Source organism: Vreelandella alkaliphila, from assembly GCF_016107625.1.
GTDB classification, from domain to species: Bacteria; Pseudomonadota; Gammaproteobacteria; order Pseudomonadales; family Halomonadaceae; genus Vreelandella; species Vreelandella alkaliphila.
Map to the genome: position 1 here is coordinate 1 of NZ_JABASV010000011.1, position 57,671 is coordinate 57,671.

The 57,671-nt window shown below is 53.9% G+C and carries 47 protein-coding genes (1 of these 47 running past the window's edge); 24 read left to right on the forward strand and 23 right to left on the reverse strand.

Going from position 1 to position 57,671, the window contains the following annotated elements:
• Positions 1 to 133 precede the first annotated feature (133 nt).
• Positions 134 to 667, reverse strand: coding sequence for a 2-oxo-4-hydroxy-4-carboxy-5-ureidoimidazoline decarboxylase (gene uraD / locus JFC11_RS15305; protein WP_198349893.1), 534 nt, complete (start codon positions 665 to 667; stop codon positions 134 to 136).
• Positions 668 to 898: 231 nt separating this feature from the next.
• On the opposite strand from uraD, the gene JFC11_RS15310 reads away from it, so the two are divergent.
• A complete protein-coding gene (locus JFC11_RS15310; RefSeq protein ID WP_120387165.1) occupies positions 899 to 1,765 on the forward strand; it encodes a hypothetical protein in 867 nt (288 codons plus the stop codon).
• Between the two features lie 142 nt (positions 1,766 to 1,907).
• Here the strand turns inward: JFC11_RS15310 and JFC11_RS15315 are convergent, their stop codons facing one another.
• Positions 1,908 to 2,390 (reverse strand): HPP family protein, encoded by a 483-nt coding sequence (locus tag JFC11_RS15315; RefSeq protein ID WP_198349894.1) that lies wholly within the window; start codon positions 2,388 to 2,390, stop codon positions 1,908 to 1,910.
• 122 nt (positions 2,391 to 2,512) lie between these two features.
• On the opposite strand from JFC11_RS15315, the gene JFC11_RS15320 reads away from it, so the two are divergent.
• The 4 genes from JFC11_RS15320 to JFC11_RS15335 all read left to right on the forward strand — a co-directional run bounded on the left by JFC11_RS15320 (position 2,513) and on the right by JFC11_RS15335 (position 4,342).
• Positions 2,513 to 3,091: a TetR/AcrR family transcriptional regulator gene (locus JFC11_RS15320; protein ID WP_198349895.1), complete on the forward strand. Its 579-nt coding sequence runs from the start codon at positions 2,513 to 2,515 to the stop codon at positions 3,089 to 3,091.
• 114 nt (positions 3,092 to 3,205) lie between these two features.
• A complete protein-coding gene (locus JFC11_RS15325) occupies positions 3,206 to 3,460 on the forward strand; it encodes an HAD family hydrolase (protein WP_198349896.1) in 255 nt (84 codons plus the stop codon).
• A gap of 12 nt (positions 3,461 to 3,472) precedes the next feature.
• Positions 3,473 to 3,817: an HAD family hydrolase gene (locus tag JFC11_RS15330; RefSeq protein WP_198349897.1), complete on the forward strand. Its 345-nt coding sequence runs from the start codon at positions 3,473 to 3,475 to the stop codon at positions 3,815 to 3,817.
• Between the two features lie 129 nt (positions 3,818 to 3,946).
• A complete protein-coding gene (locus tag JFC11_RS15335; RefSeq protein WP_198349898.1) occupies positions 3,947 to 4,342 on the forward strand; it encodes a GFA family protein in 396 nt (131 codons plus the stop codon).
• 128 nt (positions 4,343 to 4,470) lie between these two features.
• On the opposite strand, the gene pgi is transcribed toward JFC11_RS15335, so the two are convergent.
• From pgi to ptsP, 4 genes are all read right to left on the reverse strand, one after another.
• Positions 4,471 to 6,135, reverse strand: a complete 1,665-nt coding sequence (gene pgi / locus JFC11_RS15340; protein WP_198349899.1) for a glucose-6-phosphate isomerase — start codon at positions 6,133 to 6,135, stop codon at positions 4,471 to 4,473.
• Positions 6,136 to 6,384: 249 nt separating this feature from the next.
• Positions 6,385 to 8,121, reverse strand: a complete 1,737-nt coding sequence (locus tag JFC11_RS15345; protein WP_198349900.1) for a PTS fructose-like transporter subunit IIB — start codon at positions 8,119 to 8,121, stop codon at positions 6,385 to 6,387.
• Positions 8,118 to 9,089, reverse strand: a complete 972-nt coding sequence (gene pfkB, locus JFC11_RS15350) for a 1-phosphofructokinase (protein ID WP_198349901.1) — start codon at positions 9,087 to 9,089, stop codon at positions 8,118 to 8,120. The genes JFC11_RS15345 and pfkB overlap by 4 nt, the downstream gene beginning before the upstream one ends.
• Positions 9,089 to 11,956, reverse strand: coding sequence for a phosphoenolpyruvate--protein phosphotransferase (gene ptsP / locus JFC11_RS15355; RefSeq protein ID WP_198349902.1), 2,868 nt, complete (start codon positions 11,954 to 11,956; stop codon positions 9,089 to 9,091). The genes pfkB and ptsP overlap by 1 nt, the downstream gene beginning before the upstream one ends.
• Positions 11,957 to 12,182: 226 nt before the next feature.
• On the opposite strand from ptsP, the gene cra reads away from it, so the two are divergent.
• Entirely contained in the window at positions 12,183 to 13,160 is a 978-nt protein-coding gene (gene cra, locus JFC11_RS15360) for a catabolite repressor/activator (RefSeq protein ID WP_198349903.1), read from the forward strand.
• Positions 13,161 to 13,229: 69 nt separating this feature from the next.
• On the opposite strand, the gene JFC11_RS15365 is transcribed toward cra, so the two are convergent.
• Both JFC11_RS15365 and pyk read right to left on the reverse strand, forming a co-directional pair.
• The gene (locus JFC11_RS15365) at positions 13,230 to 13,706 is read right to left on the reverse strand and encodes a methylglyoxal synthase (protein WP_083002959.1); all 477 of its coding nucleotides are present in this window, start codon (positions 13,704 to 13,706) and stop codon (positions 13,230 to 13,232) included.
• A gap of 49 nt (positions 13,707 to 13,755) precedes the next feature.
• Positions 13,756 to 15,222 (reverse strand): pyruvate kinase, encoded by a 1,467-nt coding sequence (gene pyk / locus JFC11_RS15370; protein WP_198349904.1) that lies wholly within the window; start codon positions 15,220 to 15,222, stop codon positions 13,756 to 13,758.
• A gap of 211 nt (positions 15,223 to 15,433) precedes the next feature.
• Here pyk and gap point away from each other — a divergent pair, with 211 nt between their 5' ends.
• Entirely contained in the window at positions 15,434 to 16,438 is a 1,005-nt protein-coding gene (gap, locus tag JFC11_RS15375) for a type I glyceraldehyde-3-phosphate dehydrogenase (RefSeq protein WP_198349905.1), read from the forward strand.
• A 14-nt stretch (positions 16,439 to 16,452) separates the two neighbouring features.
• On the opposite strand, the gene JFC11_RS15380 is transcribed toward gap, so the two are convergent.
• The 6 genes from JFC11_RS15380 to JFC11_RS15405 all read right to left on the reverse strand — a co-directional run bounded on the left by JFC11_RS15380 (position 16,453) and on the right by JFC11_RS15405 (position 23,640).
• The gene (locus tag JFC11_RS15380; protein ID WP_198349952.1) at positions 16,453 to 17,484 is read right to left on the reverse strand and encodes a LacI family DNA-binding transcriptional regulator; all 1,032 of its coding nucleotides are present in this window, start codon (positions 17,482 to 17,484) and stop codon (positions 16,453 to 16,455) included.
• A gap of 188 nt (positions 17,485 to 17,672) precedes the next feature.
• Positions 17,673 to 18,779 (reverse strand): ABC transporter ATP-binding protein, encoded by a 1,107-nt coding sequence (locus JFC11_RS15385; RefSeq protein ID WP_198349906.1) that lies wholly within the window; start codon positions 18,777 to 18,779, stop codon positions 17,673 to 17,675.
• A gap of 92 nt (positions 18,780 to 18,871) precedes the next feature.
• The gene (locus tag JFC11_RS15390) at positions 18,872 to 20,488 is read right to left on the reverse strand and encodes an alpha-glucosidase (RefSeq protein ID WP_198349907.1); all 1,617 of its coding nucleotides are present in this window, start codon (positions 20,486 to 20,488) and stop codon (positions 18,872 to 18,874) included.
• Between the two features lie 37 nt (positions 20,489 to 20,525).
• Positions 20,526 to 21,368 (reverse strand): carbohydrate ABC transporter permease, encoded by an 843-nt coding sequence (locus JFC11_RS15395; protein WP_198349908.1) that lies wholly within the window; start codon positions 21,366 to 21,368, stop codon positions 20,526 to 20,528.
• On the reverse strand, positions 21,368 to 22,354 hold the full coding sequence (locus tag JFC11_RS15400) for a carbohydrate ABC transporter permease (protein ID WP_038483262.1): 987 nt from the start codon (positions 22,352 to 22,354) through the stop codon (positions 21,368 to 21,370). Before JFC11_RS15400 ends, JFC11_RS15395 begins: the two co-directional genes overlap by 1 nt.
• A gap of 14 nt (positions 22,355 to 22,368) precedes the next feature.
• Complete coding sequence (locus JFC11_RS15405) at positions 22,369 to 23,640, reverse strand: ABC transporter substrate-binding protein (RefSeq protein WP_120387152.1); 1,272 nt, start codon at positions 23,638 to 23,640, stop codon at positions 22,369 to 22,371.
• A 597-nt stretch (positions 23,641 to 24,237) separates the two neighbouring features.
• Here JFC11_RS15405 and JFC11_RS15410 point away from each other — a divergent pair.
• The 7 genes from JFC11_RS15410 to JFC11_RS15440 all read left to right on the forward strand — a co-directional run bounded on the left by JFC11_RS15410 (position 24,238) and on the right by JFC11_RS15440 (position 33,758).
• Entirely contained in the window at positions 24,238 to 25,761 is a 1,524-nt protein-coding gene (locus tag JFC11_RS15410; RefSeq protein WP_198349909.1) for a carbohydrate porin, read from the forward strand.
• 131 nt (positions 25,762 to 25,892) lie between these two features.
• Positions 25,893 to 28,598 carry an HTH-type transcriptional regulator MalT gene (gene malT / locus JFC11_RS15415; RefSeq protein WP_198349910.1) on the forward strand — a complete coding sequence of 902 codons (2,706 nt, stop codon included), beginning with the start codon at positions 25,893 to 25,895 and terminating at the stop codon, positions 28,596 to 28,598.
• Positions 28,599 to 28,737: 139 nt separating this feature from the next.
• The gene (locus tag JFC11_RS15420) at positions 28,738 to 30,432 is read left to right on the forward strand and encodes an alpha-amylase family glycosyl hydrolase (protein WP_198349911.1); all 1,695 of its coding nucleotides are present in this window, start codon (positions 28,738 to 28,740) and stop codon (positions 30,430 to 30,432) included.
• Positions 30,420 to 31,535, forward strand: a complete 1,116-nt coding sequence (ugpC, locus tag JFC11_RS15425) for a sn-glycerol-3-phosphate ABC transporter ATP-binding protein UgpC (protein ID WP_198349912.1) — start codon at positions 30,420 to 30,422, stop codon at positions 31,533 to 31,535. Before JFC11_RS15420 ends, ugpC begins: the two co-directional genes overlap by 13 nt.
• A 159-nt stretch (positions 31,536 to 31,694) precedes the next feature.
• A complete protein-coding gene (locus JFC11_RS15430; RefSeq protein WP_198349913.1) occupies positions 31,695 to 32,219 on the forward strand; it encodes a DUF3455 domain-containing protein in 525 nt (174 codons plus the stop codon).
• A gap of 238 nt (positions 32,220 to 32,457) precedes the next feature.
• On the forward strand, positions 32,458 to 33,039 hold the full coding sequence (locus JFC11_RS15435) for a sigma-70 family RNA polymerase sigma factor (RefSeq protein ID WP_253920290.1): 582 nt from the start codon (positions 32,458 to 32,460) through the stop codon (positions 33,037 to 33,039).
• Positions 33,036 to 33,758 carry an anti-sigma factor gene (locus JFC11_RS15440; RefSeq protein WP_038483282.1) on the forward strand — a complete coding sequence of 241 codons (723 nt, stop codon included), beginning with the start codon at positions 33,036 to 33,038 and terminating at the stop codon, positions 33,756 to 33,758. Before JFC11_RS15435 ends, JFC11_RS15440 begins: the two co-directional genes overlap by 4 nt.
• Before the next feature lie 62 nt (positions 33,759 to 33,820).
• Here the strand turns inward: JFC11_RS15440 and trkA are convergent, their stop codons facing one another.
• On the reverse strand, positions 33,821 to 35,194 hold the full coding sequence (gene trkA, locus JFC11_RS15445) for a Trk system potassium transporter TrkA (protein ID WP_095604285.1): 1,374 nt from the start codon (positions 35,192 to 35,194) through the stop codon (positions 33,821 to 33,823).
• Positions 35,195 to 35,401: 207 nt separating this feature from the next.
• On the opposite strand from trkA, the gene kdpF reads away from it, so the two are divergent.
• The 6 genes from kdpF to JFC11_RS15475 are packed head-to-tail and all read left to right on the forward strand — an operon-like array spanning position 35,402 to position 43,319.
• Positions 35,402 to 35,482 carry a K(+)-transporting ATPase subunit F gene (gene kdpF, locus JFC11_RS19195; protein ID WP_084183678.1) on the forward strand — a complete coding sequence of 27 codons (81 nt, stop codon included), beginning with the start codon at positions 35,402 to 35,404 and terminating at the stop codon, positions 35,480 to 35,482.
• Between the two features lie 9 nt (positions 35,483 to 35,491).
• Positions 35,492 to 37,183 (forward strand): potassium-transporting ATPase subunit KdpA, encoded by a 1,692-nt coding sequence (gene kdpA / locus JFC11_RS15455; protein ID WP_198349914.1) that lies wholly within the window; start codon positions 35,492 to 35,494, stop codon positions 37,181 to 37,183.
• 10 nt (positions 37,184 to 37,193) lie between these two features.
• The gene (gene kdpB / locus JFC11_RS15460) at positions 37,194 to 39,230 is read left to right on the forward strand and encodes a potassium-transporting ATPase subunit KdpB (protein WP_198349915.1); all 2,037 of its coding nucleotides are present in this window, start codon (positions 37,194 to 37,196) and stop codon (positions 39,228 to 39,230) included.
• Positions 39,231 to 39,240: 10 nt separating this feature from the next.
• A complete protein-coding gene (gene kdpC / locus JFC11_RS15465) occupies positions 39,241 to 39,924 on the forward strand; it encodes a potassium-transporting ATPase subunit KdpC (protein WP_232482936.1) in 684 nt (227 codons plus the stop codon).
• Positions 39,925 to 39,928: 4 nt separating this feature from the next.
• Positions 39,929 to 42,613, forward strand: coding sequence for a sensor histidine kinase (locus tag JFC11_RS15470; RefSeq protein WP_198349916.1), 2,685 nt, complete (start codon positions 39,929 to 39,931; stop codon positions 42,611 to 42,613).
• Positions 42,603 to 43,319, forward strand: a complete 717-nt coding sequence (locus tag JFC11_RS15475; RefSeq protein ID WP_095604281.1) for a response regulator — start codon at positions 42,603 to 42,605, stop codon at positions 43,317 to 43,319. The genes JFC11_RS15470 and JFC11_RS15475 overlap by 11 nt, the downstream gene beginning before the upstream one ends.
• A gap of 22 nt (positions 43,320 to 43,341) precedes the next feature.
• On the opposite strand, the gene JFC11_RS15480 is transcribed toward JFC11_RS15475, so the two are convergent.
• The 4 genes from JFC11_RS15480 to malE all read right to left on the reverse strand — a co-directional run bounded on the left by JFC11_RS15480 (position 43,342) and on the right by malE (position 48,746).
• The gene (locus tag JFC11_RS15480) at positions 43,342 to 44,829 is read right to left on the reverse strand and encodes a TrkH family potassium uptake protein (RefSeq protein ID WP_198349917.1); all 1,488 of its coding nucleotides are present in this window, start codon (positions 44,827 to 44,829) and stop codon (positions 43,342 to 43,344) included.
• A 200-nt stretch (positions 44,830 to 45,029) separates the two neighbouring features.
• A complete protein-coding gene (malG, locus tag JFC11_RS15485) occupies positions 45,030 to 45,920 on the reverse strand; it encodes a maltose ABC transporter permease MalG (protein WP_198349918.1) in 891 nt (296 codons plus the stop codon).
• A gap of 10 nt (positions 45,921 to 45,930) precedes the next feature.
• Positions 45,931 to 47,499, reverse strand: a complete 1,569-nt coding sequence (malF, locus tag JFC11_RS15490; protein ID WP_198349919.1) for a maltose ABC transporter permease MalF — start codon at positions 47,497 to 47,499, stop codon at positions 45,931 to 45,933.
• A gap of 59 nt (positions 47,500 to 47,558) precedes the next feature.
• Positions 47,559 to 48,746, reverse strand: coding sequence for a maltose/maltodextrin ABC transporter substrate-binding protein MalE (malE, locus tag JFC11_RS15495; protein WP_198349920.1), 1,188 nt, complete (start codon positions 48,744 to 48,746; stop codon positions 47,559 to 47,561).
• Between the two features lie 376 nt (positions 48,747 to 49,122).
• Between malE and zwf the strand changes: the two genes are divergently transcribed.
• From zwf to JFC11_RS15515, 4 genes are all read left to right on the forward strand, one after another.
• Positions 49,123 to 50,616 carry a glucose-6-phosphate dehydrogenase gene (zwf, locus tag JFC11_RS15500; RefSeq protein ID WP_089037965.1) on the forward strand — a complete coding sequence of 498 codons (1,494 nt, stop codon included), beginning with the start codon at positions 49,123 to 49,125 and terminating at the stop codon, positions 50,614 to 50,616.
• Position 50,617: 1 nt separating this feature from the next.
• Positions 50,618 to 51,283 carry a 6-phosphogluconolactonase gene (gene pgl, locus JFC11_RS15505; RefSeq protein WP_095604277.1) on the forward strand — a complete coding sequence of 222 codons (666 nt, stop codon included), beginning with the start codon at positions 50,618 to 50,620 and terminating at the stop codon, positions 51,281 to 51,283.
• Between the two features lie 56 nt (positions 51,284 to 51,339).
• On the forward strand, positions 51,340 to 52,002 hold the full coding sequence (locus JFC11_RS15510) for a bifunctional 4-hydroxy-2-oxoglutarate aldolase/2-dehydro-3-deoxy-phosphogluconate aldolase (protein ID WP_038483316.1): 663 nt from the start codon (positions 51,340 to 51,342) through the stop codon (positions 52,000 to 52,002).
• Positions 52,003 to 52,192: 190 nt separating this feature from the next.
• Positions 52,193 to 53,689 carry a glycoside hydrolase family 32 protein gene (locus tag JFC11_RS15515; RefSeq protein WP_232482937.1) on the forward strand — a complete coding sequence of 499 codons (1,497 nt, stop codon included), beginning with the start codon at positions 52,193 to 52,195 and terminating at the stop codon, positions 53,687 to 53,689.
• Positions 53,690 to 53,754: 65 nt separating this feature from the next.
• Here JFC11_RS15515 and JFC11_RS15520 read toward each other — a convergent pair whose 3' ends face one another.
• The 4 genes in view from JFC11_RS15520 to edd are tightly spaced (at most 40 nt apart) and all read right to left on the reverse strand, a layout consistent with a single transcriptional unit that may run on beyond the window.
• Positions 53,755 to 54,714, reverse strand: coding sequence for a carbohydrate kinase family protein (locus JFC11_RS15520; RefSeq protein ID WP_198349921.1), 960 nt, complete (start codon positions 54,712 to 54,714; stop codon positions 53,755 to 53,757).
• A 40-nt stretch (positions 54,715 to 54,754) separates the two neighbouring features.
• On the reverse strand, positions 54,755 to 55,624 hold the full coding sequence (locus tag JFC11_RS15525; RefSeq protein WP_198349922.1) for an aldo/keto reductase: 870 nt from the start codon (positions 55,622 to 55,624) through the stop codon (positions 54,755 to 54,757).
• A 16-nt stretch (positions 55,625 to 55,640) separates the two neighbouring features.
• Positions 55,641 to 56,606, reverse strand: a complete 966-nt coding sequence (gene glk, locus JFC11_RS15530) for a glucokinase (RefSeq protein ID WP_198349923.1) — start codon at positions 56,604 to 56,606, stop codon at positions 55,641 to 55,643.
• Positions 56,606 to 57,671, reverse strand: partial view of a phosphogluconate dehydratase gene (gene edd / locus JFC11_RS15535; RefSeq protein ID WP_095604272.1) — the 3' portion only. The gene runs 824 nt beyond the window's last position; 1,066 of the gene's 1,890 nt are visible here — the last part of the coding sequence; its start codon lies off the right edge, out of view; the stop codon is at positions 56,606 to 56,608. Before edd ends, glk begins: the two co-directional genes overlap by 1 nt.

A 57,671-nucleotide genomic window follows, 5' to 3' on the forward strand; every position in this document is an offset into this window, starting at 1 on the left:
ATCGAGATCTTCTCTTGTCTCCAGACTCATAGAGGTCTCTCCGAATGACGATAAAAGGTAAGCCTCACAGCCTGAAGGGCCGAGCACCACAGGTCAGGCTGAAAGGAAAATACAAGCGCTAAGCGCGTGAGAATTACGCTGACTCGGCCGCACGCATGTGAAGGCGGAAGCGCGCTATCTGGATGATTTGCTCAATAGCGGTTTGACGCTCGGTAGCGGCGTCGTTTTCAAGACGCTTTTCGAACGCATAAAGGATGGCGTGTCGATCAAGCCCTTTAACAGCAATCACAAAGGGGAAGCCGAACGTATCTTGATAGGCCTGATTCAGGCGTTGAAAGCGCTCAAACTCTTCGGTTGAACACTGATCTAGCCCCGCACCTGCCTGCTCACGGGTGGAATCCTGGGTTAGCTCACCCGCCAGCGCTGCTTTCCCGGCAAGGTCTGGGTGGGCGCGAATGACAGCAATTTGCTGATCAATATCAGCACGCTTAAGCACATTGCCCATGCAGTCAGCTAGTACATCCGGGGCATCGTGTTGGTCGGTAAACCCCTGTTTCCAAGCGGTTTCGGCTACCCAGGGTGAATGTTCAAAAACGTCCCCGTAATGCTCAAGAAAGGCGTCTAAGCCAAGGCGGCTGGGGCGAGCTGCTTCTAAAATACGCGACATTGTATTCTCCATTTGTATTTGTTTATCTGTTTTATTGTATACAATAAATATTGCTAAATGTACTCTAAGAAGTGCCGTTTCCGCAAAAAAATCGCTATCGCATCCGCGAAAAGCGGACATGACGGCGTTAGGAAGGTCCTTATAGAAAGGTCTTTATAGGATAGGAGGGCCTTTACAGAGGGGCTCTTAGAAAGATGTCTAAAAAAAAAATCAAACAACAAAGGGTTTTGCATGTTGAAGAGCAAACGAGCAGTGACAGCGTATCTGGCGATAGGCGCTTCTCTTGGCGCTATCTCGGTAAGTGCCCAGGCAGCGACATGGAGCGATACGTTCGTGGGTTATCGCTATGGAACGCAGTTTACCGAGCCGAATAACCCAGAGAACATAGAGAAGCATATTCTCCAGTTCACCCATGTTAGTGGTTACTCACTGGGCCAAAACTTTTTAAATCTGGACGTGCTTCAGTCCAGCAGCCAAGACCCCGCCAATAACAGTGATTCAGGGGCGACTGAAGCCTATTTAGCATATCGGCATCAACTCCATGGGGGCGGAGTGTTCAATGAGCCCATCGCTTTCGGGCCCGTCAAAGACATGGCGCTGACATTTGGGTTTGACCTAAACACTAAAAATACTGGCTTTGCACCACGTAAACGTCAGCTAGTAGTGGGGCCAACGTTTAAATTTGATGTGCCGAGAGGCTTTGTGGATCTAAGTCTCTTCTATAGCCGTGAATGGAACCACTGCGGCTTGCCACCTTGTGGGCTGCCAGAAAATCAGAACAGCATTTCGTTTGATCCCTATTACCAAATTAACTTGGCCTGGGGGCTGCCGTTTGAAGCGGCGGCGTTACCGCTAAAATTCCAAGGGTTCTATAACTACAACAGCGAAAAAGGAGATGATTACTTTGGGGAAGCGACCGAGCCTGAGCAGTTAATGCGCACCTCGCTGATGCTAGACGTCGGGCAAGTTGCATGGGGGGCGGAAAACTCCTTATGGATGGGCGTCGGTTATGAGTATTGGCGCAACAAATTCGGAAACCACAGCCAACCGGGTGTCGATACCGATGCCATGACCTTTAATCTGGAGTGGCACTTCTAAAACCAACCACTACTACTGGCTTAACCGATACCCCTTGGCTCGAAAGTGCCAAGGGGTATTTTTTTATGTTTCAGATGCTGTTATTTCGCATCCGAGCTTGCATGGCCTGGGCATCGGTTTTGTGCTGTTAACATCTTCTCAACTAAAACCATTGCTTGGGGTACGGTTGCCCTGAAACAAACCGGTGATAGACGTATCCGAATCCCACAATTAAAAGGGCTCCAGACGCTACGGGAGTGATCAAAAAATACCAGTGTTCTCCCGCTAGCATAATCAGTAGGGGATTAGCACCTGCGGGCGGGTGGATGGTGTTGGTAAGCATCATAGCGACTATCGATAAACCGACTGCCAAGCCCAGCGTCCATTCATGCACGCCAAAGAAATGAGCCACCATCAGTCCTAACGCCGCCGTTATTAAGTGACCCGCAATCACGTTGCGTGGTTGGGCTAATGGGCTGGCGGGTAATCCAAACAGTATCACCATGGTGGCGCCAAAGGGGGCCATTAGCCATAACGCGTCACTGTGTGAACTTAGAAAGCTGAGTGCTGTGATGCATCCAGTCGCTCCAATGCCAGCGAGCAGGGCTGCTTTCTGTTGAGCAGGTAAATACAGGGAAATTCTCATGGATGCATCCTTGGGCGAAAGAGTTGAGACAAGGGAGACCGATCTGTCTCCTCTGGCTGTGGTAGACAGATCGGTCTCTGCGGGTCAATATGTTATTCGTAAAGTGAAAGTGAGGTTGTGCTGTGGAAAGAAGAGAGCAGTTAGTTTCGGTCGCCTTTGGGCTGTTTTACCGCTACGGGGTGCATGCCATTGGTATCAACCGGATCATCGCTGAATCAGGCGTGGCAAAAAAAACGCTATACCATCATTTTGCCAGCAAAGAAGCTCTGGTCGCTGCAACGGTTGACTATCGTGACCGGCAATTCTCTTCCTGGATCGAAGGGCGCACCCAGGGCGCACCTGATGGGCAAAGCGCAATTTTTGCTTTGTTCGATGCGTTAGATGATTGGTTTAATGAGAGAGAAACGCTAATTTATCCTTTCCATGGGTGTTATTTCATCAATGTCAGTGCTGAATTCAGTGACTCAAATCATCCCGTGCATCAACAGTGCGCTAGCCATAAAAGAGCCATGCTTGGCTTAATAAATCGGTATATGTCACAAATATTCGTTGATGAAAAAACGGTGAATACGTTGTCGGAAGCGGTAGCTACTTTAAAAGAAGGGGCGACTGTTCAGGCCCACGTGATGGGGGATTTAGCAGCTGCCGTAAAAGCCAAAGCAATCGCTGAGGAGTTGCTGAGGGCAAGGTTAGAGCCTTAGTGTTTTGGTTTTTTCAAGGCCGTGAGTAAGTAACTTACTCGTAAACGCTCTCTTGCAGCTCATGTGATAGTAGCTTTGCCTTGGGTTTTAAACACGCTATTTCTAGGAGGTCTTGTGGCACTTCGCGCAATTTTGCTAGATCACGATGGGACAATCGTCAGTTCTGAACACATCCATTTTCAAATGTGGGTACACATTCTGAGTCAATATGGCTTGGAATTGTCTGAGTTGCAGTACAGAACCCACTATGCAGGCCTGCCAACGCGCGCCAATGCCCTGGATATGGTGCAGAGGTTTGGGATTGATGCGTCCCCTGATCAACTTATAGAAGCGAAGAACGCCGCGACGCAGGACTACCTTGCTAGCTAGGCATTCCCGTTAATGCCTGGCGTACGAGAGGCGATTGCTTACTTCCACAGTGCGGGTTTGAAGCTGGCAGTGGTGACAGGCGCTAGTGCAAATGGTGTTCAAAAAACACTGCAGGCCAATGGGTTTGAAGATAAGTTCTCTACGATTGTTTCTAACGATGATGTCCGAAACAGCAAGCCCGTACCTGAATGCTATCTTCTGGCTCTTCAACGGCTTGGCGTTGCTGCGGATGAATGTCTCGCCATTGAAGATACACAACATGGTCTTGAAGCCGCCTTTCGAGCTGGCATAAGCTGCTTGGCACTACCCACAGAAATGTCTAAACAGCAAAACTTTCATTCAGCGACAGCGGCTTAATGGCATGGCTGAAGCCGTTGAGTATATTCGCCATGTCTATGGCCTAGGGAGCAGCTCTGCTCCTCTCTATTGCCGATAATGGTTGAGGGTGCTAATTGTTATTGGTATCCGTTGTTAAAGGAGTTTGCGATGAAAGGCACATGTCTTTGCGGTTCCATCGAAGTGACTGCGCCTAACCACGAGCAGGTCAGTGTTTGTCATTGCTCACTATGTCGGCGTTGGTCGGGTGGGCCTATGTTCGCCGTGCATTGCGGTGGCCCGGTAGAGTTCTCTGGTGCTGAGCCTGCCGCTTACCGCTCATCTGATTGGGCAGAGCGGGGCTTCTGTGCAACCTGCGGGACGCATCTGTTCTATCACCTGCTACCCAGCAATGAGTATATTCTCCCAGCAGGCCTGTTCCAGGATCAGTCATTCCAACTCACCAGCGAGATATTTATTGATGAGAAGCCCGATTATTACGAGTTTAACAACCAAACAGAGAAAATGACTGGACAGCAGGTCTTCGAGCAATTTGCGCCGGATTAATTTAGGCGGCTTGGGATTTCTGATTGCCTTCAACCAGTGTCGATACTGGCATCAAAGATCAAACCAAAAACGCCTTGGCTCTTTTCAGCCAAGGCGTTTGTTTATCTAACGGTTACCTAACTCTCCGCTTAACGCTTCTTCCTAGCAGGCTTCTTATCAGCGCTGGCTGGCGCGCTTTGCTTTGCGCTGCTGTCGCCGGGAAAGTGGGCGCGTACCAGCTCCAACAAGCCTTGTGTTGAGGTGTCGAAGTCGGCGGCGTTGGTGTCGATGCGCTCACTGATTTCACCGGCAATGCGTTTGCCAAGCTGCACGCCCCACTGATCAAACGAGTTGATATTCCAGATAACGCCTTGCACAAACACTTTGTGCTCGTAGAGGGCAATCAGCGCGCCTAGGTTTTTTGGCGTTAGCTCGTCCAACAAAAGGGTGCTGGAAGGCCGGTTGCCGGGGCAACTGTAGGGGTCATGCTGGCTAAGCTCTTTGCTGTCCCCTTGGCTGCCTTCCATAAAGGCGTTGGCCTGGGCGAGCATATTGGTCAGCAAGGCGAAGTGGTGGTCTTCCACGCCGGGCTCGGGTTTCAGCGAGGCAATAAAATCAATCGGCACGTAGCGGGTGCCCTGGTGTAGTAGCTGGAAGAAAGCGTGCTGACCGTTAGAGCCTGTTTGCCCCCAGACAATTGGGCCGGTTTTGTAGTTAACCGGGTGGCCAAAAATATCGACTGATTTGCCATTAGACTCCATATCCAGCTGTTGCAGAAACGAAGGTAGTTGGTTCAGGGCTTGATCGTAGGGCACGATGGCCTGGGTTTCGGCGCCAATAAAGTTGATGTACCAGATACCAATCAGCGCCATCAGTACTGGCATATTCTGCGCGAAGGGCGCTTCGATAAAGTGGCGGTCCATCTCATGAGCGCCTTCCAGCAGCTCGATAAAGCCTTCAAAACCAACCGAAAGCGCAATCGGCAGCCCGATAGATGACCACATGGAGTAGCGACCGCCCACCCAGGCCCAAAACTCGAACACGTTCTCTTCACGAATACCAAACTCCATCGCCGCTTTGCGGTTAGTGGAAGCGGCAATAAAATGGGCGCCTACGTCGGCATCTTCACCGGCATTTTCCACGAACCAGCGCCGTGCGGTTTTGGCGTTAAGCAGGGTTTCCTGGGTAGAGAAGGTTTTGGTGGAAACGATAAACAGCGTGGTCGCCGGGTCTAGTCGTGAAAGCACCTTCTGAATGTGGGTGCCATCGACGTTGGAGACGAAGTGGAAGTGCAGTTCCGGGTGGCGGTATTTGAGTAGCGCGCGTACGGCCATGTTGGGGCCAAGGTCTGAGCCACCAATGCCAATATTGACCACGTCTTTGATGCGTTGACCGTTATAGCCTTTCCACTCACCGCTTCTAACCGCTTCTGAGAACTGCTTGATTTGTTCCCGGGTGCGATTGATTTCCGGCATCACATCGTTGCCGTCTACATGCACCGGTTCATCGCTTAAATTGCGCAGTGCGGTGTGGAGCACCGGGCGATTTTCGGTGACATTGATAATGTCGCCAGAGAACATCTGCGCTCGGCGCTGAACCAGGGCAGAGTGGTCGGCCAATTCCAGCAGTTTGGCGAGTACCTCATCAGAGACGTGATGCTTGGAGTAATCCAGGAACAGGCCGCCCACCCGTAGGCTCATTTTTTCAAAGCGCTGCGGGTCATTGGTGAAGTAATCACGAATGCGGTCGTTGGCGGTTTTGTCGCGCAGGCGTTCAAGTGCCTGCCAAGTAACGCTACGGGTGAGTTGAAACATAGAAGGCGGTCCTGTTGTTTTAGATCATTATTAAGTGACGAGCGCTCTATTGCTGGCTCGTGCTTTGTACTATTTATGGCTCTATTTAGGTAAAAATACTACATAAAACCCCGATTTAAGCAACTATTAAGCGATTTGGGGTTAAAAAATTAGTAATAAACCGTTGCTGGTGTGGCGTTAAGGAGGGAGATGTGTAGCAAAATAGGCGCTGAGCAGGTAGCCGCCTGCCCAGCACTGAGGTTCAAGCGTTTAGCTGGTAACGGCGACGTGAGCGGCGCCGCGTTTGATAAAGGCATAGCCTAAACCGGTTACCAGCGAGCCGATGATAATCGCGCCAAGGTAGAGTAGTGCAGGAGTGATGGCGTTGGGAATCAGCAGGACAAAGATACCCCCGTGAGGTGCCATTAGTTTCGCGCCTACCAGCATGGAAAGCGCACCGGTGATCGCACCGCCCACCATGCACGCGGGGATAACCCGCAACGGGTCTTTCGCCGCGAAGGGAATGGCGCCTTCACTAATAAAGCAAAAGCCGAGTACAAACGAAGCTTTGCCTGCTTCCCGTTCTGGTTCAGAAAATTTATTGCGTGCTACGAAACTGGCAATACCCATGCCAATCGCTGGCACCATGCCTGCCGCCATAATGGCTGCCATTGGGCCGTAGGTTTCTGAAGCCAACAAGCCCACGCCGAAGGTATAGGCTGCTTTATTGACGGGGCCGCCCAAATCGAAGCACATCATGGCGCCCAATAGAATGCCCAGCAGCACTGCGTTAGTAGAGCCCATAGAGGCCAGGAAGCTGGTCAGCGCATTCAGCAATGCAGCGACAGGCTCGCCAATCACATAGATCATCGTCAGGCCGGTGACCAGACTGGCCACCAGTGGGATGATCAGAATAGGCTTGAGCGATTCAACGCTGGAGGGCAGCTTAACGTAGCGGGTAACCGCTAGGGCCACGTAGCCTGCCAGGAAGCCTGCCAAAATGCCGCCGATAAACCCGGAGCCAATGTCAGCCGCCAACATACCGCCAATCATACCTGGAGCAATACCGGGGCGGTCGGCGATGGAGTAGGCAATGTAACCCGCCAGCACAGGAATCATTAGCGCGAAGGCGGTGCCGCCGCCAATTTGCATAAGCGCAGCGGCCAGCGTGCCTTCCTGTTCAAAGGCTTCAATGCCGAAGACAAACGAGAGCGCAATCAGCAAGCCGCCTGCTACCACCATAGGCAGCATGAACGACACGCCAGTGAGTAGGTGCTTATAAACGCCTTTCTCTTTAACGCTCTTATTGGCGTTGCCCGAACCGCTGTTGGCGTTTTCTACGCTAGCATCAACAAGGGCGGCTTCCAGCGTGGGACGTGGCTTTTTTAGTGCATTGCCGGTTGAGGTGCGGTAGATACGCTTGCCTGCAAACCGCGCTGGGTCAACGTCGATATCGCAGGCCAGTACGACCACGTCGGCGTCGGCGATCTCTTGTTCGGTTAAATGATCCTGAGCGCCCACTGAGCCTTGGGTTTCCACACGAATGGCATGCCCCATGGCTTTGCCTGCTTCGGCTAGCGCTTCAGCGGCCATAAAGGTATGGGCAACACCAGTGGGGCAAGCAGTCACTGCCACAATCTTCTTGCCACCTGTGTTGCTCGCCGGAGTCGCAGCGGCTGTAGGGGTTGCAGGAGCAGTGTAAATCGGTGCTTCACGCTTGGCTTGAGTTAAAAAGGCGCTGGGGTCGGGCAGGGCGCTGGCAATCGGCGCCTGGAAAAGTCGTTTGCCTTCAAAACGTTCTGGGGCAGGAACGTGATCGGCGGCCACCACAATTAAATCGGCATTAGCAATTTGCTCGGCGGTGGCAGCCTGCAGCGGCGTAATCTCGCCGTGCATTTCCACATGAGCGCTCCAGCCCATCCGCGTGGCCGCTTGTTCAAGGCGCTTGGCGGCCAGAAAGGTGGTCGCCATGCCGCTGGGGCAGGCGGTAATTAGAATCAGGTTCATCGCGTGGCTCCCTCGGTGATGGTGTCGTCAAGACGCCGTACCAAAGTCTGTTGTTGGAGTAAGTCAAAGTCGTCGGCGTGGGGGGTGCCCACGCCGACGTGGCGAACCGCTTCGGCAGAGAGTGCCGTTGCGAAGCGAAGGGTGTCTGGTGGGGCGAAGTCGCTGAGCAGCCCATGAAGCATGCCAGCCACAAAGGTATCGCCCGCACAAACGGTATTGGTGGCGTTTACGCTAGGCGGGGTAGATTGCCAAGTGCCCTGTGAGCTAACCCATAAAACGCCCTCTGAGCCTGCGGAAATCAGCGCGTGCTCGATGCCGCTGGCGTGCAGTCGCTCGGCGGCGAGCTGGCGCTGTTGATTTGAATTTAGCGCGCTGCCAGCCCAGTCAGCGAGTTCCGTTTCGTTAGGTTTTACAGCCGCAGGCTGAGCAGCAATGGCGGTTAGCAGTGCCGGGCCACTGGTGTCTATCCAAAGTGGTACGCCATAGCTTTTTAGGATGGTTAGTAGTTCAGCAAACAGCGGCTGATCAATACCCGGTGGAAGGCTACCGGCAACGACGACCGCTTGGGGCGGAGCGAGGCGCTGAAACAAATCGTCTAGGGTAGTTCGTAAGGCATCTAGATGGGCAGCCTCAATCGGCATGCCGGGGCCGTTAATATCAGTGACGCGGCCACTCTGTTCCGCCAGCTTGGCGTTAATGCGCGTGCTTCCGGGTACTCGTACAAAGGCATCTTCCACGCCGTAGTGGGGGAATGCCAAGCTGAACGGGGCGTCGTTATCCTGGCCGAGAAAGCCGCTAACAATCACTTGATGGCCTAAGCTGGCCAGCACGCGTGCTACGTTAACGCCTTTGCCCGCGGCTTCTAACTGGGCGTTGTGGGGGCGGTTTACATGACCGAGTGTCAGCGTTTCAAGGTTGAATGCTAAATCCAGCGCGGGGTTGAGTGTAATGCACACTACCTGGGCCATTAGCCGGCCTCCAGGGCGTCACGCACCTCATCGCTGGTGGCTTTACTCAGTGCTAATTGGGCAGTGGCTTTTGCATCGGCAAGATCAAATTCACGCAGGCGAGCTTTGACTAGCGGAATTTGCCGCGCACTGACGGAAAGCTCATCAACGCCTAACCCTACCAGGACTGGCACGGCCATGGCGTCCGAGGCAAGCTCGCCGCATACGCCGACCCATTTGCCGTGGGCATGGGCGGCATCGACGGTCATTTGAATCAAACGCAGCACGGCGGGGTGTAAGCCATCGGCCTGGGCAGAAAGCTCTGGGTGGCCGCGGTCGATGGCCAGGGTGTACTGAGTTAAATCGTTAGTGCCAACGGAGAAGAAGTCCACCTCGGCCGCCAGCGTAGGTGCTAGCAGTGCGCTGGAGGGCACTTCGATCATCACGCCCAGTTGCACATCAGTGGCGCGCTGCTGTGGTGGGATTTCGCTAAGTAGGCGGTCATAGATGACTTTGGCGGCGCGGAATTCAGCGACATCCTTAACCATCGGCAGCATGATGCGTAGCGGACGGTCGACGGCTGCCATCAGCAGCGCGCGGATTTGTGTTTCCAGCACTTCCGGCTCGGTCAGCGCTAAGCGAATGCCGCGTAGGCCAAGGAAAGGATTGTCTTCCTGGGGAACCGGCCAGTAGGGCAGCGGCTTGTCGCCACCCACATCCAAAGTACGCGCGACCAGCGGACGGCCATCCAAGGCATCGGTGGCTTCGCGGTACTCGGCAATCTGGGTGGCTAGGTCCGGTGCGCTTGAGTAGGCCATAAACAGGAACTCGGTGCGCAGCAGGCCAACGCCTTCAGCACCGCGTTCAACCGCATCGGCGGCGTGGGCGGTGTTACCAAGGTTAGCTGCCACTTCTACCCGATGCCCATCACGGGTTTGGGCTTGCTCAAAACGCAGCTCCCAGGCATCGGCTTCGCGCTGTTGCTGGTCGAGAAGCTGTTGTTCCGCGCGCTGCAGGCGCTCTTCGGAAGGCTGGGAGGTAACCCGCCCACGTTCACCGTCCAGAATCATCATGCTGCCGTTATGCAACGCCATGACGGCTTCACCAGCACCCACGACAGCTGGAATACCCAGCGCACGAGCCAGAATAGCACTGTGCGCGGTGGCGCCGCCGCGCACGGTCAGCAGGCCGCGTACGCGTGAGGTATCCAGGCGGGCAACGTCGGAAGGGCCGATGTCATCCATCACCAGAATATACGGGTGGTCAGGTGGCTCGGGCAGTTGGACATCGCACAATACCCCTAGTACGCGGCGGCCTACGTCGCGCAGGTCAGCGGCGCGCTCGGCCAATAGGCGGTCGGCGAGCATTTCCTGGGCGTGGGCGGCGGTTTCAATAGCATTCCACCAACCGGCTTCTGCTGAACGACCTTCACGAATCGCATCAATGGCAGCGTGGTGCAACTCGGGGTCGTCGAGCATCTCTTCGTGCATTGAGAGAATGTCGGCCACTTCACCGCCAGGGGCGTTGTGCACCAGTGCTTGAAGCTGAGCAGCCCCTTCTTTGAGTGCCACTTTCAGCCGGTTAATTTCTTGTTCGGGGTCGCTGGCGTGTTCAGCATAGTCGAACTGCATCGGGCGAATCACAAACACCGGCGCAATGGCTAAGCCCGGCGAAGCGGCAACGCCGGTGTGGGGCGCATCAACGACTAACGGCTCAACGGGCTTGCTCGTGTTAGTCACCGACTTGGTATCAAAACCGCCGTCGAACGGCGTTACTTTCTCACCTAGACCGTCTTCAACGGCGGCGGCTACTGCGCCTAGCGCAGCACTTGCCTGGTCACCTTCGGCAGAAAGGATAAGCCACTGACCACGCCGTGCTCCCAAGCCAATCACTTTGGTCAGGCTGGCGGCAGAAACCGTGGAGGCACTGCCTTCTTCAAGGCGTACGTTAATCGGCATTGATTGCGCGCGGGCGACCTGTACCAGCTGTTTTGCTGGGCGGGCGTGCAGGCCATGTGGGTTCAAGACGCGCACGCGACGAGTCTGAGTGCTGGCGGTTTCGCCCGCCAGCGTGGCCAGCAGCTGTGCGCTGCTTTTGCCCACCAAGCTGTCACTTTCGCCGTTCTCCAACATGGCTAATAGCTGTTCCAGCAGTGGGCGGTGGGCATCGCCACTGGCCGCTAAACAGAACAGCGCGTGGACAGGATGGCCGCTATGCTCAAGTTTAGGATCAGCTGGCGTGGCAACGCCTAGTGCGGGTTGTGTCACCCCTTGCGCTTGGCTTGCCAACCAAAATCCTTTGCCCAGCCATTGAGGGGAGGCACTGGCGATGGCGCTAATAAAAGCGTTATCAACACAGCCACTTTGGCGCAGCCGTGCGGCAGCGGCCAAGGCGAGTTCTTGAGGGTCGCGAGCAGGGAAATTAACGCACAGCGTATCGGCATCCAGGCGTGGCTCAAGCGCTGGTTTGGAAAGTAAACGCGCTACCTCGACAGCCGAGCTAGCGCTGGCGAGCTGGTTGGCGACGCCTTCGCGGTCTAAGACGTGGGTTAATTGACGCAGGATGTCTAAATGTTCGTCATTTTGCGCGGCTATCGTCACCAGTACATAGACCGTCTGGCCGTCATGCCACTGAACGCCTTTGGGGAACTGCAGCACCCTCACGCCGGTATGTTTTACGTGCTGACGGCTTTCCGGCGTGCCGTGTGGAATGGCAATCGCGTTACCAAGATAGGTTGACGACTGCGCTTCACGGGCATGGAGGCCATCACGGTACTCGGCCTCAACTAAGCCCGCATCCGTTAGCGCCTTTGCGGCGATGTCGAGTGCAGCTTGCCAGTCGTCCGCATGGCGGTCGAGCAAGATGTCATCTGGGCCGAGAGTTAACATAGGGTTCTCCTGTAAACGCTGTCAGCCAAGGGTAATGTCTGCAGCGTGATCATGCTTAAACGTTGGTCGTAGAGCGTTGAGCTTCGCTGGATGAATCGTGTCATCTGTGGTTAGTTGGCTATGCTGAATCGATTCACTTAAAGACACAAGGGTTGTCTTTCTAGACTTTAGTCTGGGTGGGGAGAAACGGCTGATAAACTACACCGGCAACCAGAGGGAGAATTGCATGACACTTGCCGACATTGCCCGGCTTGCGGGCGTATCGCGCACCACGGCGAGCTATGTAATTAATGGCCAGGCCGAGCAACGGCGTATTAGTAATGCCACCATTGAGAAAGTAATGGCGGTCGTGCGGCAGCATCGCTATCACATTGACCCGCAGGCAGCGGCGCTGCGTCGTGGGGCAAGTCGGCTGATTGGATTGATCGTGCCGGACCTTGAAAATATCAGCTATGCGCGGCTCGCGAAACGCTTAGAGCGTGGCGCGAGAGAGAAGGGTTATCAGCTGTTGGTGGCTAGCTCAGATGACTGTGCCGATAGCGAGCGCGCTTTGGCATTGGCGCTTCGCGCGCAGCGCTGTGAGGTGCTTATTACCGCCAGCTGCCTTGCCGAAGAGGACACCTTCTATTCTGAGTTGGTGGATGAAGGTTGGTGCGTTGTGGGAATGGACCGTGGGCTTGCGCCGACGCGTTTTGCCAGTGTCGTCAGCAACGATCAAAACGCAGCATATGCGCTAACGCGCTCGGTCATTACGGGTAGCACGCGGCGGGTCGCGTGGTTAGAAGCGATGCCAAGCTTGTCGATCAGTCGCGAGCGGAGGGTGGGTTTTCAGTCAGCACTACAAGGCACCTCTATCGAGCCGGTTTTACTTAGCGGTACGCACTACGAGCGTAGCGAAGGCGCCCGTCTTGCCGCTCAAATGCTGGATGAGAAGGGGGGCGCTGATGCGTTGATCACCGCGTCTTATGTGCTGATGGAAGGGGTGTTTGACGTGTTTCTGGAGCGCGGTGGGCTGCCAGAGAATATGCGGTTGGCCACCTTTGGCGACCACCGTTTGTTGGATTTTCTGCCGCAACCGGTGAATTCAGCCTTGCAAGATTATGATCGCATTGCTGAACTCACCCTGCGCTGCGCCTTGAGTGCCATGAACGGTGACTATCAGTGTGGGCAGCAGGTTGTGGCGCGCCACCTGCGTACCCGATAAGCCCCATTGATTCGTTCAAAGCTTGAGTTGTTCAGACCTTGAGTTGTTAAGAGCTTGAGTTGTTAAGAGCTATACCGTGCGGGCTTGAGCCCAGGCCTGCGCATCCGGAATAGACATATCGTAGCGTTCACTGAGATAGGGCGACGACAGTAAAAAGTCGGCGCTCGCCGCATTGCATGCTACCGGCACGTTCCATAGCGCGGCTAAACGCAGCAGTGCTTTGACATCAGGATCGTGGGGCTGGGGGGCAAACGGATCCCAGAAGAAAATCAGCACGTCTAGCTGTTGTTCGGCAATCCGCGCACCAATTTGCTGATCACCGCCCAGCGGCCCGCTCATCAACCCCTCGACCTCTAGGCCAAGCGAACTTTTAAGCCGCCCAGCGGTCGTCCCCGTACCAATGAGAGTGTGCTGGCTGAGTGTTTCCTGCCAGCGTGTTGCCCACTCCAACATTTCGGTTTTTTTGCCGTCGTGGGCAATTAGCGCAATGCGTTTACGCGGTTGCAGCGTACGAACGGCTTGGCGGGGGGGACGTGCGTCGCTCATGGCATGGCTCTCCAGTTAACATTCCGGCTATTTCAGGTCACAGTTAGATTTACGCTTCTTCAACGGCCAGCACTTTCATGGTGTTGGTGCCGCCGTGGGCGTTCATGTGGTCGCCGCGGGTAAGAATGACATGATCACCAGGGTGTGCCAAACCATGAGCTTGCAGTAGCTTGACGGCTTCTTGATTGAGTTCTTTAGGGTCCATGTGAGTTGTGTCGAAGGGAATCGACACGACGCCGCGATAAAGCGCCATGCGCCGTTGGGCAATCGGGCTATGTGCAAGGCCAACAATCGGCAGGCCAGAGCGAATGCGTGAGGCAATCAGTGGCGTATAACCTGTTGAGGTCATGCAGGCTATGGCGCGTACGCCCGTTAGGTGGTTAGCGGCATACATGGCAGAGAGGGCAATGGTTTCATCAATGCGCTCGAAGCCTTCATGAATACGGTGGCCTGATGACTGAGCAATACGTTCGCGCTCAGCGCCGAGGCATACCCTATCCATCGCTTGAATGGTTTCTACCGGATAGTCACCCGCGGCGGTTTCCGCAGAAAGCATGACGGCGTCTGTGGCATCAAGCACTGCGTTAGCCACGTCGAATACTTCCGCGCGGGTGGGCAGTGGCGACTCAATCATTGACTCCATCATTTGTGTGGCGGTAATTACCGCGCGGTTAAGCGTGCGAGCATGTTTGATGATGCGTTTTTGAGTGCCGATCAGTGCGGCATCGCCAATTTCTACGCCTAAGTCGCCTCGGGCGACCATTACGGCTTCAGAGGCTTCGATAATGCCATCCAGTGTCTCATCATCGGCAACCGCTTCGGCGCGCTCAAGCTTGGCAACCAAACCTATTTCCTTGCCTGCTTCGCCGAGCAGGTCACGCGCTTCTTGCATATCAGCAGCGCTGCGTGGGAACGATACCGCCAAGTAATCCATCCCGATATCGATCGCGGTTTTAAGGTCTTCTTTATCTTTTTCGGTAAGCGCCGGGGCGGATAATCCACCGCCTTGCTTGTTGATGCCTTTGTTATTGGAAAGCTTGCCACCTACGTGAACACGTGTGTGGACTTCTTGACCAATAATCGAGGTGACGTCCAGCACGACACGGCCATCATCCAGCAGTAGCCGGTCACCAGGGGCGACATCGTCAATCAGCGACTTGTAATCACAGCCGACGCGCTCGGCCGTGCCGCTGTTGGCATCCAACGCCATGTCGAGCACAAAGGCCTGGCCAATGTCCAAGTGAACGGCACCTTCGGCAAAGCGGGATATACGAATTTTTGGCCCTTGCAGGTCACCCAGGGCGGCAACGCTACGATTTAGTCGCTGGGCAATCTCGCGTACCTCTTTCAAGCGGCGGCGGTGGTCGTCTGCGGCGCCATGGGAGAAATTTAGCCGCACGACATCGACGCCCGCTTTTAGCATGGCTTCCAGCACGCCAGGGCGATCGCTTGCTGGACCAAGCGTCGCGACAATCTTGGTGCGGCGAAGGGGAGTGGGAGATGTTGAGCGAGTCATAAAAGTTACTCCTATTGACCATCTTGGCGGTGATTAATTATTGGACTACGATAGCCTTTATATAGTAATTTTACTACATATTGGGATGTTATTAGCCTTTAAGGGCAGTTTGGATAGGTAAAAATTGACCTAAAGGCGAATAAATACGTATTTTTAGTAATTTTTTTACTGGATACGCCATCGACTACCACTGCTTGACTGAGGTGCCATCATGACAATAAGAGTTGCTATTAACGGATTTGGACGGATTGGTCGTAACGTACTGCGTGCGCTGTACGAAAATAGCTACCGGGATCGTGTCCAGGTGGTTGCGATTAATGATTTAGGTGATCCTTCCCTAAACTCGCACCTGCTGCGTCACGATACGGTTCACGGCCACTTTCCTTTTGCCGTTGAGCATGATGCCGAAAGTATTCGTGTGGATGGCGATCGCATCGCGATCTCTTCTGAGCGTGACCCTAGCCAGCTTCCTTGGGCATCCATGAACATTGATCTTGTCATGGAGTGCACAGGCTTGTTCACTAAGCGAGAAGCCGCTGCCAAGCATATAGAAGCGGGTGCTAAGCGTGTGTTGATCTCTGCACCCAGCCCCGATGCTGACGCTACTATCGTATATGGCGTTAATGACGATATTTTGACGGCTGAACACACGGTGGTCTCCAATGCGTCGTGCACGACTAACTGCTTGGCGCCTGTCGCCAAAGCGTTAAACGATGGTGTAGGCATTGAAAATGGCTTGATGACCACGGTCCATGCCTACACCAACGACCAGAACCTATCGGATGTTTATCACTCCGACCCTTACCGCGCGCGTAGTGCGACGCATTCGATGATTCCGACCAAAACAGGCGCAGCAGCGGCCGTTGGTTTGGTCTTGCCGGAGCTGGCAGGTAAGTTTGATGGGTTAGCCGTACGCGTACCGGTGATCAACGTTTCCCTGGTAGATTTAACATTTACGGCAAGCCGCGATACCAGCAAAGAAGAGATCAACGCAATTGTTGAAAAAGCAGCGGCGAATTCGTCTGTGCTAGCGGTTAACGCACAGCCGCTGGTGTCTATTGATTTCAATCATGATGCACACTCGTCTACTTTTGATGCTAATCACACCCGTGTGAATGGCCGCCTGGTGAAAATTATGGCGTGGTACGACAACGAGTGGGGCTTCTCCAACCGTATGTTAGATACCGCCCTTGCCATGCAGAAAACGGCCAAATAACACCTGACTGACCCTTATGGGCAAGTGTCGCCCAGCAGCAACTCTGTTTTGAGTAGCTGCTGGGTTTTTGGTATCCGACCTAGAATCATTTTTGCCGCCACGCGGCCTTTGCCCGCACTGTCCTGGCGCACGGTCGTTAAACGCGGTGCTCTATATTGCCCTTCAGCAATGCCATCAAAGCCGGTAATTCTTAGCTCCCCCGGTACGTGAATGCCACGCTGTTCGGCCAGCGTCAGCGCGGTAAGCGCAATGCGGTCTGACATGCATAGCAGCAGATCCGGGCGCTGATTGGCAGGCAGGTCGAGGATTTCTGTGATTACCGGTGAGCACACATCAAACACGTTCTCTTCGATATTCCATAGTGGGATCTGTTCAGCATCAAAGCCATGTTCGGTGAGTGCTGCATGAAATCCGGCCAGGCGTGCACGACTGATGGTGCTGCTGCCCGGCAGTAGGGTGTGCGCTTTGGTGATTCGGCCGTTGCAATGCTCTTTTGTCAGACGAAGGTTAATCACCGCAGGCCGCTGTGGCCGCGTTTTTAATGCGTGCAGGGCAAGGTGGTAGCTCGCGTCTTGGTCATCGATATGCACAGTCGGACTGCCGTCAATGTCGAAATCCACGGACACCAGTGGGCGCTGCGCAGGCAGCTCGCTTAGCAGCTTGTTATTAGGCATCAGGCCGTAAACGATAAAGCCATCGGCAATGTTTGCAGACCCTGGCGGCTGGGAGGCATGACCCCGGCCAGGCAGTAGCAGCATGGTATGCCCATGTGCATCGAGTACTTCAGCGACACCGGATAAAAATTCACTGGCGACAGCATCATTGAGGCTGTAAGTCAGGCTTTCGGCAAGAATAACCGCAACAATGCTGGAGCGCCCAGTGCGCAAACTCCGGGCCTTGGCATCTGGGCCGTTATACCCCAGTCGTTTTGCCTCACTTAAAATACGATCGCGCAGAAGTGGCGAAAGCTGGTCGGGGCGGTTGAAAGCGTTTGATATTGTCGCAGTGGAAACGCCGAGTTCTGTGGCAAGATCCTTGAGAGTCATTCGACGATGGGCAGTCACGGGTTTCCTATCCTGTTTAATTATTTGGGCGTTATTTTACATCGCAGGCTAATGAATTGAATCTGGCGCACAAAAATACGGCCTTGACGTTGTTTCCACTACCGTTGCTATAGAGGTAGTAGCATCAAAGGCCGTTGTTCGCTCAGCAACAGCGTAGTTGATAGCGTTCGTTAAGCCGCAGAGCGTGTCTCAGAAAGCATCAACGCCGCACCACTTTCATCAAATAGATGCACATGCTCAATGTCAGGCACCAGGGATACTTTTTGGCCTTCTTCCCACTTGCTTGGGGCTTCGCTGCGGTGGATAAGCAGTGTATCGCCCTCTTTGGGTTCTAGGTAGACATAGACCTCATTACCTAGATACTCGACATTGAAAATTTCAAAGCAGTTATCGCCCTTGGGTGCCTCTAAGCGTAGGTGCTCGGGGCGTATGCCTAAGGTAAGTGAGCTGCGCGTGCGATAGCTATCAGCGGCTTGGGGAAGTGCGACCTCTCCCAAGCCTTTTGCCGTCACCCGGCAACCATCTTTTGAACCGCTGGCAAGCTCCGCAGGCATAAAATTCATCGTCGGTGAACCGATAAAACCGGCGACAAACTTGGTGGCTGGGCGTTGATAAAGCTCATGTGGACTGCCAACTTGCTCGATATGGCCGCCTTTTAGCACCACGATTTTATCTGCCAGGGTCATTGCTTCGACTTGGTCGTGGGTCACATAAATCATTGTAGAGCCCAGGCGATTGTGCAGCCTGGCGATCTCGTTGCGCATTTGTACTCGCAGCGACGCATCCAGGTTAGAAAGTGGCTCATCAAAAAGCAGAATGCGAGGTTCCCGAGCCATCGCACGGCCCATTGCAACACGCTGGCGCTGACCGCCCGACAGTGCTTTCGGCTTGCGGTGTAACAGGTCTTCAAGCTGCAAAATTTTAGCGGTACTCATTACCCGTTCATGGACCGTCTCTTTGTCTGTTTTGGCAAGCTTCAAACCAAAAGCCATGTTGTCATAAACGGTCATATGCGGGTAAAGAGCATACGACTGAAACACCATGCCCACACCACGTTCTCGTGGGGGAAGGTCATTGACCAGCGTGTCACCAATGTTTAAGTCACCGTCGGTGATTGACTCAAGACCCGCGATAAGGCGCAGCAGCGTAGATTTGCCACAGCCGGATGGGCCAACAAAGACGACAAATTCACCATCGCCAATGGTCAGGTCAACGTCTTTAATAATGTGATCGCGACCAAATACTTTGTTGATCTTTTCAAGCGTAACACTTGCCATGGTTAGCTCCTTGTCGGCCTCAATGCTGCATTCCTCGTATCGGGCCGACTATCGTTATTGAATGTTGTTATTGATTATTGCCATTGATTTGACTAAGCAACGTGCATGAAGGCGGCTTGATAGGCGGGCAGCGTCAGCACATTATCTTGACGTGCCGTAGTGAAGCCGTGTCCTTCCAGGTCACCAATGATGTCTAAGTGGAGTGCTGTTTGCAGCTCATTCCCCGTCAGGTTAAAGACACACAGCACTTTGTCTTGGCCATTTTGACGAATAAAGCCCAGTAACTCCTCGCCGACCTCAATCAGCTGTAAATCACCGTCAAACAGCGCGGAGTGCGCTTGGCGGAAAGCCAGCATCCGGCGCACACCGTTAAGCGTTGAGTCTGGGGTCGTGTGCTGTTGGTTAACCGCCAATGGCAGGTGGCGTTTTTCTACGGGGAGCCATGGCTCAATGGCCGAGAAACCTGCCTGGGTGCCATCGGTCCATGGCATCGGCGTGCGGCACCCGTCTCGGCCTTTAAACTCTGGCCAGAGCACTTTGCCGTAAGGGTCTTGAATGCGCTCGAAGGGCACGTCAGCTTCCGGAAGCCCTAACTCTTCCCCTTGATAAAGGCAGACGCTGCCGCGTAGGGAAAACAGCATGGCGAGCATCACTTTAGGATAAGCAATGGGATCTTCTTCAGCGCCCCAGCGTGATGCGCTGCGTTCAACATCATGGTTGGATGTTGCCCAGCAGGGCCAAGCGTCGCCCGCTAAGCGCTGAAAGCGCTCAATAACATGACGAATATAGCTAGCGGAGCGTGGCTTATTGAGCAAGTCAAAGGTGTAAGCCATGTGTAGTTTGTCACCGCCTGCGGTGTACTCAGCCATGCGCTCAAGTGGGTTGTCATCGCCGATTTCGCCCACGGTCGTAGTGCCGGGATACTCGTCCATCAAGGCGCGTAAGTCTTTTAAGAAATCTACGTTTTCAGGGCGGCTAATATCGTAGACATGACGTTGCCACGTGTAGGGGTTAGCCTCTGGAGCGCCCAGGGTCTTGGATTCGCCTTTGGGCACCGGTGGGTTGTCACGCAGCTCAGCGTCGTGAAAGTAGAAGTTGACGGTATCAAGGCGGAAACCATCAATGCCAAGATCCAGCCAAAAGCGCATGTTATCCAGCTGCGCCTGACGGGCTTCCGGATTGTGGAAGTTGACATCCGGCTGGCTGGTCAAAAAGTTGTGTAGATAATACTGCTGGCGGCGTGAATCAAAGGTCCAGGCAGGGCCGCCAAAAATAGATAGCCAGTTATTAGGGGGTGTGCCATCGGGCTTAGGGTCTGCCCATACAAACCAATCGGCTTTGGGGTTGGTACGATTCTGGCGGCTCTCTTTAAACCAAGCGTGCTGTTCAGAGGTATGGCTGATGACTTGGTCAATCATTACTTTCAGGCCTAGCGAATGGGCCTTGTCGAGCAGCGCCTTGAAATCATCCAGGGTGCCGAACATCGGATCAACGTCGCGGTAATCGCTGACGTCATAACCGAAATCGAGCATGGGGGAGGTGAAAAAGGGCGAAAGCCAGACACCATCAACGTTCAAAGAGGCCACGTAGTCGAGCTTTTCGGTAATACCTTTCAAGTCACCAATGCCGTCGCCACGGCTGTCTAGGAAGCTGCGCGGGTAAATTTGATAGATAACGCCGCCGCGCCACCAGGTCAGATTGTCTTGCATGAATAAATCCTTAATAAAACGTAAATAACACCCACGCTTAGCCTTTAACTGCACCTGCAGTTAAGCCTGAAACAATGCGACGTTGGAAAATGATGACTAGGATAACCAGTGGCACGGTGACGACGACCGACGCGGCCATAATTGGCCCCCAGGGAAGCTCGTAGGCGCTACCACCTGACAACAGTGCAATGGCAACAGGCACGGTGCGCTGGGCATCAGTGAGTGTGAAGGTTAAGGCGAACAGGAACTCATTCCACGCAGCAATAAAGGCAAGCAGGCCAGTGGTGGCCATGGCGGGCCACATTAGCGGTAGGAAAACTTTAGTAATCGTAATCCAGGGCGTAGCGCCATCCATGATGGCGGCTTCTTCCAACTCCATGGGCAGTTCTTTCATGAAGGTGGTAAGTACCCAGACGGTGAAGGGCAGCGTGAAAATGGTGTAGCTCAGAATGAGACCAGCGGGATTGTTGTAGAGATTTAGTGCGCGAATCACCTCAAACAAGCCTGAGAGCACCGCGACCTGAGGAAACATGGAAACCCCAAGAATGACCAGCATGACGGTCGAGCGACCACGGAAGCGAACTCGGCCCAGCGCGTAGGAGGCGGTAATACCCAGTAGCAGCGCGATGAAAACAACGCTAAATGCTACGACTACCGAGTTAAAAATCGCGCGGATAAAGCTCGACTGGCTAAAAATCTGCGCATAATTGTCCAGGTTCCAATTTGAGAGCCAAAGTTCAACCTGGAATAAGTCACTAGAAGGTTTAAGTGAGGTAATGACCGCGTAATAAAATGGGAAAACGGCGTATACCATAATCAGCGCAATTAAGGCCCAAAAGCCGACGCGCTTGGCAATTTTGGCTAACTGACGTTGGTTCATCAGTCACCTCCTAGTTGTATTTTGTTACGGCCTAAATAGAGGTAAGCAACGGTGGCCAGGGCAATAATCAAGAACAACAGGGTAGAGGCAGCACTGCCGTAACCAACATCCTGGAACTCAACCAACTGCTGACGCGCATAGACTGACATCGACATCGTGCTGGTCGAGTTAGAAGTCAGTACGTAGATCACGTCGAACACCCGCAGGGCATCTAGAAGGCGGAAAATCACCGCCACCATCAAGGCAGGCGTAATTAGCGGTAGGGTCACTTTGAAGAACACACGCACGGGATGAATGCCATCTACTTCTGCTGCTTCGTAGCAATCTTTTGGCAACATCTGTAGGGCGGCTAACACCAACAGGGCGACAAACGGAATTGTTTTCCAGACATCGACCATGATGACTGCCCACATTGAGTAAGTAGCGCTAGCCGTCCAGGCGATAGGATTGTCGATAATCCCAACCGTCATCAGCAGGTGGTTGATGATGCCGAACTGATCGTTGAGCATCCATGCCCACATTTGCGCGGAAACGATGGTGGGGATTGCCCACGGAATCAGCACCGCTGCGCGAACAATCGTCCGGCCCTTAAACTCCGCATTTAGAATCAGCGCCACAATGACACCGAAAATGACTTCTAAAGAGACAGATACCACCGAAAAGTAAACGGTGTTCCAAACAGATTGCCACCAGACTGGGTCAGCAAGCACCCCGAACCAGCGACCATTGTCGTAAACCAGATAGTTTTCAAACCCGATTAGATTAGCCGCACCCAGGTCCGACAGTGAGGCATCTGTAAAGCTTAGAAAAAATGTTCGCATTAACGGCCAGCCGGCCACCAACGTTAATGCGATCAGCATGGGAGCCAAGAACAGCCAAGCCGCTTTGACCCGCTGACGGCGTACTTTAGTGCCGCGATGCCGACGCGCTGGCGCTGCGGCTGAGCGCGCCTCTAGGGGCGCGCTGTTGTTAGAAGAGGTCGACATAGGTATCTCCGCGGTTACCAGTTGCGACGCTTCAGGCGGAGTAGATCGCCTTCGAGGTCAGCGACGGCGTCAGCGCCAGTTTTAGTACCCGAAAGCACATCATGTGAGGTGCTGAAAAAGGCATTGCTAACACGGCCATAGGCATCCCCGGTAGGTGCTGACGGACGGGCAACAGCGTTGGTGAAGGTGTCGTAAAGAGTGCCAAAGAAAGGCACGGCTTCCAGTACCTCTTCATCTTGGTAAAGCGCATCGATGGTGGGGTTGTAGGACGCTTGGATGGCACGACGCTTTTGCTCTTCTTCACCGGCTAAGAAAGCGACCAGATCAGCGGCGAGTTCGGGATGTTCGCTATAGCGGGATACTGCTAAGTTCCAACCGCCTAAGCCAGCTGCACTTCGACCGTCTTCTCCACCTGCGGGCAATTGGGTGACGCCGACACTGCCACGTACATCGCTATCTTCGCTTTGAGCCAGTGACCAGGCGTATGGCCAGTTGCGCATAAATACGGCATTGCCGCCCTGGAAAACACCACGGGCTTCTTCTTCGGTATAATTCAGCACGCCTTCCGGAGAGATATCACCAATCCATGAGGCTGCTAAATCCAGTGCTTCAGCAGCTTTTTCGTTATTGATGGTAACTTCGCCATTCTGATCTACCACGGTACCACCACCGAAGCTTGATACCCACTCCAGTGCATTGACGGTAAGTCCTTCATAGGCACGCCCCTGGAAGACAAAACCCTGCATACGATCATTGCCTTCTGCGCGCTCGGCATCTTTGATATCACGCGCGATGTCGGTCAGTTCTTGCCACGTAGTAGGTACGTCATGGCCATGTTTCTCCAGCAGGTCTTCGCGGTAATACAGAACACCTGCGTCGGTAAACCAGGGCATCGCAACTAGGCGGCCATCGATAGTGTTGTTGGTGACAATGGTGTCGAAGTGGCCTGCCGCGGCGTCTTCCCCGAGTACTTCGCTTAAATCAAGCAGGTGATTAGCGAGTAGGCCGGGCCAGACAACATCGATCTGCATGACATCAATGTCGCTAGAGTTGGCGGATAAAATTTGTTGGTAGAGTGACAAACGTTCAGTAGATGAGTTTGGCGTTGAAACCACATCGACACTGTGGCCGGTCTTCTCTTCCCAGGCGCTCACACCTTCTTGGCAAAGGGTAAGCTCCGCACCAACAGCTCCACAAGAAATGGTTAACTCAGCCGCCTGGGCAGAACCTGTGGCGCTAGCGAGACTAGCCAAAGCAATGGCAGAAGTGAGTAGTGTCTTTTTCATAGGGCGTTCCTCGGCATTTGTTGTTATGGGTAATGAGTGTTAAAAACGCTTGTAGCGCCTACTTAAACGATTAAGTAAGGTGCCAGTTAGCCGTCTCCTCGTGACAAGTTCAATAGCGACTTTTGTCTAATGCCGTTGCATCACTTTTTTCTAACCTAATGAACAGTTTAGACATTGGTCGATAATTAGTGATTTCTTGTTGGTTTACTACCTCTTAATCGATTAAGTTCTTTCTACCGTTATCTGGCGGGATAAAACGTAGTTGCTTTGCAACATAATTTGCTGAATTCGGTTCGCAGAACAGCGTTTAGCGCCACTCAGTGGGAGAGTCGTTGGGCGTGTTGATGAGCGTGGGCTATCCGTGCAGTAAAGCGACAGACTGATGGCTTTGGCTCGAAGGAAGGTTTAAAGCAAAAGCATCAGAAACTTACGTTTTCAACAAAATCTCAAAAATAAAAGATTTAAAGCCAAGTTTTTAAAGCGATTTTTAAAACGCTTTTTTTAAAGCATAGCTCTTAGGAATACAGCTCCTAGGAATACAGCTTTTAAGGGTATGGCTTTTAAAAACAAGGGCTTAATAAATTAGGGTTTAAAACAATGCACAAAATGACATTCAAAACACCTCTCGCCATTGCCATCGCCGCTGCCAGTTTTGGGCTGTGTGGCACTGCTAGCGCCAACACAACATTGGAAGAGCGATTTGCTCAGTTAGAAGCAAGAATTGCGGCTGCCGAGCAGCGGGCGGAGGCTGCAGAACGTCGCGCGGAGTTAGCTGAGCAGGGACATGCTGCACCATCGTCAAGTGCGCCCGCTACCAATGCTGATATTGAAGAACGCCTTGCCCGTGTAGAGCGCCAATCCAGCGGTGAAGAGGGATTCTCCTTTAATGTCTATGCGCGTTCCGGCCTGCTAATTGGTGAAGATGGCAAAAGCGCACCAGGTGGTCCTTATCTGACACCCGCGGGTGGAAATGGCGGTGCCGTTGGTCGTTTGGGCAACGAGCCGGATACATACTCTGAAGCCATTCTGAACTACCGCATGCAGTTTGATAACGGTGCAAAAGCTCGTTACACCACGATGTTGGCTGCCGGTACTAATTCCAGTAACGATTGGGTAGGTGACGATACCAACCTAAACGTGCGCCAGGTGTATGCCGAATTTAGTGACTTACCAAGCTTTACCGGCGCGTTTGAAAACGCTTCCATTTGGGCCGGTAAGCGCTTTGACCGTGATAACTTTGATATCCATTGGCTAGATAGCGATGTTGTCTTCCTCGCCGGTACCGGTGGCGGTATATACGATATGCAGCTAGCCGATAACTGGAAGAGTAACCTTTCAGTCTATGGCCGCAGCTTCAGCGACTATCCGGTCGTCAACCGTGAAAACCCTGGCTTAGATGGGGAAGATAGCGATACGGATAACCTCGTGCTGACCTCTAATAATTACTTCGGTAACTGGCAGGTCATGGTCAACGGCATGTCTGCTGCTGATAACGATGAGCGTGATATTGGCGTGGGCCAAACCGCGGCTGATACCGGCTGGCATACCATGGTGGCTTACCACGGCGACAGCTTCTTCGGCATGGGCGAAGGTAACTTTAAGGCCGCTGTACTGCACGGCCAAGGCTTAGGGGCCGAAGTTAAAGGGTTGGGTAGCAACGGCGACCTGACGGATGATGCTACCGCAACGCGGCTGGCGTTATACGGAACGACCTATATTGCACCGAAGTGGCGTATTGCACCGTCTATACTGGCTGAAACCAGTGAAGATCGTTTCGCCAATGGTGACAGTTATGATTGGGCTACGCTAAACGTACGTCTGGCCAATGAAATCAATCAGAATTTTGAAATGCAGTACGAAGCTAGCTATCAGTGGATGGATTTAGATCCACAGGGTTACAGTGACCGTAACGCGGTTGATGGTGACTATATGAAGTTCACTATCGCACCGACTTTCAAGCCGGAATTAGGTGGTTTCTGGAAGCGTCCTGAGATCCGTCTATTCACGACTTACAGCGACTGGGACGAGAGCCTTAATAGCTACGGTGCAAGTTCTCTAGGTAGCGATGGATTTACTGGCGGTGAATTTACCTTTGGCGTACAAACCGAGGTATGGTTCTGAGCAGAGGTTCTGAGCAGAGGTTCTAAGCGTAAGCCGCTGCTCGCTAGTGAAAACTGTTTCTCCAATGCTGATTGCCCGCGACGTGTCGCGGGCTTTTTGTTATGTAAAAGCACTGATATCGGGAGGCGCTGATGTCGTTACTCCAAGAAAAGCTAAAGGCTCCGCCGCTGCCGCTTAGTGTGGTGGCCCGGCCACGTCTAAATGATCATTTCGCCTTAAACGAGCGCACCCGCTTGCTGGTACTGGCAGCGCCCTCGGGTTATGGCAAAACGACACTGCTGGCTGAACGATTGCCCGCGCTGGAGCAGGAGGCCGCTTGGTTACGATTGGATCAGCGTGATAACCAGCCAGCACGCTTTCTAACCTACTGGCGGGCAGCGTTGAACAAACTGTTCGATGACGCCTATGTGCTTTCGCCCATGGCTGACAATGCTAACTGCATCGAGCAGCTTGAACGCTGGTTGGGAGAGTTACCCGAGCAACGTTCCCCGTGTCGTTTAGTCGTCGATGAATTTGAACACGTGACCCATCCCGATATTTTGGCGGGTGTCGCTCACTGGCTGCGTCATCAGCCGCCTTGGTTGACCTTGACACTGGCGAGCCGCTCGCGACCCGCGCTTGGTTTGGCGAGTTTGCGATTGAGAGGGGAGCTTGAAGAGATCGACCTTCATGGCTTGGCCTTTGACAGCGAAGAAGCACACACCTTGTGTGCCGAACAGCTAAGTTTTCCGCCCACCCGAGTAAGCCTTGAACGTGCCTTGCGTAGAAGCGGTGGCTGGATTGTAGCGCTTAACTGGCTGGTTGAGCGAACCACCACGCGCGCGGGATTTGATGCGCTGGTAGAGCGCTTAAGCGGTGCGCACCCTGATTTTGTCGCTTGGTTTGATGAGCTGCTCGCTGCCGCGCTTCCCTCTGAAGAGCGCGAGTTAATGCTTCAGTTGGGGGTGTTAGAGCGTTTTTCGCCCGAGCTAATGGCGCGCCTTTTGGAAGGAGAGCGGTTAACTCAGCGCTTGGAAGCGTTTGAGCAAGCGGGGCTATTCATTGAACGCCCCGACCCGCATAGCCAGTGGTTCCGCTTTCAGCGACTGTTTGGCGAGTATCTTCGTCACCGCCGACACGAGCTTGATTTAGCCACTCAGCGAAGGTTACACCAGCGTGCAAGCCAGGCGTGGTTAGCGCTAAATGATCCGGTCATGGCGCTACGCCAGGCAATCTTAGCCGAGGAGCCAGAGGATGTTGCCAGCTTATTGACCGCGCAGGGCCCTGCATTACTAGCCAGTGGAGCTTATGCGTTATTAGCGCAAGGCTTTGCACTGTTGGGCGAACCGCGACTTTCAAAACGTCCGGAGCATACGCTGCTCTATGGTTGGGTATCCCATGGGCAATTTCAGTTTGATATCACGGCACGAGTGATCGGATGGATAGAGGCGCAGCTGGATGAGCCCGAATGGCAGGCATTGAGTGCTGAATTTGCCACATTGCGTGCCCAATTGGCAATTAACCAGGGTGATGCTGAGCGCGCAGCGCCACTGGCTGAGCAAGCGCTCGCGTCGCCTGCTCGCTATCTGGCGTCAACACCACTAACCGCCACCGCTATTCTTAGTGAAGCACGCTTTGTTCTGGGCTATCTGGAAGAGTCGCTTCAGCGCGTTAGAGAAGTAGAGCGCCATGCTCGTCAGCGCAACGATCATCAACTGCTGCTGTGGTCATACTGTCATCAGTCTGAAACCCTGGTGGCTCAGGGACGCTTGCAGGCCGCCTATGATATTCAAGAGCGCGCCTTTGCTCATCTAGAGCGCGCCGAACTTGAACATTTACCGGTCGCGGAGTTTTTGTACCGCATTCGCAGCCAGGTGCTTTGGGAGTGGCATCGGTTAGACGAAGCCGAGCAGGCTGCGTTGAAAGGTATTGCGGTGTTAGACAATCAAGGCGAGCGCTGGACGCTGCAGTGCCATATTCAGCTCGCTAAAGTCGCCCAGAGCCGGGGAGACCAAGCGCAGTGTGCCGACCACATTCGTAGGCTGCGTAAAATTCTCTCAGAAGGGGATTACCACATTGATTGGGTAGCCAATGCCCATGCAACGCTGTTGGCGTGGTGGCAATCGACACACGATATGGATGCGGTCGAGCGTTGGCGCCAAGAAGCGCCAGAACCACTTACCGAGCATGCCACTAATCACTTTTCCCAGTGCAACGTACGTAACCATGCCCGTGCATTAACACTATTGGGGCGCTACGAAGAGGCCCGAGAACTGCTGGATGCCCTTGAAGACCACACCCGGCGGCTAGGATTAGTGACTGACGCGAATCGCAACCAGCTGTGCTTAGCGGCGGTGGCTTGGCATCAGGGGCAAACCACCCAGGCAAGCAACCATATACAGCAGGCACTCAGTTTAGCTTCCCGCACCGCATTGGTAGGCAGCTTTTTACGGATAGGCAAACCACTGGGGGAGCTGCTGTCGACGCTATTAGCAAGTAACAGCTTAGACCCCCTTGAACAGGCTCGTGCGGAGCGGTTGTTGACCTTAGCTGGCCGCCAAAAAGATTTTGGCAGTGCTCGCCGCTTGATGCTGGACGAGACAGTCATTGCCAACATTGTGGCACGGCCCGATGTGCCTGAACTTATCCGTACGTCGCCACTCACTCGCCGAGAGTGGCAAATCTTGGGGCTGATTCATGCTGGGCTCTCTAATGAGCAGATCGCTGAACAGCTATCGGTGGCGCCGACCACCATCAAAACGCATATCCGCAGCCTTTATCAAAAACAGAATATTCGGCGGCGGGATGAAGCCATTGCGCTGGCGGGGCAATTACTGGCGCATATTCAAGGAGAATAAGAGGAGAGTAAACAGTGCTTAAGGGCGGCGGTAGCGGCTACTCCTAACACCTACGCCCACTGCTACCTCTAGGGGAGGATTTTATCTTTCGATCAACGCTGCATCATGCCAATCAACAGGTAATGATAAGGACAATATAATGATGCAGGCATCTTCTACTTCCCGCTACGTTGGCAGCCAAGGCGCTGACTGGTGGCGCGGCGCAGTGATTTACCAAATTTATCCGCGCAGCTTTATGGATAGCGACGGAAAGGGCGGCCAGAGCGATGGGATTGGTGACTTAAAAGGGCTGATTGATAAGCTTGATTACATTGCCTCGCTAAACGTCGATGCCATCTGGCTGTCGCCGTTTTTCACCTCGCCCATGAAAGACTTCGGCTACGATATTAGCGATTACCGTGGTGTTGACCCGATGTTTGGCACCTTGGAAGATTTTGATCGCCTAGTAGAGGGCGCCCATGCCAGAGGGCTAAAGGTGACGATTGATCAGGTAATGTCGCACACCTCTGACCAACACGCCTGGTTTGAAGAGAGCCGCAAAAGTCGTGATAACCCGAAAGCAGACTGGTATGTCTGGGCCGACCCCAAACCTGATGGTGCGCCACCGACCAACTGGCAGTCGGTGTTTGGTGGTAGCGCCTGGCAGTGGGATACGCGCCGTTGCCAGTACTATCTGCATAACTTCCTGGCCAGTCAGCCGGATCTCAATTTCCGTACTCCCGCCGTGGTGGATGCCATTCTGGAAGAAGCGCGCTTTTGGCTGGAGCGGGGCGTCGACGGATTCCGTCTTGATGCAGTGAACTTCTGCACCCACGGCGAGCTCAAGGATAATCCTCCGCGCGTAGAAGTAACCGAAAGCTTTTTAGGTGTTCGTCCGGACAATCCCTATGGCTACCAGCTGCATCAGCACGATAAAACCCAGCCGGAAAATGTGGTGTTTTTAGAACGCCTGCGCGGCCTGCTCGATGAGTATCCCGGCTCGACGAGCGTAGGAGAAGTTGGTGACGACGACGCCCTGGGCGTGATGGCGGAATACTCCCAAGGCGGCAATCGCCTGCACATGTGCTACTCCTTTAACCTGCTGACTGACAAAGCCGACCCTGGTTATTTGCATAAAACGCTCACCGAAATGGAGGCGCGGATTGGCGACGGCTGGCCCTGTTGGGCACTAGGAAATCACGATGTCACCCGCCTTGCCACCCGCTGGCGGGCTGAAGGACAACTGGATAAGCTACGGCTTTATATGGTGTTTTTGCTTACCCAGCGGGGCAGTGTGTGCCTTTACCAAGGTGAAGAACTTGGCTTGCCAGAAGCCGAACTGACGTTTGAGCAGTTGGTTGACCCGGCGGGCATCACCTTTTGGCCTGCCTATAAAGGTCGCGATGGTTGCCGAACGCCACACCCTTGGCAAGCCGATGCGCGACACGCTGGCTTTAGCGATGTCACGCCCTGGCTGCCAGTGCCCGATTCGCACGCCAGTCTCGCCGTTGATCAACAAGATAACGATGCCGGTTCGTTGCTCAATGCCTACCGTGAGTTTTTAGCGTTTCGCCGCACCTTGCCAGCGTTAGTAAAAGGCCAGGTGCGCTATCACGCCGTGCATGATGAGGTGCTCTGTTTAGAGCGTACCTATCAACACTCACGTCTGCTGATTGCACTGAATTTTAGCGACCAAACCGTCACTCGCGTGGCGCCTAAAAGCGCTGAATCACTGAAGGGTTCGCCTGCTTGGCTAAACGGCGAGTGGCAGGAGGGGCAACTACGGCTACCACCTTACGGCGTGGCGATTGCCTGCTGCCCACAGTCCGAGGAGGATGCACCATGGGACGTTTAACGCTTAGCGGTATTGGTAAATCCTTTGACGGTGTGGAAATCTCCCGGGATATCGATCTTACGATCGAAGATGGCGAGTTTGTGATCTTCGTTGGACCCTCTGGCTGCGGAAAATCCACCTTGCTGCGTATGATCGCAGGCCTGGAAGATATCACCGAAGGTGATATGCAGCTTGATGGTCAGCGGATCAATGAGACTCCACCCCAGGAGCGGGATATCGGCATGGTGTTCCAATCCTATGCGCTTTACCCGCACATGAGTGTGGCGGAAAACATGGCCTTTGGCTTAAAGCTGGCGCGCACTGATAAAGCCGAGATTCGCCGTCGCGTTCAGCATGCCGCTGACATGTTGCACTTGACTGAACTGCTGGAACGCAAACCTAAAGATCTTTCCGGTGGCCAGCGTCAGCGGGTAGCGATTGGCCGTACCTTGGTAAAAGAGCCCGCGGTTTTTTTGTTCGATGAGCCGCTTTCTAATCTGGATGCCGCGCTGCGGGTGGATATGCGGGTGCAAATTGCGGCGCTGCATAAGCGCCTGAACGCCACCATGATCTACGTGACCCACGATCAAGTGGAAGCGATGACGCTGGCTGACCGTATTGTGCTGCTTTCCCGTGGCCGTATCGCCCAGGTCGGCGCGCCGCTTTCGCTCTATCACTTCCCTAAAACCCTTGAAGTGGCCGAGTTCATCGGCTCGCCGCGGATTAATACCTTTCCCGTCACGGTGGTAGATCCAGGCGAGCGTCAAACAGTCGTGCGTCTGCATAGCGGTGATACGCTGACAGTGGCGGTCAATGGCAAGCACCTTCAGTCAGGGGATAGCGCAACGCTTGGGCTGCGGGCAGAAGATTTTGTCGCCGCAGAGCAGGCAGAAGCCACGCTGGATGCGACCTTAATGGTGGCGGAAAAGCTGGGTTACGAAACGCTGGCGCACTGGCAGGTAGCAGGTATTAGCGTTCCGCTTACCCAGCATTTAGACGGTTTGACCCACTTAGAAGAGGGCCAAACAGTGCGTTTGGGGCTTGCAGGCCAGCATTGCCACCTGTTTGATCACAGTGGCAATGCCTGCCCCCGGCAGGTTGCAGTAGATGGCGTTAGCCAATAATTAATCAGCTGATTTACATACATAAAAAGCGCCTCAAATTTTTTAGGCGCTTTTTTATTAATTATTTTCTAAAAAGAGTGCATCCAAAACGTCTTCTCGTGTGTATCCCCTATACAGCCACACTTTGCAGTGGTTGATACAAAACCCAAGGAGACTGAAATGACTATCCAACCTCTTACGCGTGCAGCACTCGCCGCTACCTTGATTGCATCCTTCAGTCACGTTGCGCTGGCCGATATGACGCCTGCCGACGTTCAAGTGCCCGATGGCAATACCATCGCTCTAGAAACAGTGGGTGTGGGTGCGATTACCTACATGTGCGAAGCTAAAGGTGACGGTACTATGGGCTGGGTATTCAAAGGTCCCCACGCGGCGCTGAACGACAGTGATGGTGCTCAAGTTGGCAGCTACTACGGCCCGCCTGCTACTTGGGAAGCGTTGGATGGCTCCAAAGTTACCGGCACTCAGCTGGCAACTGCCGCGAATGGTGATGGCAATATCCCGTTGCAGCTCGTTGAAGCGAATCCTGCGGCAGGTGAGGGCGCAATGACTGGCGTTAGCTATATTCAACGCCTGAATACTCAGGGTGGTGTCGCACCCGATGTGGCTTGCGATGATGGCCATGGCGGTGCCACCGCAGTCGTCACTTATCAGGCAGATTATATTTTCTGGACAGCTAACTAAGTCCTTTTATTGCTAAGTGGTAAGTAACACTTTTGCTAAGCAATGTTTTGCTCAAGAAACACATCTAAGTAAGGCTAGAGGCTCGTCTCGCGGGTCTCTAGCCGCTATGCTAGCCAAAAGAGCGGCGATAACAGTAGTGGCGATAGTATTTGTGAGTAGTATTTGTGAATAGTATTTGCGAGTAGTATTTGTGAATAGTATCGGCGACTGTATCGGCGTGTCACCAGGGAGCTAGCATGTGTCTGATATAGGCGTGTCTACGATAGCTAACGACTTCGATTATGCTGATGCGCTTGCCCGCTGCGCGCGTGGCGAGCAAGCAGCGCTACACCAACTTTATCGTCAAGAGGGCGCCAGACTGCTTGGCGTTGTCATGCGCATTGTGAAAGACCGCGGTATGGCTGAGGACATTGTCCACGATGCTTGCCTGAACATCTGGCAGCGTGCCGATAGTTTCGACCCCGAACGGGGCTCTGCCCGCACCTGGATATTCAGTATTGCCCGCCACTTAGCACTAAACGCTATTCGCCAGCGCGACCGAGAAATCAGGGTGGATATCAACGACCCAGGCGAGCTAGCCGATGATGATACCTACCAACAGTCATTATCGACAACTGCGGAAGCTTTTGACTGGCAGACTGGCCAACAGATGGATGAGTGCCTGCAGCAATTGGAAACCGAGCGCCGCAACTGTGTGCTACATGCCTACGTGGATGGGTTAAGTCATGCTGAAATTTCTGCACACACCGGCGCGCCGCTAGGCACTGTTAAAGCCTGGATTAAGCGAAGTTTGCTTCGCCTGCGGGAGTGTATGTCATGACACGTTCAAACGAAAACGATGACCTTTATGCGCTTGCAGGGGAGTACGTGCTAGGTTCGTTACCCATTGCTGAGCGAGAAGCCTTTGAGGCACGCTTAGCCAATGATCCAGAATTACAGACCATCGTGGCTGACTGGGAAGAGCAGTTTTTCCCCTACACCGCGATCGTTGATCCTGTTACCCCATCAGATTATTTATGGCCGCGTATAGAGCGCAGCATGCACGCCGCATCGAAAAGATCAGCACGTGTTCCTAGGGCGGCACCAACGCCACGCCGCTTGGTGCACAGCCTACCATTTTGGCGCGCCGCTACCGGCCTTGGTTTGGCTGCCGCGGTGACCATGGGCGTGATATTGACCAATGTCTCTACTGCACCAACAACGCCGGAATATATGGTGGTGCTGTTAGCGCCGCAAACTCAATCAGCCGGGTGGGTCGTACAGGCCGCCAACCGCCAGGAAATTCAACTGATCCCGTTGGGCACTTTTGAAGTGCCCGAAGGAAAAGCACTGGAGTTCTGGACCAAAGCAGATGATTGGCAAGCGCCGGTTTCACTTGGCCTAGTAGAACCAGGGCAACCGTTGCGCCTGCGTTTAGACCAGTTACCGCCGCTTGAGGATAATCAGCTCTTTGAGCTCACTCTAGAAGATGACACCGGTTCGCCCACCGGTTTACCAACTGGCCCGATAGAGTTTATTGGCCGCGCGGTGGAGATTTAACGCATAGTGTTGTTAACGATGCTAAGGAGCCTCTGATTAACGTGAGGCGAGTTCCGGGTGGCTTAAAAGAACGTTAAACCCACTTGGAATAGCCGCTCCACGTCACGAATGCGCCGCTTATCAATCACGAACAGAATGACGTGGTCGCCGCTCTCTACCATCACATCCCCATGGCCAATGATGACCTCTTTGCCTCGCACAATGGCACCAATGGTGGTGCCTTCAGGAAGATTGATCTCAGCAATGGTACGGCCTACCACCTTGGACGACTGCTTGTCACCGTGGGCGATCGCCTCGATAGCTTCCGCAGCGCCACGGCGCAGCGAGTGCACGTTGACAATATCGCCCCGGCGGACGTGGGTAAGCAGGCTACCGATGGTCGCTTGCTGGGGTGAAATGGCGATATCTATTTCGCCCCCCTGAACCAAGTCCACGTAGGCAGCGTTGTTAATCAGCGTCAGTACTTTCTTGGCGCCCAAGCGTTTGGCCAGCAGCGACGACATAATATTGACCTCGTCGTCGTTGGTCAGGGCACAAAAGATATCGCAGTCTTCGATGTTCTCTTCTTCCAGCAGCCGCTTGCTGGTGGCGCTGCCGTGTAGCACCACCGTTCGGTCAAGCCGCTCGGAAAGCGCAGTACAGCGCTCTAAACTGTGCTCGATAATCTTGACCTGATGGCTGTGCTCCAGGTGTTCGGCCAAGCGTTCACCGATATTGCCCCCACCAGCAATCACCACCCGTCGAAAATCCCGTTCAACGCGGCGTAGTTCGCTCATTACCGCGCGAATATCGCGCCGTGCGGCCAGGAAAAACACCTCGTCGTCGGCTTCAATCACCGTATCGCCACGGGGAATAATTGGTCGGTTGCGGCGGTAAATTGCCGCCACGCGTGTTTCCACATTGGGCATGTGCTTGGCTAAAAAGGCTAAATCCTGTCCCACCAACGGGCCACCGTAGAACGCCTTGACCGCCACCAGCTGCACTAAACCACCGGCAAACTCCAATACCTGCAACGCACCGGGGTGCTCAATCAGGCGGCGAACATGATCCGTGACCACTTGTTCAGGGCTGATCAGTACATCAATAGGAATCGCTTCGTGGGCAAACAACCCCTTACGGGTGAGGTAGGCGGTTGAGCGTACACGGGCAATTTTGGTAGGCGTGCGAAACAGCGTATGGGCGACTTGGCAGGCGATCATGTTGATTTCATCGGTGTTGGTCACCGCAATCAACATATCGGCGTCTTCACAGCCCGCCTGACGCAGCACGATGGGATACGAAGCCGAGCCCGTCACGGTGCGAATATCCAGTTTGGTGTGCAGTTCGCGCAGTTTTGCGCCGTCGGTATCGACAACGGTGATGTCATTCTCTTCGCGGGCAAGGTGCTCCGCCAGGGTGGCACCAACTTGGCCGGCACCCAAAATAATAATCTTCATCGGTGGTTAGATCACTCTGGCGACATGTCACTGAAGATAGTCACCTATCTATAGGGAAGCTGTCGAGTGTAGCAATGGCAGGAAACCATATTAACGAGCCAAAAGTTCATTTTTTTACATCTTTTTGACGGCTAACGCCTTAAACGCCATCGATTTTTTACGCAGGCAATCTCTAAGCTCTGGGGGCCAATCAAAGGAGGCACATCGATGAATATTGCACTGTTGATAATCGCGACCGGCACAGCGGCGTACTTGTTTTATGCGCTATTTTGCCCCGAGCGTTTTTAGGAGATTGCTATGAACGACATGATCGCCATTTATGCCATCGTGGCATTACTTGGTGTGCCACTAGGGATATACATTGCCCGCGCGCTAAGTACTCAGCCCAGTCGAATCGACACGCTATTCAGAGTGATAGAAACGCCTATCTATCGATTAGCAGGCGTTAATAGTCAAAGCGTAATGACGTGGCAAGTATATGCGCTAGCTATTCTGAAACTGCATGTAGGCTTGATACTGCTGGCATGGCTGGTGTTTATGTGTCAGGGCTTATTGCCCCTGAATCCTGACGGCATACCTGGTATGAAGTGGGATACAGCGCTGCATACGGCGGTATCGTTTGCCACCAACACTAACCAGCAACACTACTCGGGCCAGGCGCAGCTTTCCCACCTAAGCCAAACCTTTGCCATTGTAACGCTGCAGTTTTTAACCCCCGCTACGGGGCTCGCTGTGCTAGTCGCCATAGCGCGTACTTTGCTAGTGGCTCGGCCTGCGGGAACGGTAAAAGGGGTTGGCAATTACTATCATGATATGACCCGCACGTTAGTGCGCGTTATGTTGCCGCTGGCAGCAGTGGTGGCGTTGTTACTGACCTCGCAAGGAGTACCTTCTAGCTACCAAGCGGCGCATCAGGTGGAGATGCTGGATTCGCAAGTGGAAGAGGTGCAGTCGATTCCCTTAGGGCCGGTTGCGTCAATGGTTGCGATCAAACAGCTAGGCACCAATGGTGGTGGCTGGTATGGACCAAACTCTAGCGTTCCGCTTGAAAATCCAACGCCGTTGGCCAACGTGATTGAAACCGCTTCGCTGACGATCATTCCCTTCGCATTACTGATTGCCATCGCACTTATTAGTGGCCGACGCCGATTAATGATGGGTATTGGTGCTGTGATGCTGACGTTTTCGCTGATTTCCACCTCGGTTGTGGTTTCTTCGGAACGTATGCCGAATGCTGCGCTTGTCGAGCTTTCCCAGCCCGGCGCTAATCTGGAGGGCAAAGAACTGCGTTTTGGTACCGATCTCTCCGCTTTGTGGGGCAGTTGGACGACACAAACATCGAACGGCTCCGTTAACGCCATGCACGACAGCTTCAACCCCATGGGCGGCATGATGGTGTTGATGGATATGTTTGTGAACGTCACCTTTGGCGGCATCGGTGTTGGGCTTATCGGTTTCTTTCTCTATCTGATGTTGGCGGCTTTTGTTGGTTCATTGATGGTCGGTCGAGCGCCTGAGCTGTTTGGCAAACCGCTAGAAACCCGTGAAATGCGCTGGATCTCTCTAGCGATCCTGGTACAGCCGTTAGTCATTCTTGGCCTCTCCGCGCTTACCGTAGCGATGCCGAACGCTGCTGGAACCTCAAATCCTGGTTTCCACGGCCTAACCCAAGTGCTTTACGAATTTGCCTCTGCATTTGCCAATAACGGCTCTGGTTTTGAAGGGCTTGGCGATGATACGCCGTGGTGGAACCTTGCCTGTGTTATCACCCTGATGGTCGGTCGATTCCTTCCCATGCTGGTGCCATTAGCGGTGGCCGGATGGCTGGCAGCGAAGCGCACTGCACCCGCGGGACGCGGCACCTTGCCGATGGATAGCCCGGCATTTATGGGATTGACCGCCGGTGTCATTGTGATTGTTAACCTGCTGGGCTTCTTACCGGCGTTAGTGCTTGGCCCGATTGCTGAAGCCGTGACGCAAGGCTTCTAGGAGAAACGAGATGTCACATACTGAGCTTGCTAAACAGCCGCGTCGTCCGCTACCCATTGGCCAGGTCGTCGCTGGGGCTGTGAAAGGACTTGCGCCTCAACAACTTGCGCGAAACCCCGTGATGGCCGTGGTCGCCATTGGTACCGTAGTGTGCTTTGGGCTGACGCCCATTGCTTTCGCCCAGGGAGAAAATGGCGGTTTTGCGTTGGCTATAGCGTTGTTATTGCTGGCCACCGTTCTGTTCGCCACGGGTGCCGAGTCGCTGGCAGAGTCACGTGGTAAAGCCCATGCTGGGGCGCTGCGTAAAACCAAGGGAGAGCTGAAGGCGGTTAAGCTGAACGCTGATGGTACGACGAGTAATGTAACGGCCGACTCTCTCCGCAAAGGCGATCGTGTGAAGGTTGTCGCGGGGGAGCTGATTCCCGCCGATGGCGATATCGTTGAAGGGGCTGCCTCGATCAATGAGTCGGCTGTCACCGGTGAATCTGCGCCCGTACTGCGTGAGGCGGGCACTGATAACAGCGGTGTCAGTGCCGGGACCAAAGTGCTGTCGGATCATCTGATTATTGAAGTTAGCGCTAACCCTGGCGAATCGTTGTTAGATCGCATGATTGCCTTGGTAGAAGGTGCCAACCGTCAGAAGACACCTTCCGAGTTGGCGCTGTCGGTACTCTTGGCAATGCTAACGCTGGTGTTTTTGATCGTGGTCGTCACCTTGGTACCCATGGCGGCTTTCGTGGGCGTTGAAACCTCCACGGTTATGCTCGTGGCATTACTGGTGTGTTTAATTCCGACCACTATTGGTGGCCTCTTGCCTGCTATCGGTATTGCGGGTATGGAGCGCGCTATGCGGGCTAACCTGGTGGCTAAATCAGGTAAAGCCGTCGAGATTGCTGGCAGCATCGACACCTTGCTGCTGGATAAAACCGGCACGATAACGCTTGGCGATCGCCGTGCGACGGAGTTTGCTCCTTGCCAACAGATTCCGCGTCAGCGAGTCCGTGACGTGGCGTTTTTAACGTCCCTGGAAGACCCTACGCCGGAAGGGCGTTCAATCGTGGAGCTAGCCACTGAGCAGGGCGTCGATGTCCAGCTTAGACAAGAAGCCGATGGTGCAACCTTTGAAGCGTTCAGTGCTGAAACACGCCTGTCAGGCGTTGATCTGACCAGCGGTAAAAAGCTGCGTAAGGGAGCACCGAACGCGATTGCGGAATGGGTAAAAGCCCAGGGCGGTGACATACCCAGCGATTACGAGCAGGTCATTGCGCGTATTTCACGGGATGGCGCAACCCCCATTGCGGTGGCAGAAGGCAGTCAGATTTTGGGCGTGGTGGCGCTGTCTGATGTGATTAAAAGCGGTATCGCGGAGAAGTTTGCTGAACTGCGTGCCATGGGTATCAAAACCGTAATGATTACGGGCGACAACCCGATTACGGCGTCGGCTATTGCCGCGACGGCGGGCGTGGACGACTACATTGCTGAAGCCACGCCAGAGCGCAAGCTAGCGTTGATTCGCGAAGAGCAGGCCAGTGGTCGCTTGGTTGCCATGGTGGGTGACGGTACTAACGATGCTCCCGCTCTTGCTCAAGCTGATCTAGGGTTGGCAATGAACTCAGGCACCCAGGCAGCCCGTGAAGCGGCCAATATGGTGGATCTGGACTCTGATCCTGGCAAGCTGATTAGTGCGGTGGAAATTGGCAAGCAGTTGCTGGTTACCCGAGGTGCGCTGACGACGTTCTCGCTGGCGAATGATGTGGCTAAATACTTTGTTATTTTGCCAGCGCTGTTTGCCGCCAGTTTCCCTGCGCTTGGCGTACTCGACGTTATGAATTTGCACTCTCCGACCACGGCGGTGCTAGCGGCGGTGCTATTCAACGCATTAATCATTACGGCATTGATTCCCTTTGCCCTGCGCGGTGTGTCTGTGAAGGCGGCATCGGCGACGGAGTTGTTGCGTCGAAATCTGCTGATTTATGGCCTGGGTGGGCTGCTACTGCCATTCCCCGCCATCAAGCTTCTCGACATGCTGATTGCGTTATTTATCTAGGAGAAACGTGATGAATGTAGATATGAAACGCCAGATCGCTGCGAATGACGATGTGCTGCAGGCAAAGGCCTCTTGGGGCAATGCACTTCGCTTTATGGTGGTAATGGCAGTTCTTCTGGGGCTAATTTACCCGTTGGTTACCACAACACTGGGCGGCTGGTTATTCCCCGAGCAGGCGCAAGGGAGTTTAGTTCGAGACGCCTCTGGTCGGGTGGTTGGGTCAAGCCTAGTGTCTCAGACGTTTGTCAGCGATGAGTACTTTATTGGTCGCCCATCAGCGGCGGGCAATGACGCAGGTGGCGTCTCAGGTTCTAATCTGGCGTCGAGTAACGTATCGCTGCGCGAGCGTGCCCAGGCAGATGCAAATGCCATTGCTCAACGTGAAAACGTAAGTGTCGATCAAATCCCTGTTGATCTGATTACCGCATCCGGCTCCGGTATCGACCCGCATATCTCCCCCGAGGCGGCTGAGCTACAGGTTGCCAGAGTAGCGCAAGCACGTGGAATCGACGAAGCTACTGTGACGGCGCTAATTGATCAAGCACTTGAAAATACAGGCTGGCTGGGCTCACCGGTGGTGAATGTGTTGCGGCTGAATGTCAGTTTGGATGATCGTTTTCCAGTATCATCAACCACCGCAGCGCCATTAACCCCAGCACCCGTCACCCCGACGGCTTCAGACACCATGGAGTAAACCAATGTATTCAGCGGATCAGCGACCCGATCCCAATACATTGCTAAAAGCCGCGCGCCGAGAGGCGCGCGGCTGTTTGCGTGTATTTCTGGGAGCCGCACCCGGTGTCGGTAAAACATACACCATGCTTCGCACCGCCCGTGAACGGGCAGAGGAAGGTGAAGATATTGTCATTGGCGTGGTGGAGTCACACGGTCGCGCTGATACCGAAGCCTTGTGTGATGGGGTGGCACGGCTTCCGTTAGCGCCTTTAAAGCACCATGGCCGAACCTTCTATGAATTTGATATTGATGCCGCCCTGGCGCGGCGTCCCACTATTTTGCTGGTGGACGAACTTGCCCACCGTAATATCCCCGGCAGTCGGCACCCGCGTCGTTACCAGGATATTGAAGAGCTGCTGGATGCAGGTATTGACGTGTGGACAACCGTTAACGTCCAGCATCTCGAAAGTTTGAATGATGATGTCGCGCGGATTACTGGGATTCGCATGCGCGAAACGGTGCCTGATGCGCTGTTAGAGCGCGCCCGAGACGTATCGCTTGTTGACTTAACGCCCGACGAGCTCCTTGAGCGCTTAAGGCGTGGCAAAGTCTATATACCCGAACAAGCCCGTGCTGCCATGGAAGGTTACTTTAATGAATCCAATCTCAACGCGCTGCGTGAGCTGGCAATTCAAACCATGGCCGAGCGAGTGGATGCTGATGTTAAAGTGGCAATGGATGCTGGTGGTAGGGCAGGCCCCTGGCCGGTAAGGCCACACCTGCTGGTGGTGATTAATGGAAGTGAAGACGACGTATCGCTGGTTCGCGCGGCTCATCGGATGGCAGAGCGGCGTTTGGCGGTATGGCGAGCGGTCTATGTTGATAAAGGAATTGCCTCCCCAGAGCAGCAACTGGCCATTGAACAAGTTTTCAGCCTGGTTACTCGGCTGGGTGGCGATTCAATACGTTTACAAGGGCATAGTCAGCTAAGCGAAGTTCTCAACTATGCACGTTCAATTAACGCGACCACCATTGTGGTCGGCCGCGAAGCGAAGCGTCGCTGGTGGAAATGGTCACGGCCACTGGCCCAACGCTTGATGGCGCATGCCGAAGCGTTCGATATTGTTGTAGTGGCTAAAGGGGCTGTGAAACAACGCGCCAATAAATGGCGGCATGGCTGGAAACTGCGTCCTCCCCAATTACTGGCCACTAGCTTGGCGGTGACGGCATCTTTAGGGGTGGCTGTCATGCTAGAGCCCTGGCTTGAGCTGGCCAACTTATCATTAGTGTTTTTAGTGGCCGTACTGTTTAGTGCCGTATGGGCGGGTACCGCCATGGCGATGTTCAGTGCCATCGCGAGCTTTTTAGTATTTAACTTCTTCTTTACCGAGCCACGTCTAACCTTTGCCATGGTAGAGCGTGGGCAACTGCTGACCGCAGTGTTCTTCTTGCTCGTAGCCGTGGTGGTTGGGCAGTTAGCGGGTAGGGGGAGGCGGCGTTTAATTGCACTGCGTGCTAGCCGCGATCAGACCCAGCTTTTGTTGCGTTATGCCGAACAGCTATCAACCGCGACAGACAGCGCCAGTGCAGCAAAAATTGGCGTTGATACATTGGTGCAGTGCTTTGCGGTGCCCACGGTATTTATTGAAAGCGCCGAAAGCGCGAATGAAGTGCGAGTTGTGCATGCGCTGCCGGATTCGGTGCGTTTGGACATGACCGCTAAGCAAGCGGCGGTGTGGAGTTGGCAGCATCAAAAGCCCAGTGGTCAAGGCACAGACACCCTGAGTCAACAGGCTTGGCGCTTGATACCCCTGACAGTGCAGGGAGAAAAAGTAGGGATGCTGGCGCTTAAACTGTCGGAAAGCCTAAAAGCGCTCACCTACGAGCGCGAGTCGTTAATGGATACGCTGGTGCGTCAGCTTAGTATGGCGCTAGAGCGCACCCGACTAGTGGCAGAGCTGAATACAACCCGTGTCTCTGAAGAGAACGAACGTCTGCGCTCTGCGTTACTCTCATCGGTGTCTCATGACCTACGTACACCACTCTCTTCTATTATTGGCTCAGCCAGTTCGTTGATTGAACTCAAACCGCAGCTAAGCGATAGCGATCAACGTGAGCTGCTTGATGGCATTTTGTCCGAAAGTGAGCGCCTCAATCGATACATACAAAACTTGTTGGATATGACCCGGCTAGGTCACGGCACGTTAAAAATTGAGCGAGACTGGGTAGCGTTTGACGACGTTATTAATTCAGCGCTCAAACGCTTGGGTCAGTCACTTAAGCATGTCGTTGTCCGCAAGTCCTGGCCTCCTTCGTTACCGCTACTTTATGTCCACCCTGCGCTGGTAGAACAAGCGTTGGTGAATGTCTTGGATAACGCTCAACGTTTTTCACCACCAGGGGGTGAATTGAGCATAAAGGCGCACTTCACTGAAGGTGATCCCGCAACGTTGGTGATTACTGTTGAAGATCAAGGCCCTGGTATTTCCCCCGAGCTACGCGAGCAGGTATTCGATATGTTTTACAGCGGTGGCGACGGCGATAGAAGTGCTCATGGCAGCGGCCTTGGTTTGGCCATATGTCGTGGCATGATTGGTGCCCATGGCGGCACTATTATGGCCGGTACGGGCGAAAGTGGGCGAGGTACCGCGATTATTATAACGCTGCCACTGTTAGGTGCAGATATTAGGAGGGGTGATGAAGAGTGAAGGCAGCGGTCGCATTCTAATTGTTGATGATGAGCAGCAGATTCGGCGATTTCTGCGTATCAGTTTAGCCTCTCAGGGCTACGCAGTATTGGAAGCAGAGAATGGCGAGCAGGCGTTAGCCATGGTGTATACCCAAGCCCCTGACGTCGTGCTGCTCGATTTAGGCTTGCCTGATATGGACGGCCACGAAGTACTGCAGGGTATACGTGAGCACAGTACCGTACCGGTCATTGTGGTATCTGTTCGTGATCGAGAAGAAGAGAAAGTCTTTTCGTTGGATAACGGTGCCAACGATTACGTTACTAAGCCCTTTGGCATTCAAGAGTTACTCGCGCGTATAAGAGCGGTATTGCGCTTGGCCCAGAAAGTTCGGGGAGAGCAAACATCGAGTTACTATGTCAGTCAGGGTTTAGCGATTGATCTGGAGCTAAGGCGGGTCACACTACAGCAAGACGATGTGCATTTAACGCGGAAAGAGTTCGCTGTGTTAGCGCGCCTGTGCCGCTACGCCGGGCGAGTCGTTACCCAGACCCAGTTGTTAAAAGAAATTTGGGGGCCAACGCATGTTGATGATACGCACTATTTGCGCATCGTGATCAGCCGGCTAAGGCAGAAATTGGGGGATGACCCACAAACACCAACCCTGCTTCAAACAGAAGCAGGCGTCGGGTATCGATTATTGGTAGAAGCCGCACTGCGCCCTTGAGCGTAGCGCCGCTCTAAAAAGGTTAGCGTCGCCAGAACATCGGCGTGAGCAGCACCACGACCGTTAAAATCTCCAGGCGCCCCATTAACATGCCGAGGCACAGTAGCCATTTAGCGGCATCGGGTAGTGTTGCAAAGTTACCTGCCGGGCCAATGGTGTCACCGAGACCCGGGCCTACATTCGCCACTGCAGTGGCCGCACCGGAAAGGGCAGTGACTAAGTCCAATCCCAATGCTGAAAGGCTCAAGGCAAGCACTGCAATCGTAATAAAGAAGAAGAAAGAGAAGGCCACTACGCTGCGGGAAATATCATTGGTCACCGGCTGCTGATTATAGCGCGTTGTAAAAACACCATTAGCGTGAATCAGGTAGCGCAATTGGTTACGCAGCATCAGCATAGCGATTTGGAACCGGAAAATTTTCATACCACCGCTAGTAGAGCCGCTACAGCCACCCATAAACGTAAGATAGAAGAACGCCGCGATAGGTAATGAACCCCACAGCGTATAGTCGTCGGATGCATAGCCAGTGGTGGTCACAACCGAAACGACGTTAAACGTGACGTGGGTGAGCGAGACAAACCAATCATCGCCTTGTAAAACGCGCCATGCGCTAAGAATTAAAATCGCTGTTAGCAGCAGTTTTAACAAACCACGCACCTGTTGGTCTTTCCACAGTGCGCTGCGGGAGGTACGAATAAAGCGAATATATAAGACAAAGGGTAGCGCACCACTCAGCATAAAAAAGCTACCCATCCATACCAACCACGGCTGCTCAGAGTAGGCACCAAACGAGGCGTCAGAGTTCGCAAAGCCACCGGTCGCCAGTGATGTCATTCCGTGAACCACGGCATCTAACGGCAGCATTCCACCGACCCAATAGCTCAGCATGGCCAGTAGTGTCAGCCCCACGTAGATAGTTAGCGTCGCTTTTGCAATACCTCCCGTACGAGGCATTACTTTATCGGACCAATCCGAAGATTCAGTATGGAATAGCCGCATGCCGCCTACTTTAAGAAACGGCAGAATAGCGATGCCCATGACGATAATGCCGATACCACCCATCCACTGCATTAAGCCCCGCCACAGCTTTAGGCCGTCGGATAAATCTTCGATCCCAGATAATATGGTTGACCCGGTGGTGGTAATCGCGGAGACCGACTCAAAGACTGCATTTGTGACGCTAAGTTGGGGCGCACCTAAAATAAGCGGAAGGCTGGCAAAACAGCTGATACTGATCCAGCTGCCCGCCGTCAATATAAACATTTGCCAGGGCTTCAGCTCCAGCGATACTCGGCGGGTTAGCAACCAAGTGATCAGCGTGGCGCTCAGAATAATGAGAAGCGACATCCCGAACGCGGGAGCGTCAGGATCTTTTTCAATAACCAGAACAATCCAAGGCAGTGTCATAAACATGGCAAGCACTAACCATAACACTGCCATGATTTTAAATATTTGTGCCCAATTGCGGTAAGCGTCTCGATAGTAAATCCCGCTGGGAAAGATGGTCATATATCCGCTCTTAAATTGCCCTAATGTTTATCGCGATATAACACCATGGTAAGCGCAAAAAGTCCGTAAAATTTCTCTAAAAAATACTCAAGTAATGAATGCAATGATGAAAAAACCGGCCCCATCAATAGAGCCGGTGACGAGCAAGGTGCTCAAGCGAGGAATCGGGAGTGCTGCACTTAGTGGTTAAATCCAGGAATCTAGCCTTTGACGCCCCCAGCGGTTAATCCACCAATAATCCAGCGTTGGCAGACCAAGAACGCAACGGTAATGGGCAGGCCGGAAAGCACAGCAGCAGCGGCAAAGTTGCCCCAGCGCTGGTTGTGGTCGGCAAGGTATTGTTGGGCACCTACCGCCAGGGTGAGTTTGTGCTCATCCACCAGCAGTACTGAGGCCATGGGATATTCCATGATGCTTATCACGAAAGCCAGAATGAAAACCACCATCAAAATGGGAATCGACAGCGGCAGCAGAATGTAGCGGAACGCTTGCCAAGTGCTGGCACCATCGACCATAGCCGCTTCTTCCAGCGAGCCATCAATCGACTCAAAGTAGCCTTTAATGGTCCAGATATGCAGCGCGACTGCGCCCAGTGATGCCACGATCAACGCGCCGTGGGTGTTGATGCCTAACCAGCCAACAAACTGTCCCAGTCGATCAAACAGGGCGTAGAGCGCCACAAGCGACAGTACGGCTGGGAACATCTGGAAAATCAGCATACCTTTCAAAAGCGGTTCTTTGCCTTTAAAGCGCATGCGTGCGAAGGCGTAAGCGCTCGTCGTCGCTAACATTAGAATCAGCACCGAAGAAACTACTGCCACTTTTATTGAGTTCCAAAGCCACAACAGCACAGGGAAGGGTGGCTGTACAATACTGCCATCTGGGCGTTCCCAGGGAATTCCCAGTGCTAGTGACCAGTGTTCCAACGAGAAATTATTGGGAATTAAGCTGCCAGAGGCAAAGTTACCCTCGCGAAATGAGATTGAAATCACCAACAGTAGCGGGAAGACAATCAGCGAAACAAAGCAGATCAGTGCAAGGTGAGCGCCCAAGCGGCGCGCGCCCACAGAACGCGGTTGAACCATGGCCATGAGTAACCTCCTAAACCTTAACCTTGGAAAGGCGCAAATTAAGCAACGACATACCCGCGACCAAGAGGAAAATGAGCGTTGCGATGGCGGCTGCCAGCCCAAAGTTCTGTCCAGCATCCTGGAAGGCAATGCGGTAGGTGTAGCTGACCAATAGATCGGTGGTGCCTGCTGGGGTGCTGGCGCCCAAAATGTCGGGGTTACCGCCGGTTAATAGCGCAATTAGCACAAAGTTATTGAAGTTAAATGCAAAGGCGGCAATCAATAGTGGTGTTAGCGGTTTAATGATCAGCGGCAGGGTAATCTTGAACAGGTTGGTAATAGGGCCTCCGCCATCTACCGCCGAGGCTTCGTAGAGATCTTGGGGGATGGCTTGGATTAGCCCCATGCACAGCAGCAACATATAGGGGTAGCCCAACCACGTATTAACAATCAGCAGCATGGAGCGCGCCAGCCACGGGTCGGTGAACCACTCTGGCCGAACACCAAACAGCGTGTCCAGAATCATGTTCACTTCACCGAAGTGCTGGTTAAACATGCCTTTAAAAATCAGGATGGAGATAAAGGCGGGCACAGCGTAAGGCAGAATTAACAGCGTGCGATAAACGGCTTTGCCCTTGAGTTGGTCCCACTGCAACAGTGACGCCAGCACAAAGCCAACGGCCAGGGTGAAGACCACCGTCAGTGCGGCAAACACAAAGGTCCACACAAAGATCTGCATGAAGGGACCGCGAATGTCGGGATCGGTGAATATCTTCGTATAGTTGGTAAACCCTACATTGACTGGCCATCCCGGCGTGATTCTTTCGCCGTTATCAGCGACAAAAAATCCGCTAGCGGGGTCGGGGGTAAGAACGCGGTCATCGCGGCGATCATAAAGCGAGCCGTCTTCACGAGCTTCATAGCGATCTACCATAGGAGCAAACTGGCGTAACCCTGCCATACGCAGCTCCGCGCCATCAGGTGTCAGCAGCCTAAGCCCTTGCAGAGAATCACGTGCCTGAATAATAGCGCGCATTTCCAGTGGCTCTTGGGCAGGCGAAGCGTCTACTGCCTGAATACCTATTTGACGGGTCTCTTGGTTGGCTAAGTTGAGCGGTGAAGAAACGAAGCGCTGGGGCGTGTCTGCCTCACTGTTTTCCAGGTATAAGCGGACAAGCTCACCTGCTTGGTAAAGCGTTAGCTCAAACGCGTTGCCTTCCTGTTGATAGGTTTGGCTCATCAACTGGCCGCGCACGCGCTCTTCCGATAACAAGTTGCTTGAGCTGTAATTACTAAAGCTAATGCCGATGGTGTAAAGCAGCGGGAAAATAACAAATACGCCCAGCCCCGCCACGGCAGGAAAAATATACCGGTGGCTCATTAACGTGCGTTTGGTAAACACCACGCCCAGCGAGGCGCCCAGCACTAGAAACAGCAGCGCGAACATCCACTGGCCATTAAGGTGGAAGGCGACTACCAGCCATAACAGCGCGATTACCAAGGTGGCAATGACGCAGCGAAGTGTCCAGCGGGTGTAACGTTCGGTGAGATGGCGAGAGCGGTGGCGGGGAAGGCCACGAGAGGCGTTAGTGGTATACATAGTGACATCCTGAAAGCTGCCCGGTGGCATTGGCTACCGGGCAGAAGGGCAGAAAAAGCTTACTGGCGCATACGCCGCGCAGCGGCATCCAGCGCTTCTTGGGGCGATTGGCGGCCACTGCCGATGTTTTGCAGGGCGGGCTCCATGGCTGCCCAGAAAGCACCCATTTCAGGAATATTTGGCATGGGCATACCGACTTCGGCATTTTCAAGCGTCGCGGCAATGTTAGGGTTATCAGCAAGCTCAGCCTGATAATCGATATGGGCGACCGCTCCCAGTGACCCGTCGCTGTTGAATGTGTGCATGCCCTCTTCGCTAAGCAGGTAGTTTTCTAAAAACTCCACGGCGAGAAAATCATTGGGTGTGGCGGAGTTAATCATTGCCGTCATCACGCCAAACATGGGTTTAGCTCGTTCATCGCCCACTTTCGGCAGTAACGCGACGCCGTAATCAATTCCGCTACGCTCCAGGTTCGGCCAGGCCCATGGGCCGCTAATCATGGTAGCCACTTCGCCCTGGTTAAAGCGGGTGTCCATCAAGTTGTAATTAGTGCCGCGGGGGAGTACATCACTTTCGATCAGCTCAACCAGCAGTTCTGCCCCTTGTAAGGCACCTTCGTTGTTAACGCCTATATCGCTGACGTCATAGCCGCTGTCAGTCTGCTTGAAAGGGTAGCCGCCGTTGGCCGCTAGTAAGGTCCAGCCGTAATACGGCTCGCTGTAATCAAATAAGATGGCCTTTTTTCCGTCTTGAGAGAGCGTTTCGTCAAGCTCCATCAGCTCGGCAAAACTTTCTGGCGGTGTTTCTACCAGGGCTTTGTTGTAAATGAGGCCCAGTGACTCTACCGATATCGGGTAGCCGTAGGTTTCACCATTCCACAGCGCAGCTTCCCAGGTGAAGTCGTAAAACGCCTCGCGGAAGCTGTCACTTGGGGCGACTTGTTTCAATAAGCCGCTTTGTGCCCACTCGCCCATGCGGTCGTGAGCCCAGATGACGATGTCCGGCCCCTGGCCACTTCCTGCCGCCTGCTGAAAGCGGTCGGTAAGGTTATCGGGAAATACCACCTCCACTTCGATGCCTGTTTCTTCACGAAACTGCTCGGCAACCTCACGAATGCCTTCTTGACCTTTATTATCACCCATCCAGATAGTCAGGCGATCGTCCTCAAACGCAACGGCGGGAAGAGCGGCACTGGCAGCCAGCGTGGCGGCTAACAGTGGCATCATAATGGGGCGAGACGTTGCCATAATGTAAATACCTCATTGTTGTTGTCGTAGAGTGCTGCGAATATTTTGATGAGCAGCGCTTTAGTCAGTGCCAGCGTCGCCAATTACGCGCAACGTCACCTCATCCTCAAGGGGCGTAGCGATGGCGTATCCAAGGGGCGTAGAGTGGAATGAAAGGTAACAATAAAGCGGTATAACGTTAGGTGTCGGCATCGGTACTGCTCAGAGACGGCACTACTTAAAGAGAGACGTAAATAACGTTAAAAGACGTAATTGGGGAGGCAACGCTATTTTTTTGTAGTAAAATTACATGTAATGTTGCGTATAATGCCCGATATCAGATAGATTTTAGGTAATCTAACTACATTAGATCATCTAATTATAAATAGGAGCTGAGATGAGCCAGTCACATTCCCCGCTGGGCGATCAGAAACACGCTATCGATTTAGCGCTGTTTGGGGCGCTGGGCGATCTTGCGATGCGCAAGCTGTTTCCTGCGCTTTATCACCTTGACCGTGAGGGCTTAATGCCCGCAAGCACGCGGATTATGGGGCTGGCACGTCAAGCGCATGACACCGCTGCATTCCGCCAATTGGTCAGCGGCGCGCTGCAAAAGCGGCTAAAAAAAGATGAGCAGGATAAAGAGAGTCTCGAGCGTTTTCTAAATCGGCTTGACTATTGCCAGCTGGATTTCAAAAAAGCTGAGGGTTTTGAGCAAATACGTGAATGGCGCGAAGGCTCTGATCGCCCCATGGTGGTTTATTTATCCGTTGGCGCAATGATCTACGGCGATATTTGCCGCAACCTTGAGGCGAGTGGCAGCCTGGATGAGCAAACGCGGGTCATCGTTGAGAAGCCCATCGGCTACGATCTAGTGTCATCAGAAGAAGTTAACGACGCTATTGGAGCCGTTTTTCCTGAGTCGCGTATTTACCGTATTGACCACTATTTAGGTAAAGAAACGGTACAGAACCTGATTGCGCTGCGCTTTGCTAACCCGTTGTTCGGGACGCAATGGAATCAGAACCATATTTCCCATGTAGAAATTACCGTTGCAGAAAAGGTCGGCATTGAAGGGCGCTGGGGCTACTTCGATGATGCCGGGCAGCTGCGCGATATGGTGCAAAACCACTTGCTCCAATTGCTATGTTTGATTGCCATGGACCCGCCTTCCAACCTGGATGCCGACGCGATTCGTGATGAGAAAGTAAAAGTGCTGAAAGCCCTAAAGCCGTTTACCGGTGAGGCTCTGGGACGTGATGTAGTACGTGGGCAATATACCGCGGGCACCAACGATGGTCAGCCGGTACCCGGCTACCTGGAAGAAGAAGGGGCGAATACCCAGAGCCAGACCGAAACCTTTGTGGCAATGAAAACCGAGGTTTCAAATTGGCGCTGGGCGGGTGTGCCGTTCTACCTGCGTACCGGTAAGCGCATGCCTGAAAAACTGTCCCAAATCGTGATCCACTTCCGCCAGCAGCCGCACTACATTTTTGATCCTGATCAGCGGGGGATTGCGTCTAACAAGCTGATCATTCGCCTGCAGCCGGATGAAGGGATCGCGCTTCAGGTGCTCACCAAAGACAGCGGTTTGCATAAAGGCATGCGCCTGCGCCCTGGCCCGTTGCACCTGGACTTTAACAGCGCGTTCCCCAAATCACGTATCCCAGATGCCTATGAGCGCTTGCTACTGGAAGTCATGAAAGGCCAACAATATCTGTTCGTGCGCCGCGACGAAGTTGAGCACGCTTGGCGTTGGTGCGACCAGCTCATCGACGGTTGGAAAGCCCGCGAAACACCGCCGCGCCGTTATCCGGCAGGCTCTTGGGGGCCGGTCGCCTCCATCGCCATGATTACCCAAGATGGCCGCAGTTGGTACGAGGATTATTAATATGAGCGAAGCACGTCAAGCGCTAGCACAACAGCTGGCTGAAGCGGTCTTCCAGGCATTGGCCGAAGACTTGAGCCGCCAAGAGCGCGCGCTACTAGTCGTCTCGGGTGGCTCTACGCCGGTGCCATTTTTTAAAGCGCTGGCAGCCAAACCGCTGCCTTGGGAGCGCATTGATATCACGTTGGCCGACGAACGCTGGGTGGGTGAGGAAAGTAGCGATAGCAATGCCAAGCTGGTGCGCGAAAACCTGCTTCAAGGAGCGGCTGCGAACGCCAACTTCGTACCGCTAACCTCAGATGCCTCGACGCCGGAAGAGGGGGTTGATGAGGTTGCCAAACGCACGGCATCTCTGCCTTGGCCCGCCAGCGTTGTGATCTTGGGAATGGGCGGCGATGGCCATACGGCGTCGCTGTTCCCCGACAGCCTAGAACTAGGTTTAGCGCTTTCTACCGATGAGCCGCTTGTCGCGGTACGCACGCCTAGTCAGCCGCAGCCGCGTATTACTTTCTCAGCAGATCGCCTGCATCAGGCGCATCGACATATTTTACATATTACTGGCGATGATAAGCGCAGCGTATTGGCAAACGCCATGAATGGTGATGATGTCCGTAAGCTACCTATTCGCGCGTTTTTATCTTGCCCGTTAGCGATCTACTGGGCGCCGTAACGCCTGGGCTTTCGCCAATAAACGTTTGCCAGTAACACCTGCTTGGAGACTCACTGATGACAATCGATAAACAGCTACCCTCAACGCGCACTGCCGAGCTTGACAGCATTTGCTTAAAGGCTGAGGTCATTCCGGTGATTACCGTTGAGCGTCTTGAAGATGCGGTACCGCTAGGTCGCGCCTTGGTTGAAGGTGGCTTAAGCGTGTTGGAAATTACCTTGCGTACCGACTGCGCGCTGGAAGCAATTAAACGCATGAAAGAAGCGCTGCCGGGAGCCAGCATCGGTGTAGGTACCGTGTTAACGCCCGCGCAATACCGCCAAGCTGAACAGGTAGGTGCGGATTTTGTAGTGACACCCGGCGCGACAGAAGCGCTTTATCGCTATGGCGTAGAGAGCCCGGTGCCGATGTTGCCCGGCGTATCAACGATCTCTGAGCTGATGACAGGCTGGCAGTACGGCTATCGCCGCTTCAAGTTTTTCCCAGCTGAGTCCAGTGGTGGTGCCAAAGCCATTAAAGCCTTTGGCGCGCCGATTCCCGAAGCACGTTTTTGCCCAACCGGCGGTATCACGGTTGATAACGCTGAAACCTACCTGTCACTACCCAATGTTATGTGTGTAGGCGGTTCTTGGCTAACGCCGAAAGCCATGGTTGAAGCAGAGGATTGGGACGGTATTCGCGAGCTGGCCCGTCAGGCCGCTGAGCGTTTTCACCACTAACGAATACGATGTAAATCGACACGAGCACTCTCGTTACTTGCCCCACTGATATCGGGTCGTGTGGGTAAGTCATTTGCCCGAGCATATTGCCATGCTCGGGCTTTTTTATGCGCTCCACCTAACGGCGTAGGGCAGAGAGGGAAAAAGCGTGATAGCCTCAACTTAATCGATTAAGTCAGGGTTTTTTACATTGAATCTCGTCAAATTTACTCCTCTTAGGCCAACGCTGCATTTTACGCCGCCTACTGGCTGGATGAATGACCCCAACGGGCTTGTATATTTCGAAGGGGAGTATCATCTCTTTTATCAATACCATCCCCACGACACGGTATGGGGGCCCATGCACTGGGGGCATGCGGTAAGCACCGATCTTTGCCGTTGGGAGCACTTACCTATTGCACTGATGCCAAACGCCCAAGGGGCGTGTTTTTCAGGTAGTGCCATCGTGGATGAGCATGATGTGACGGGCCTGTTTGACGGCCAGCGGGGGCTGCTAGCGTTTTATACCTGCCACCGAGTGCTTTCCGATGATCCTGAAGATTATGAGCAGTCACAGTGTTTGGCTTATAGCCGCGACAAGGGGCGCACTTGGCATCAGTACGCCAATAACCCAGTGCTACCCGCGCCAGGGTTTAAAGATTTTCGCGACCCAAAAGTGTTGTGGCATGCCGCTACCCAGCGTTGGGTAATGGCGCTGGCTTGTGGGCAGGAAATTCATTTTTACACCTCGGAAAACCTATTGGACTGGCAGTTTGCCAGTGCGTTTGGCGAGGGCCACGGCGTGCATACTCAGCACCCTTGGGAGTGCCCCGATTTGTTCGAGCTGCCAGTGGAAGGCGCTAGCAATGGGCAGCTATCTAGCCGCTGGGTATTAATCGTTGGCATTGGGGCTACGCCAGATAATGCCTTTGGCTCGTTCACGCAATATTTTGTGGGCGAGTTCGACGGCCAGCGTTTTACTAACGACCACTCGCCTGATGACGTCATGATGATGGACGAAGGACGTGACTTTTACGCTGTGCAGAGCTGGTCGAATACTTCGGGGCGCCGTTTAGCCGTGGCTTGGCTGAATAATTGGCAGTATGCCAATCATGCGCCTGAAGCTGGCTGGCGGGGAATGATGAGTCTGCCCAGAGAGTTAACCCTGCGTGCGACATCGAGCGGCATTCAGCTTTGCCAACGTATCGCCAGCGAGTGCCATGAGGCGCTGACAGCCGTACCGCATACTATCCCGCCACAGGCGATGCTGGGTGTTGGGCAATATAGCGTCTTAACCTCGTTGCCACCGGTAAGTCGTGGTGTGCTTGAACTGACCTTAACGGCTGGCAGCCGAGTGGCATTGTCGCTTCAGCAAGGAGATCATCAACAGCTTACGCTTGAAGCGGTAGAAAAGGACGTTGCACTTCGCTACACGCGTAACGGCGTGAACGGACAAGCAGCTTTCGATGACCATTTCGCCTGTGACCATGCAGCGGGCAGCGTTGATGGTTTAACGATCACGCTAGAGTGGTGGTGTGATCATGGCTCGCTGGAGATCCTGGTGAACGGTGATACGCAACAACGAGCGATTACCCAGGTGAGCTTTACAACCCAAACGACAGGCTCGATTGAGGTCAACGTCTTGGAAGGCAGTGCAGGGTTGCTCGGTGGCAGTGTGGTGTCGAGTAAAGAAGCGGTAGCGCATTAGTGGGATTTAGCGTGTAATTACATAGTTAAGGGCGTGCTGTTGCACGCCCTTTTTTGCTACAGACGTTACGTATTTCTTAGCGCTTCAATATCACTATGGGTCGGCAGTGCGGCGTAGGCGCCTGGGCGTGTTACTGCGTGAGCACCACAGCGGCAGGCAATATCCACCGCTCGGGTTAGAAAGGCACTGTCCTGGTACCAGTTCTCATCAATGCCGTGCCGTGAAAGCTCAGCCAGCAGGCCGCCAATAAACGCATCACCGCCAGCCGTAGTGTCAACAGCGGTCACCTGGGGCGGTGTGATGGTGTGGTCAAGGCCAACACCTTTCAGCACCACCTTGTTAGGGCCGTCGGTGATTAAAATTACTTTTACCCCGGCGGCTAGCCGCTGAGATAGCCACGCTTCCTGAGAATGCCCGCCACGAAGATAATCAAGCTCCTCCAGTGAGACTTTAACGAGATCGGCGCAATCCAATAGCTCGGTTACCAGCCAGAGGTCGGCTGACCCTTCGGTCCACAGATTGTGGCGGAGGTTGGCATCCACGCTGACTAAACAGCCTGCGCGCTTTGCCATAGCGGCAATCGCTAAGGTGGTGTCGGCAATCTCAGGATCAGTCAAACTGTTGCTGCATAAGTGAACAATCGCCGATTGTTCAAACACGCCGTGGGGCAGGTGCTCTAAGCGATAAAGCAGGTCGGCCGCCGGTGGGCGATAAAAATCAAACGTGCGCTCGCCGCTGCTGTCCCGGGAAACAAACGCCAGCGCAGTGCGTGCCTCTTTGGTCAATACTACGCCCTGAGTATCTACGCCATGGCTTTTCAGCTCACGAATCAGGAAGTGACCAAACGTATCGTCACCCACCATGCCTAAAAACTGGCTGGGTACGTTAAGTCGGGCACAGGCAACCGCGACGTTAGCAGGCGCGCCTCCCGCGTAAGGCGTGAAGGTTTCTTGGCCAGTGTCATCGCCTAAGCGGCTGGATAACATATCAACCAAGGCTTCACCGAAAGCAATCACCGGCGTCATAAGTCATTCCTTGTCATTATATTATTAATTGATGAAGGGGTTACGCGACGCAGTGGCCTCGCGCGGCCTCTAACAGCTCGTACCATGTCTCTCTTGAGAGCGTCTCAGGCCCGTCGAGCATGTCACCAATACGTTCAGGCTTCACACTGCCGACAACGGGAATCGGCCGACCAGGCAGTGACCGCAGCCAAGCCAGCGCTAACGCGTTAGAGGTGCCGTTTTGCTCTCGAGCTACGCGGTTAAGAACGTTACCGACGTCGCCTTGCATTAGTGTGCCGCCCGCTAGCGGTGACCAGGCCATCGGCCAATGGCCGTCGGCGCATAGATCATCAAAGCTACCATCAAACAGGGGGGCGTTATGGCTAATGGAAAGTTCGATTTGGTTGGCACGTAAAGGGTGGTGCATGGCGTTTTGCAGCCTACGCCACTGACTTGGCAAATGGTTAGAAATGCCCGCAGCGCCAATTTTGCCTGCATCGATAGCGTCATCAAGGGCACGGCCAGTCGCTTCTGCGTTCATTAATAAGTCAGGGCGATGAATTAAAAAGTGATCTAGCCGCTCGACGCTAAGGCGGTTAAGTGCATTGTCGATGGCGCGGCTTAGATAATCCGGGCTGGCGTTGTAGTGTTTCACCTTGCCAGAGCCGTGGGCTGGGTTATCGTTGGCGATGCTCGCTTTGGTCACCACCTTAAGCCGTTTCGACAGTCCGGGACGCGTGTTTAGCGCGTGACCAAACAGCGTCTCGCACGCACCGTTCCCGTAAATGTCGGCATGGTCGAACCAGTGCAACCCCTGCTCGGTACGGGCTTCGATCCAGTCGGCGAGATAGCTCGCCTGGTGCATCTCTGGTGCTTCATGCAGACGCATCATGCCGAGAACAAAAGGCACATCGAAGGTGTGAGCAGGCATGGACATTCCTAATAAGTTAAAAGACTTCTTCGTTATGCAGCGCTTCGGCGGCGCCGAGCAGCCCTGTCCACGGGTGAGTAACAATCCACACGGGAATATCGGCGTTATACGCGCCCATCCGACCTTTGTTCACAAAGCTATTACGCAGTTCGGATTTGGGTAGCCACTCCAGTAGGCGCGGTAAAATCCCGCCGCATAGATAAACGCCGCCTCTTGCGCCCATTGTTAGGGTCGCGTCGCCACACACATCGCCGAGGATTTTTAAAAAGCGCAGCAGGCTGGCGGTGGCGATAGAGTCACCCTGGTTGGCGGCTTGGGTAACCTCGGCTGGCGTCGTGCAGCTAGGCGTTTGCTCGTTCAGAGCACAATGGGCCTGGTACAGCTCCAGCAAGCCCTGGCCGCATAAAATACGTTCTACGCTGACCCGTTGGTAGCGCTGTAGAAAAACATCCAGCAGCGCTCGCTCGGTGCTGTCAGTGGGGGCGAACGTGACGTGGCCGCCCTCGGTGGGAAGCGGTATCCAGGCGTGTTGGCCGGGAAAAACACCAGCAACGCCCAGACCTGTACCGGGGCCAATCACCAAGCGGGTAGAGTGAGACTGAGCCACACCTGCTTGCACTTCCACCAGGTTGTCGGCGTCTACATGGGGTACGCCCAGAGCCTGTGCGGTAAAATCATTAATCACTTTAAACAGCGATAGGTTCAGCGTCTGCTGAACATCGCTTTTCATAAAATCCCAGTGATTATTGGTCATCTTGACCCGCTCGGCGTGAACCGGGCAGGCAAACGCCAAACAGGCTTCCACCGGTGCATTTTCCCCAGTGGCGCCCACGCGCTCCAGGTAGTCCTGAATCGCGTCGATAACCCCAGGGTAGTCCGCGCAGGGAAGATTAATAATATCGTGGGGCGTCACCTCACCTGGCGTGACGAGCGCCAGGCGGGCATTGGTACCGCCAATATCACCAATTAAGGCCGGTCGCATTAGGCATCCTCTTGAAGAATCTGGCCCTGTTGGCGAGCGAGATCATCGGCTTCAAAGCCGCCCAGCGAGCCTGCGCCTTCTTCGCCACGCATGGCCAGGTGGCGGAAGCCGCTAAACAGTTCGCGGCCTAGGCCAACGTGGTAGTGGTCCAAATTCGCCACTACGCGCTCGCGATCGGCCCAGGTAGCCGCCTCTACTTTGGCTTCCAGCGTACCTGCGTTGGCGTCCAGGCGCACAATGTCGCCGTCGCGCAGTTTCGATAGCGGGCCACCGTCCAGTGCTTCTGGGCTGATATGGATCGCAGCGGGTACTTTACCCGACGCGCCAGACATACGGCCATCAGTCACCAGTGCCACTTTGAAGCCACGGTCCTGCAGTACGCCCAGGAACGGCGTCAGTTTGTGAAGTTCCGGCATGCCATTGGCTTTTGGCCCCTGGAAGCGCACCACAACGATGACATCGCGATCTAAGTCGCCGGATTCAAACGCAGCCTTCATTTCGTTCTGGTCGGCGAAGATTTTCACCGGTGCTTCTACTACACGATGTTCGTCGGCAACGGCGGATACTTTGATCACGCCGCGTCCCAGGTTGCCTTTCATTACTGTTAGGCCGCCAGTCGCTGCGAAGGGGGTAGCGACTGGGCGTAAAACGTTTTCATCTAAGCTGCTTTCTGGGCCTTCGCGCCAAACCACTTTGCCATTTTCCAGGAAGGGCTCTTGTGTGTAGGCCGTCAGGTCGGTGCCGAACACCGTCGGGATATCGCCGTGCAATAAGCCAGCGCCCAGCAATTCGCGGAACAGGTAACTCATGCCGCCTGCCGCCTGGAAGTGGTTAATGTCTGCTTGGCCGTTAGGGTATACCTGCATCAGGCTAGGCGTTACGGCGGAGAGATCTGTGAAGTCGTCCCAGTTCAGCGTAATGCCCGACGCAGCGGCCATGGCAATCAAATGCATCGTATGGTTGGTTGAACCGCCAGATGCCAATAAACCCACCACCGCGTTGACGATGGCGCGTTCATCGATCTGCTTATAGAAAGGGCGGTAGTCGCCGCCAGGTTCAGTGTTG

Bases quoted from the DNA above. Each gene is read 5' to 3' on its own strand.
- JFC11_RS15330 (WP_198349897.1), top strand. From the start codon at position 3,473: ATGCCTGGCGTACGAGAGGCGATTGCTTACTTCCACAGTGCGGGTTTG.
- malF (WP_198349919.1), bottom strand. From the start codon at position 47,499: ATGTATACCACTAACGCCTCTCGTGGCCTTCCCCGCCACCGCTCTCGC.
- JFC11_RS15345 (WP_198349900.1), bottom strand. From the start codon at position 8,121: ATGAACCTGATTCTAATTACCGCCTGCCCCAGCGGCATGGCGACCACC.
- zwf (WP_089037965.1), top strand. From the start codon at position 49,123: ATGAGCCAGTCACATTCCCCGCTGGGCGATCAGAAACACGCTATCGAT.
- pgl (WP_095604277.1), top strand. From the start codon at position 50,618: ATGAGCGAAGCACGTCAAGCGCTAGCACAACAGCTGGCTGAAGCGGTC.
- malG (WP_198349918.1), bottom strand. From the start codon at position 45,920: ATGGCCATGGTTCAACCGCGTTCTGTGGGCGCGCGCCGCTTGGGCGCT.
- JFC11_RS15410 (WP_198349909.1), top strand. From the start codon at position 24,238: ATGCACAAAATGACATTCAAAACACCTCTCGCCATTGCCATCGCCGCT.
- JFC11_RS15470 (WP_198349916.1), top strand. From the start codon at position 39,929: ATGTATTCAGCGGATCAGCGACCCGATCCCAATACATTGCTAAAAGCC.
- JFC11_RS15520 (WP_198349921.1), bottom strand. From the start codon at position 54,714: ATGACGCCGGTGATTGCTTTCGGTGAAGCCTTGGTTGATATGTTATCC.
- pfkB (WP_198349901.1), bottom strand. From the start codon at position 9,089: ATGGCCCAGGTAGTGTGCATTACACTCAACCCCGCGCTGGATTTAGCA.
- JFC11_RS15420 (WP_198349911.1), top strand. From the start codon at position 28,738: ATGATGCAGGCATCTTCTACTTCCCGCTACGTTGGCAGCCAAGGCGCT.
- JFC11_RS15315 (WP_198349894.1), bottom strand. From the start codon at position 2,390: ATGAGAATTTCCCTGTATTTACCTGCTCAACAGAAAGCAGCCCTGCTC.
- glk (WP_198349923.1), bottom strand. From the start codon at position 56,606: ATGCGACCGGCCTTAATTGGTGATATTGGCGGTACCAATGCCCGCCTG.
- kdpF (WP_084183678.1), top strand. From the start codon at position 35,402: ATGAATATTGCACTGTTGATAATCGCGACCGGCACAGCGGCGTACTTG.
- JFC11_RS15335 (WP_198349898.1), top strand. From the start codon at position 3,947: ATGAAAGGCACATGTCTTTGCGGTTCCATCGAAGTGACTGCGCCTAAC.
- JFC11_RS15365 (WP_083002959.1), bottom strand. From the start codon at position 13,706: ATGAGCGACGCACGTCCCCCCCGCCAAGCCGTTCGTACGCTGCAACCG.
- uraD (WP_198349893.1), bottom strand. From the start codon at position 667: ATGTCGCGTATTTTAGAAGCAGCTCGCCCCAGCCGCCTTGGCTTAGAC.
- JFC11_RS15395 (WP_198349908.1), bottom strand. From the start codon at position 21,368: ATGAACCAACGTCAGTTAGCCAAAATTGCCAAGCGCGTCGGCTTTTGG.
- cra (WP_198349903.1), top strand. From the start codon at position 12,183: ATGACACTTGCCGACATTGCCCGGCTTGCGGGCGTATCGCGCACCACG.
- JFC11_RS15400 (WP_038483262.1), bottom strand. From the start codon at position 22,354: ATGTCGACCTCTTCTAACAACAGCGCGCCCCTAGAGGCGCGCTCAGCC.
- JFC11_RS15480 (WP_198349917.1), bottom strand. From the start codon at position 44,829: ATGACCATCTTTCCCAGCGGGATTTACTATCGAGACGCTTACCGCAAT.
- pyk (WP_198349904.1), bottom strand. From the start codon at position 15,222: ATGACTCGCTCAACATCTCCCACTCCCCTTCGCCGCACCAAGATTGTC.
- JFC11_RS15405 (WP_120387152.1), bottom strand. From the start codon at position 23,640: ATGAAAAAGACACTACTCACTTCTGCCATTGCTTTGGCTAGTCTCGCT.
- gap (WP_198349905.1), top strand. From the start codon at position 15,434: ATGACAATAAGAGTTGCTATTAACGGATTTGGACGGATTGGTCGTAAC.
- JFC11_RS15440 (WP_038483282.1), top strand. From the start codon at position 33,036: ATGACACGTTCAAACGAAAACGATGACCTTTATGCGCTTGCAGGGGAG.
- JFC11_RS15310 (WP_120387165.1), top strand. From the start codon at position 899: ATGTTGAAGAGCAAACGAGCAGTGACAGCGTATCTGGCGATAGGCGCT.
- pgi (WP_198349899.1), bottom strand. From the start codon at position 6,135: ATGTTTCAACTCACCCGTAGCGTTACTTGGCAGGCACTTGAACGCCTG.
- malE (WP_198349920.1), bottom strand. From the start codon at position 48,746: ATGGCAACGTCTCGCCCCATTATGATGCCACTGTTAGCCGCCACGCTG.
- JFC11_RS15430 (WP_198349913.1), top strand. From the start codon at position 31,695: ATGACTATCCAACCTCTTACGCGTGCAGCACTCGCCGCTACCTTGATT.
- kdpB (WP_198349915.1), top strand. From the start codon at position 37,194: ATGTCACATACTGAGCTTGCTAAACAGCCGCGTCGTCCGCTACCCATT.
- JFC11_RS15510 (WP_038483316.1), top strand. From the start codon at position 51,340: ATGACAATCGATAAACAGCTACCCTCAACGCGCACTGCCGAGCTTGAC.
- kdpC (WP_232482936.1), top strand. From the start codon at position 39,241: ATGAATGTAGATATGAAACGCCAGATCGCTGCGAATGACGATGTGCTG.
- JFC11_RS15380 (WP_198349952.1), bottom strand. From the start codon at position 17,484: ATGACTCTCAAGGATCTTGCCACAGAACTCGGCGTTTCCACTGCGACA.
- ugpC (WP_198349912.1), top strand. From the start codon at position 30,420: ATGGGACGTTTAACGCTTAGCGGTATTGGTAAATCCTTTGACGGTGTG.
- malT (WP_198349910.1), top strand. From the start codon at position 25,893: ATGTCGTTACTCCAAGAAAAGCTAAAGGCTCCGCCGCTGCCGCTTAGT.
- JFC11_RS15385 (WP_198349906.1), bottom strand. From the start codon at position 18,779: ATGGCAAGTGTTACGCTTGAAAAGATCAACAAAGTATTTGGTCGCGAT.
- JFC11_RS15525 (WP_198349922.1), bottom strand. From the start codon at position 55,624: ATGCCTGCTCACACCTTCGATGTGCCTTTTGTTCTCGGCATGATGCGT.
- trkA (WP_095604285.1), bottom strand. From the start codon at position 35,194: ATGAAGATTATTATTTTGGGTGCCGGCCAAGTTGGTGCCACCCTGGCG.
- ptsP (WP_198349902.1), bottom strand. From the start codon at position 11,956: ATGTTAACTCTCGGCCCAGATGACATCTTGCTCGACCGCCATGCGGAC.
- JFC11_RS15475 (WP_095604281.1), top strand. From the start codon at position 42,603: ATGAAGAGTGAAGGCAGCGGTCGCATTCTAATTGTTGATGATGAGCAG.
- kdpA (WP_198349914.1), top strand. From the start codon at position 35,492: ATGAACGACATGATCGCCATTTATGCCATCGTGGCATTACTTGGTGTG.
- JFC11_RS15390 (WP_198349907.1), bottom strand. From the start codon at position 20,488: ATGCAAGACAATCTGACCTGGTGGCGCGGCGGCGTTATCTATCAAATT.